A 57,274-nucleotide genomic window follows, 5' to 3' on the forward strand; every position below is an offset into this window, starting at 1 on the left:
GTCCTTTACAAAATTCTCTGCTGATTTCTTTTTTGGTGTTGCCATAATTAAAGTTACATTTTTTTATGAAAACACTCCTTTAGTTTCTTTTATAAAATGTCTACTTTTTGCTGACGATTTACATATTTATGAGTTATACATAATTATTTAAAATACACTATGGCAGAAAATTTATCGATTAGAAAAATTATAGATAGAGTATTAAGTGGTGAAATTAGAATTCCTGCTTTTCAAAGGGATTTTGTTTGGACTCCAGATCAAATTAGTTTTTTATTAGATAGTATTTATAAAAATTTCCCAATTGGAACAGTCTTTCTTTGGAAAACTAGTTCAAGATTAGAATCAGAAAAAGATTTAGGTAATTTTACTATACCTGACCCTCGTAAAGAGCATCCTGTTTATTATGTTTTGGACGGACAACAACGAATAACTTCACTATTTAGTGTTTTTCAGACAGAATTAAGCCCAAATAATAATTATGAATGGTTAGATGTGTTTTACGATTTTGAAGCAAGTGATGACATTCAAGAAAGTAAATTTTTAGCATTACAAAATAGTGAAATAATTGAAGGAAGACATTTTCCAATGTCAGTGATATTTGATGCAAGCAAATTTTTTGCTGAGGCTTCTAAACTTGATGATACTAAAAGAGATGAAATTTTAAGAGTTCAACAAATGTTTCAAGAATATTCATTACCTACTCAAGAATTTGAAACAGATAGTAAAGAGAGTATTGCAATAGTATTTGAAAGAATAAACAGGGCTGGAACTCCACTAAATACATATCAACTATTGACAGCTTGGAGTTGGAGCGCTGATTTTGACTTACAAGAGGAGTTTAATGAGTTATCAGATGAATTAAAACCGTTCGGTTTTGGAAATATATCTCAGGATAAAGACTTACTTCTAAAATGTTGTAGTGGAATAATAAAAGGTGATACTTCACCAAAGACAATTATATCATTGACAGGAGAAGAAGTTCGGCAAAACTTTTCAAAAATTAAAAGTGGCATAATTGGAGCAATTGAATTTCTTAAGGATCAACTTAAGGTACACTCTTTAGATTGGATGCCTTACCCATCGATGATAGTTTCACTTTCGGCATTTTTTGCTACAGATAGAGTTAGTGGTCAGACATATTCTGATAAGCAAAGAAAACAAATTATCAAATGGTTTTGGAAGTCAAATTTTTCAAGAAGATACAATTCTGGGATTCAAGATAAACACAAAACGGATATTCGAAATCTAAAAGATTTATCAGTAGATGAAAATAAAGAGATTGCAATTTTCGATTGTAATATTGATCCAAAATTTTTCTTGGAAAGCAATTTTACAATGGGTACTGTTAATACAAAAACGTTCGTATTAATGTTAGCAAATTCTTCTCCTAAGTCTTTTATATCAGGAGCGAATGTTCGTTTAGGAGAGGTTTTAAAAACAGTTAATAGAAACGAATTTCATCATATATTTCCTAAAAAATTCTTGGAAAGACAAGGAGTAGATAAAAAAACAATCAATTGCTTAGCGAATTTTTGCTTTTTGAATAATGCTGATAATCAAAAAATTAAAGATAAAGATCCAAAAGTTTACAAATCTTTATTACCAACATCCGATATCAATTTAATAATGAATTCTTCACTTTGTCACGAAAATAGTTTAGATTTAGAATATCAGCCATTTCTTGAAAAAAGAGTAGAAATTTTAGTTTCAAAAGCAGAAGATTTAGTGAAATAACTAACGCCTTTGGATTGTTTAGAAATAAATTAGCACTAGTATAAATCTTGCAAAAAAAAGTTGACAACCTTACTTTAAAATGATCTATATTTTGTAAAAGGCTCAAAAATCGGTTACAAATATTTCTCTATAATATTTAAATCCTCATGAATAGAGGAACTCGGGACTTGAGTGAGTGTCTAGTGCCTGTTCCGATCGTTATCGGGAAAGAGGGTCACAATAAAAAAAGCCTTACATTTCTGTAAGGCTTTGTGTTTAGTTACACTTTTTTAGGCGGAAGGTCAAAAGCAACGGCATTGTGCTCAAAATGTCCTTTATGTGCACCGTCGCAAAAAGGCTTGTTTTTAGACAAACCGCATCTACAGATTGATAGTACTGTTCTGCCTTGCAATCCGTAAGCGTTTCCGTTTTTATCTACAATTTCGAAATCTCCTTCAATTTTTACCGACCCGTTGTCGTTAATGGTAAGTTTTGTTGTTGACATAGTTGTATAGGTTATTAGTTTACCACAAAACTAGGAATAATGTTGGTGATTTTTACTAGCTCCATTCTATTTAGAAACGTTCCTTTTAAGACATAATTTAATTAAAAAAAGGTGTAGTTATTTTAGGACGGGTCATCGGAACATAAATTACTAATTAGGCAAAGAAGAAGAAATGTTGTAACAACAGACTCCAGACATTGGATGAGGAAATATAGTAATTTAGTAAAGAACTTAGTCGTAACAAGGCCTGAGCAGGTTTGGGTAAGTGATATAACATATATACGACTAGGCAATCAATGGGGTTATCTTAGTTTAATAACAGATGCTTATTCAAGAAAAATAATGGGATATTGCTTCCGTGAGGATTTATCAGCCGATGGTTGTATTGAAGCACTTACTATGGCAGTAAATAACAGGCTTTATCATGAATCCATAATTCATCATTCTGATAGAGGATCGCAATATTGCTCACATAAATATGTAGATTTATTGCTCTCTAATAACATAGCTATAAGTATGACAGAAAAAGGTGATCCCTATGAAAATGCAATGGCAGAAAGGGTTAATGGAATAATAAAAATGGAATTTAACCTGTATGAAAGCACATTAGGTTTTGATCAGACAAAGATTAAAATTAGTAATAGTATTAAATCTTATAATGAATTGAGACCACATGCAAGCTGTGATTATTTAACTCCAAATGCTGCGCATTTACAGTCAGAAAAATTAAAGAAAAGATGGAAAAACTATAATAGAAGTTTTAATTATCAAAACTCCCTTGTATAGTAAGTTTAGGATTAAGATCAATTGGTGTATAGCTATAACAGGATTTAATTAAAAATATGTATAGTTATTTTAGGACGGGTCACCGAAAATTTTTCGGTTTACCAACAGTGGGGATACTAAGTAGATACTGTATGGATAAAGCATGGATAGTGCATGAAATACATTTTCGGTAAAAATGTGTATAAATAGAAAATTCGGCTATCTTTCTTCAAAATAGCCGAATTTTCTACATTCTGTATAATAGTATATTTTATGCTTGAAATCTACTTTTTCAAAAGTTGCTCCAAATAGGTGGTTTTCTCTTTTTCCGCCTGTAAAAGACGTTCATATAATTTCTTGTTTTCATCGTACGCTTCTACCAGTTTGTCTAAAGGATTGAAGGTCGGCATCACATTTATTGCATTCAATGTTGATGAATCATTACTGTTAAAAGTATTGTTAGTGATAACGTTTAACATCTTTTCATCCGAATATTCTTTAATGGCGTTTGCAGGTACTTCTAATGCGTTGGCAATTTCGTTTAGCTTGGCATCGTCTAATTCTTCTGTATTCTCTATTACCGACATCTTCTGCTGGCTGATGCCTAGCAGTTCGGCAAGCGTTTCCTGTTTCATTCCCTTCATTTCGCGTATGCGGCAAATGTTGCGTCCTAAATGCTTTTTTTGAGTCGTTTCCATAAGGCCTCCGTTTTTTGATAAATTCAAATATACTGATTTTTTTGATAACAAAAAAACTATGCTGCAGTTAACATGGCTATATAATGCGCTCAGATTCTGTGGTAACTAATTACAGAGTCATTAGGATTTTCAAAAAAAAACTGAGCTGACTAGTTAGGAGAATAAAAGCGCCATTATCCGTAAAACGAGTGTCAACATTTTGAATAAAAGGAAAGAATCAAATACGACCAGCGGGAGCGAAATCGCAGATTCATGAATACCATATCATTAAATAAGCGATAATGAATAATATTTGATTTCCTTTTAGAAAAATAAAGTTGACCGTTTTAAGGATAGGCAAGACCAAAAATAGATTTTTGTTTCTTTTGATCTTTCAAAAGAAGAAAACAAACTTCCCGATGTGCTATGTTAGTCAAAATGACGCTTCTCAATTGAATAAGCTATTTATGAGAATATAAGAGTAGTGGAGCCTATACGTTTTGTTTTTTTGTGCGGCAAAAGAAAGAGATTTAGTTTAAGGGGTAGGTTAAAAACGAAGAAAACCGCCTGTCGGTATTTTACTACATCGTCGTGGTAAGATACATAACTTTATGGTGCGCTACATACAAACGGTTGCGCAACTTTGACTTATTCAACTTTAAAAATCTTAATATGAAAAGTCAAGACCAATATACAATCCCCGCAGAAATTCCCGATTCTTTAAACATCTTCATCAGCGAATGCAAACGGCTTTCACAGGTACAGCTCATTTTTTATACTCTTGTTACAAACAGCAAACTGAAAATGTTGACATTGGTAGTTGCTAAAGATACTAACGGCGATACCCTTGCAGTTTTGCACAGCCACATTAGTATGTTGGATGCCTTAGCACAGCATGATACTTTGATAAGCGTAAACTACCATACCGTGGCACCGTATTTTTCGCACTTTCATTTTAGTTTTCTGCAATTGTACCTGCAACCGTGCTTTGTAGTATTTGCCGATAATCCCAAACGTTGGAATGGTGTGTTTCAAAATTTTTATGGTACAGATAAAAACAAGTCAAAACAGTTTTTTGTGAACCATTCAGCTACAGTAAGCCAAAAAGCAGACGATGCCGTAAACAGTTTTGTAAAACCTTTGATGAACCGCAAAATGTATCAGGCAGCAAATGTAGCGCTAAACGAAGTTTTTGCTTATTATTTGGAAACTGCTAATGAACGTTTTACTTCCTAAATCGGTACATCAAAATTTTACTGCCTCACAATTCCAACTGTTTATAGAAAAATACTACCCGCATTTCGCTAAAACCCTGAATAGCATTTTAAAAATAAAGGCAATGCCTTTTCAAGATCCTGCCGAATATGTAATTGGCGAATCGCAGCAGCATGGTTTTCAAAAAAAGATAAATAAAGTACTGCGCTGTTTGAACAACGGTGTGGCAGAATTAAATGCTTTTCACCATAATTATCTCGATCAGGTTATTTCAGAACCACAAGAAGATAAATTGATTACGCAGCAGCTGGTTTCGTTCTTAACCACCCATTACAAGCTGGATGCGGTGTATGTATTGGGAAAAACTAAAAACAACAATAATAATCGCTACAGTTTCAATCTGCTGTTGCTGAGTGATAAGTTGAACATTCAACAGCACGATGCCGTTGTTCGGAATGTTTCAAGCCATTTTAAAGGCAGGGTTCAGCTGTGCTGTTTGATACATTCAACCCATTGGCTGCAAAAACATCAGAAACAGTTACAAGGGTTTATCGTTAAATATATGGTGCCCGAAAGCAGGGTGTATCTTAAAAACAGCCTTGTGTGCAATGATACCTTACAACTGTTTGAAAATACAACGCAACTCCAGACCTATTGGCAGCAGCGCTTAAATTATATTGAACCGCTGTTTGTAGCGTTTCAGCAGCGGGATCTGGTGTACAGGCACGGACACATATTGCTTCTTAAGAACATTTTTCAGCATTTGGTGCTTGCGCTCTTATACCAGCACATGCACTACGTACCTTCCATGTACAGCTGCAGGTATCTTATGCACTTGTTTCAGTCGTTTGTACCCGATGTCTGCCAAAAATGTATTGCCGGTGAAGATATAACCGAAGTATTGAACCTGGTGAACACACCGGTAGAATTTTTCCCGCAACCCGAAACAGCACCACTGCCTTGTACGCAACAGGTCTTTGCAAAGGCATTGTGCCTTTGTGAAAAGCTGTACAGCGAAATACAGAATAATCAACTTTTAAATAAATAAAATTATGAAAAAGGTAAAAATTTCCTTCGATGCCCATATCTGGAACATACAGGTAATCAAAAAACCGTCCGAATTGTTAAAAGCTGTTTTTCGGTACATTCATCCCGCGGAATTGAAAACAGAGTTAAACGAGATGATGAAGTATTCCTTTAATGGAAAAATACGAAAGAATGAAAGTTCCTCTACTTCTTTACTCACATTTAATATCCTGCGGTCAATTATTCGGGTGAGTTATAGTTTATACGCTAACCCTAAGAAAAAACTGCGTAAGAAAACGACATGTGCATCTGACTCCAATGAATATAATTTGTTTATAGGCAATCTCACATCCGAAGAGTATGCAGATCCTCTCGTAACATTCAAGAATGTTTTTAAGAAGCAGTCTTTTGAACAAATAGAATTTGATTTGTTTGATATCGTAGAACATGCATTATCAAAATCTGTAGACAACCCGTCAGACGATATAAGTATTTCTTTTATTAATATCCATCGGTTGTTGGATGCTTGCTGGCTAATCTATAAAAGGGAAAACGATTATGAAGACGCATAAATTTTCTTTAGACTCACATTATTGGACACAAGATGATGTCGAATGTCCTTATCAGTTAATCCGGCTGCTTAAGCATCTTGCCAGTGTTTCGTATTACCGGAAACAGTTGCGTTATTACTGCTGCTATACTTTAAGTCATACAATGTACGGTAGAGAAAGTGTTTCCGATGTACTGTATGATACGGTTGTGCTGCAGTCTTTGTTCAAAGCGGCTTACAAAATCTATCTGAATCCATCAGAATTTAAAAAAATGAATCTCATGGTAAGCGACGTTACACGTCAGGAACTGATGGAACTGGAATATTTAAATGAAGAAGAATTTAAGAATCCCTATTTGGTTTTCGAAACCGTTTTTTATTCCTTTAGTCTCGATCGCGTATGTAAATCAATTTTTGATTTGGTCATGTCTGCTATGAGCGAAACAGATTTTGGTAAAGACTACAGTTGCAGTATATCAATGGTTAATTTCTTTAAAATGTTAGAAGCTATTGAAATTATCCAGAAAAGGGATGCAAATAGTTATTCGTAAAATAGGAATCTAATAGGCTAAAAAAAAGATAGGTTAAATCTGCTCAAACCGAGAATAGTAAGTGATAATTCGGAATATAATTCCATGATACCTTAACGCCAATCTTCGCTAGGTAGTTTTAAAATAAATGCTAGAAATGCGGAGCTTAATAAAAATTTGCCTTTTTAGGATATACTTTTCAAAATAGAATTAGATAAAGTTACCTCCGTTTTTTAATATCTCTCACCAAAGCATCTACAACTCCTAAAATAACTACTTCGTCATTTTCATTGATTTGTACAGAATTGGCATATTCCGGGTTTAGTGCTACCAGTTTAGAATTTATTTTATCGTATCGTTTTAAAGTATATTCAGATGAATTGATTGATACCACTACATCATCGCCGTGTTGAGGTTCGTAATCTGATCGTAAAATCAAAATATCGTTTTCCAGATAATCCGGATACATCGACAAGCCTTTTACTCGGTTTATAAAAGTAGATTCTATTTTAGAAAGATACAGCTCGTCTAGACTTATGCGGTCGTTCAAAAAATCTTCTGCAGGCGAAGGGAATCCCGCATTCACACCTTCATGTAATTGAACGTAATGCTTTTTGCCATTGGTATTAATGGGTAAATATTCTAATTCGCTGTCAAATTTTATAAACTGTATCATTGTACTTCTAAAATATCGTTCCATTTTGTGGTGTAGTTCGCACTTAAATGATCCTGACGCATTTTCCAAGTTTTATCTAATGCCTGCGAACCCAGTTTTAATTTCTGTGTTCCGTATTTAGAGTTCAGTTTATCTATCGTCTGCATTATTTCACGATGTTTAAAGGGTTCTTCTTCGAACAAATTAAACTGTTTTTCATTTTCCGGAGCAATTCCTCCTACAATAACACCGGCTTTTTTGTAATGGAAACCGGCTTTAAAAATAATGTCCAAACCTTTTTTGGCGTATTTGGCGATTTCAATATCAGAATTCGTCGGGTAGGGAATACTCACATTGACCGATCTTGAATACTGTTCCTGTTGCTCGTTAAACCGGTTGGTGTAAACAAAAACGGTTACCAGCTGGCATGTTGACTTCTGCTTGCGAAGTTTGGCAGCACAAGTTACGGCAAAAGTGGTAATGCGTTCAGCAAGATATTCCTTATCGGTGTAAGTAGTGTCAAAAGATCGGGTGGTGGCAATATGTTTTTTCGATTGTAATTCTTCCAGCTCTAAAACCGAAATCCCTTCTAATTCTTTCTTTAATCGAAGTCCTACTACCGAAAACTGCCTTCTTACATATTCATCGGGAAGTTCCGTGAACTGTATGGCTTTGTGAACACCTTTGTTTTTTAGTTTTTTAGACATGCGTCTGCCAATTCCCCAAACATCTTCAATGTTTAACCATTGCAGTGCTTTTAAGCGTTTCTCGTCAGTATCGATCAAATAAACGCCTTCTAACTGGGGAAATTTCTTTGCGATATGATTTGCCGCTTTTGCTAATGCCTTGGTTGGAGCGATGCCTATACAGGTTGGAAGAAGTGTTTTTTGTAGAATCTCCCGACGTATTTGTTTGCCGCATTCATCAAGTGGCTGTGTAGAAAAATTATTGAAATGCAGAAAACACTCGTCGATAGAATATACTTCAACTTCGGGCGTGTAATTTTTAAGGATACGATACACCCGGCTACTCATATCGCCATACAAAGCGTAATTCGATGAAAATACGTGAATGCCTAATTCTTTAAACTTGATTTTGTATTCAAACGCAGCCGCAGCCATAGGAATGCCCAGTTTTTTTGCTTCGTTAGATCGCGAAATAACACACCCGTCGTTATTACTTAAAACAACAATTGGTTGGTGGCGTAAGGTTGGGTTGAAAATTCGTTCGCAACTTACATAAAAATTATTACTATCTACTAAAGCATACATTTTACAAAATTATCAATTTATAAAACGCAATAAAGTTAAAAATGTGTCGTTTTAGTTTAGCAAGTTTTTTAAAAGAAAAAAGAGGTTGCAGCAAGCGCTAGCAACCTCTTTTATTAACCAAAAAAAACACTTATGAAGTTACAAATGTAGAACATATTGTTTTTAAAAACCTTAATGTAGATTAATAAATTACGTTCAATTGCTTTCTTGTAAAATATTTATTCAAAAAATAATAATGAATTAAAAAGTATAGATTTTTAACAATAAAAACATATTCCATTGGCATAAAATTTGCTTGTATATACTTGAGAATAAACCGCAGCCTTTACAATGTAGCAGGTATTCTTATTAATACAAATTAGGTTTTAACTTAAAGAAAATAAGTGCGGTTATCCAAAATTAAGCGGGTGTAAAAGCCCGCTTTTTATATTTTACTTCGGGTTTTGCGTAGAAATGTTGTACCTTCACAAAAATTACATACCATGAAGTTAGATTATATGTTGCAGGTTACAAAGGTAGATAGTTGCAGTGATGCCATTTTACATTTGAAAGAGATAGGTATTAATTGCGAAGCTTTTTTTAATAAGTTACAATTAGTGAAATTTAGTTTAGATACTAATATTTTTATAGAATTTATCAACAAAGCGGGGAAAAACAGTTTTTTTGATTCCAACGGAATTTTAATTAACAACAAAGCGCAGTCTGCTTTTGGCTATAAAGTAAAGGTAGATTATCATTATCAAGGATATTTAGCAACGCAAAAAAGTTGTGGAAGCATCCTTATTTAAAGCGTAATTGCTATATTTTAAGAAGAATACCCATTTATTGGAATTTTTTATATATCTTTGTAAAGAATTTATTGACAGGCTTTTGTATTTGCCTCTTCTGAAACAGTCTAAAACATCCATTTTTTCTCTCTCAGTTTTGCTTTTTTCAGTTGCCACATTTTAATTTTATGAACATTTAGTTGGCACATCTGATCATTTTCAGATTAATGAAAAAGCAATTATAGCATCATCTTTTTACTTATCGGTAAATAACAGCAATTAACACGCTGAGATCTATTTTGTTTTCGTTTGAATAAAATCAACCAAAATACTAAACGTTAAATCGTTTTAATGCGTTGTAAATAAAGCAGAACAACAAAGAGTAATAATTTAAAAAGAAATTTGACAATAACACGTCCAAGCTTTTTAAAAAGTATCCCGCCAATTGTATCTTTTGTATATAATTGTTGAGATATGAAAAATGCCGGTATTCCGGTGAGAAACTATGAATTTTACAGATTTAAATATTATACCGCCTATCATGAAGGCTGTAACCCAAGCGGGATACACCAAGGCAACCGAAATACAGTACCAAACCATACCACATATACTTAACGGAAACGATGTAATTGGCTGTGCCCAAACAGGAACAGGAAAAACGGCATCGTTTGCTATACCGGTATTACAATTGTTAGATAAAAATCCGGCAGAAAAAAAAGGTATTCGTACATTGATATTAACGCCTACAAGAGAGTTGGCTATACAGATCAGCGAAAACTTTAAAACCTACGGAACGTTTTTAAATTTAAAGCATCTGGCAATTTTTGGTGGCGTACCGCAAGGAAAACAAATTGCTGCTTTAGACAGAGGTGTAGATATATTAATTGCAACTCCGGGAAGACTTTTAGATCTTATCGGTCAAGGTTGTATTAAACTATCGCAGATTGAAATATTGGTGCTTGATGAAGCCGACCGTATGTTGGATATGGGTTTTGTGAACGATGTAAAAAAGATTCTTACAAAAGTTCCTGCAAAAAGACAAACCCTGTTTTTTTCGGCTACCATGCCGCAGGAAATCCGCAAGTTTGCTCAATCAATCCTTAATAATCCTAAAGAAATAAACGTTACACCGGTATCTTCAACAGCAGAAACCGTAAAGCAATCGGTTTATTATGTTGAAAAAGCAGAGAAGTTAGATTTGCTGATTCACATTTTAGAAGATCAAACAATACACCGTTCACTGGTTTTTGCACGAACAAAACACGGAGCAGACAAATTGGCTAAAAAGCTGATAAAATCTGGTATTCACGCAGCTGCAATACACGGAAACAAATCGCAAAACGCCAGACAAAAAGCGTTGGAAGATTTTAAGAATTCAAAAATCCGCGTTTTAATTGCTACCGATATTGCTGCAAGAGGTATCGATATTGACGAACTGCCGCATGTGGTTAATTACGAATTGCCAAACGTACCCGAAACGTACGTTCACAGAATTGGTAGAACCGGACGCGCAGGTTATGAAGGGGTTGCGATTTCTTTTTGTGATACCGAAGAGAAAAAAGACCTTAAAAACATTCAAAAACTAATAGGCTTTAATATGCCTGTGGTTAAGCAAAATATAAAAATCAACAATTAAAAGATAAACTATGGCAGATTCTTTTTCTAAAAAAGAAAATAATAAGAAAAAAACTAAAAAATTACAAGATAAACAATTACGCAGAGAAGACCGTAAGGACAATAATAACAAAGGCAAAACTCTGGACGACATGATTGTTTATGTTGATGTAAACGGTCATTTTACAGAAGTTCCGCCGCATCTTCAAAACAGAGATGCAGATTTGGCAAAAGCAAAAAGAGCTCAAGAATCGGCAGTAGATCCTAATGCAGATTTTACAGGGATTGTTACCTATTTAAGCGAAAAAGGATACGGATTTATTACCGAAGACAAAACGGGTGAAAATGTATTTTTCCATGTTGGGCAAACAACTCAAACGGTTGAAAAGCATAACAAAGTGAGCTATAAAAAAGAAATGACTCCGAAAGGATACAGAGCAATAGATATTAAAAAGTAACAGAATAATTAATTTAAATAAAAAAGAGATGCAAGAAGGCACAGTAAAATTTTTCAATGAAACTAAAGGTTTTGGTTTTATTTCACAAGCAAACGGTAACGAAGACGTTTTTGTACACAATTCAGGTTTACTAGAAAATGTACGTGAGAACGACGAAGTAGTATTCGATATCGAACGCGGACAAAAAGGTTTAATGGCAGTAAACGTTAAAAGAAAATAATAACAAACTGTTTTGTTAAAATTTAAACGGGGTATATAAGCAATTATATACCCCATTTTTTATGGTTTTATTTTACAATTTAGGTTTAGAACTTATACACAAACGCATTAATATTCATACCGGCACCTACCGATGCAAATAAAACAACATCGCCCTTATTAATTTGGTGGTCGGGTAATTCGTTATTTAAAATCATGGTAAGCAAAGACGGAATGGTAGCCACGCTGCTGTTGCCAAGTTTGTGAATTACCATTGGCATTATATTTTCAGGTACAGAAGTACTGTAAAGCTGATAAAAACGGTTCACGATAGCCTCGTCCATTTTTTCGTTTGCCTGGTGAATAATGATCTTTTTTAATTGATCTATGGTATATCCGCTGTCGTCAAAACACTTTTTCATGGCATTTGGAACATTCAACAGGGCAAATTCATAGATTTTTCTGCCGTTCATTTTAATAAACTTTGTATCAGGGCAGCTTTGATTGTTGTACGATTTTCCAAAATTCAGATAATCTTTCTCTTTCATGGTAAACGAAGCAGAAAGGTGCGATTTTAAACCGGAATCGTCGGTACTGATCTCTACAATCGCAGCGCCGGCACCATCGGCATAAATCATACTGTCTCTGTCGTGAATATCAGAAACCCGCGAAAGCGTTTCGGCACCTATCACCAAACAGCGTTTTGCTATACCGGCTTTAAGAAAAGCATTTGCTTGTATCATTGCTTCAATCCAACCGGGGCAACCAAAAAGTACATCGTAGCCCACGCAGAAATTGTTCTTTATTTTTAAAAGATGCTTTACACGCGACGCTAAACTCGGCACCATATCAGATTGGATCGTTCCAAAACGAACATCGCCAAAATTATGTGCAAATATGATATAGTCTAAAGTTTCTGGATCAATTCCCGAATTTTCAATTGCACGCTGTGCAGCAATAAATCCAAGATCCGAAGTAACCTGATCGTTTTGCGCATAACGTCTTTCTTCAATACCCGTAATCTCTTTTAGTTTATCGGCTATTGTAGCATTATCTTGTTGTAGTATATGCCCACTTTCATCTAAAAAATGATGTTTATCAAAAAATAAATTAGTAATGGTTTGCGAAGGGATGTAATTTCCCACCCCAATTATTTTACTTGTCATTTAAAATACCACTTTCTGCAATAAACTTTTATAAGTAAAGGATAAGTAAAGTGATGGCGTAAAGATAACGATTTAAATACATTTTTTAGTATGTTGGCGTTATATTTAACGGTAACAACACGTTAAGTGGATCCCGTTATTTGCAAAAACAAAAATTATAATTGTACCTTTAAATAACGCAAGTGTAAATTTAAATCATGTATCCGTATCACAATAAAATAAAGCAACGAATAAAAAATGGCGAATTAACAAATTTTGAATTTGTTGAGAAATATAATAACATAAGCCCGTGCTTGGTGCTTTATTTTAGTACCGAACCTTTTATAAAACCGATTAGGGAACATCGTTTTGAAGAATATCGATTGCTTTTAAATATTGAAGAAAGTCAGAAATAATGCGGTGTATCATATTAAAGCAACGTTGCTTTTTACACATTCCTTAACAATTCATTCATATGATTATAGTTTTACTTAACGGTTCAATAATCTACAGCTAACGTTCTAATTTTGTTTGATAGGTAGTTTTGTGCAAATAATTTTTTGAAGCCAAAACTATAAAAATGAAAAATTTTTACATTTTAGCCGCATCTTTAGTAAGTGCATTGACATTTGCTCAAAATGGGGTAATTGCCGGAAAAATTACCGATGGAGACAACCAGTTTTCTTTACCCGGAGCAACAATTAAAATCGAAAACTCTAACCGCTACACCGTATCAGATCAAAACGGAGGTTACGAATTTTTAAGCCTTCCAGAAGGTACTTACACCGTATATGTAGAATATATTGGTTACGTAACTGCAGCACAAGAAGTAGTAGTTACAACAAATGTAACAACAACCGCAAACTTTCAACTTTTTACAGGATCCGAAGAATTAGAGGAGCTTGTAATTATGGGTGATTTTCTTCGTGGACAGGCAAAAGCGTTAAATCAGCAACGTAACAATGCCAATATTACCAACATTATTTCGTCTGATCAGGTTGGGCGTTTCCCAGATGCCAACGTAGGTGATGCGTTAAAACGTGTGCCGGGAATCACCATGCAGAATGATCAGGGTGAAGCACGTAACATTATCGTTCGTGGATTATCGCCAGAATTAAACTCGGTAACGTTGAATGGCGACCGTATTCCGTCTGCCGAAGGAGATAATCGAAATGTTCAGATGGATTTAATTCCGTCGGATATGATTTCATCTATCGAAGTAAATAAAACCTTAACTCCGGATATGGATGCCGATGCAATTGGTGGATCTGTAAATCTTGTAACCCGTGCCGTGCCAAACCGCGAGCGTATTTCTGCAACATTATCGGGTGGTTATGCGCCAATTCGCGATAAAGGTTTGTACAACGGAGCTTTTGTTTATGGAAATCGTTTTGCCGACAATAAATTAGGAATTATTGCTTCGGGAACGTGGCAGTCACAAAACTTCGGATCTGATAACGTTGAAGCTGTTTGGGATAAAGACGATAACGGCAATGCGTATTTAACTGAAATGGATATTCGTAAGTACGATGTTCAGCGTGTTCGTAGAAGTGCATCGTTAAGTGCAGATTATGTTTTTAACGAAAACAATAGAATCGATTTCACTGCAATGTACAACTGGCGTGATGACCGCGAAAACCGTTACAGAACGCGTTACAGAGATTTGGAATTACAAGAAGACGGAACCTATATCGGTGAAATCCGCAGAGAAACAAAAGGTGGAATTGATAACAACAGAAACAAAAATACGCGTTTAGAAGATCAACGTGTAATGAATGTCTCGTTACGTGGAGAACATTTATTATCGCCAAAATTAGATATGGATTGGGCGGTTTCTTACTCTAAAGCAAGTGAGGATCGACCAAATGAAAGATACATCGATTTCCGTCAGCAAGATGTGGTAATGGGACAAAATATCGGCGATGGAAACAACCCGTTGGTATATGCTGTTGGTGGCGAAGATCCTAATAATTTCGAATTAAGATCCATCACCGAAAATCATGATTACACGCAGGAAGAAGAAATCGGCGCGAAATTAAACTTCCGTGTACCAATGTCAATTATTCAAGATCAAAAAGGACGTTTGCGTTTTGGTGCGCGTTTACGTTTGAAAGATAAAAAACGTGACAATATTTTCTACGAATACGAACCTTTGACGCCATGGGGAAGCTTGGCTGAAACGCCAAATGTAAACTGGAGTGGCGATGGATTTAATCCGGGATCGCAGTATGCACCAGGATTTTTCCCTGACCGTGCTTTGTTGGGATCGTTAGATTTAGGAAATCCTAACCTGTTCGAATCATCTTTACAGCCTTCGGAATTCCTTTCATCAAACTACAAGGCAAAAGAGCGTATCACCGCAGGATATTTACGTTGGGATCAAGATTTTAACGAGAAAACATCGTTAATTGCAGGTATTCGTTTAGAACATACCGCTATTGAATATACCGGAAACTATGTTATGGACGAGGAAGATTTGGTAGGCGAGATCAAAAACGAAAACGATTACTTAAACGTACTTCCAAGCGTTACGTTAAAACATAAGGTTACCGATAATTTCATATTACGTGCGGCAGTAACAACAAGTATTGCACGTCCTAATTACTATAATTTGGCACCTTACGTAAACGTAATTCCTGCCGATACAGAAATTGCTGCTGGTAACCCGAATTTAAAGGCAACGTATGCGACCAATTTCGACGTAATGGCAGAAAATTACTTTGAAAATATTGGTATCGTGTCTGCCGGTGCGTTCTACAAAAATTTAGATAACTTCATCTATACTTATAACAATACTATTTTTACACAAAGCGATTTTGCTGCACAGTTCCCTAATGTATCAAACCCTATTCCTGCAGGCGAAAACTGGGATTTTACACAAGCAAGAAACGGCGATAAAGTAAGTGTTTACGGTTTCGAAGTTGCTTTTCAACGTCAGTTAGATTTCTTACCAGGGAAATTCTTTAAAAACTTTGGTTTGTATGCCAACTATACCTTCACAAAATCTGAAGCGAAAGGAATTACAAACGAAGACGGAACTGCACGTACAGGTTTAGGTTTACCGCGTACCGCACCACACATGCTTAACGGATCATTGGCTTGGGAAAACAACAAATTCTCTGCACGTTTATCGGCTAACTTCACATCGGCTTATTTAGATGAAATCGGTGGAAACGAGTTTGAAGACAGCTATTACGACAAGCAATTCTTTTTAGATTTCAATGCTTCTTACAAATTTACTCCAAACTGGCGCGTGTTCCTTGAAGCAAACAACTTAACCAACCAACCGTTGCGTTATTATCAAGGTCAAAGCAACCGCATGAAACAAATGGAATATTATCAATCTCGATTTACATTGGGAGTTAAATATGATTTTTAATGAAGAATAGACATCCATTCTACATATTATTTTTATTAGTCATTAGTTTTTATTCGTATGGTCAGGAGCGTCCTGATCATACGCTTAATAAAACGGTTCATCAACATTCTGAAATTCAGGCACCGAAAGGCGGAATTTCGTTTTTGGCTATCGGCGATTTTGGTCGTCACGGCGCTTTCACACAAAAAGAAGTTGCCCGAGATATGGGAACAATTGCCGAAATTTTAGATATGAATTTTACCATTTCTGTTGGCGATAATTTTTACCCTACGGGAGTTCAAAGTACACAGGATTATCAGTGGTTTTCATCGTTCGAAAACATCTATACACACCATTTATTGCACGAACCTTGGTTTGTAGCTTTGGGAAATCATGATTACGAAGGAAGTGTTCAGGCACAGATTGATTACAGTAAGATTTCGAGAAGATGGGAAATGCCTGATCGTTATTTTGAACGATTAATAGAAATTGATAAAGGCAAATACCTGCAACTTTTGGTTATTGATACCAATCCGTTTGTTACAAAATATAAAGCAAATCCCGAGAAATATTTAGGAATAAACGATCAGGATACGAATGAACAATTAAAGTGGATTGAAACCAAACTGGCGAATAACGATCCTAAAATTGTATGGAAAATCGTTGTGGGGCATCATCCGCTTTACACAGGTGGAAAACGCAAAAACGATCAGGAAACCAAAGATACACAATTGATTTTTGAACCAATTTTAGAGAAGTATAAGGTTGACGCTTACATTTGCGGACACGAGCACGATTTGCAGATCATTAAAAAAAGCAACAAAAAAGTAATGCAGTTTTTATCTGGTGCAGGCAGTGAATTGCGCGAAAGTGGAAAAATCGAAGGTTCCCTTTTTGCAGAAGCTGTTCCGGGTTTCATGGCATTCACCCTAACCAACAACATTTTGAAAGCTTACGTAATTCAATCAAACGAAAAAGATTTCAAAGTAATTTATCAAACCGAAATTAAAAAATGAAAAAAGTACTATATCTTTTAGCGGTAACCGCTTTAGTAACATCTTGTAATTCTTCAAAACTGGCTCCGGTAGCAAAAAATGCACTGAAACCAACGGTTGTTACACAGGCAACTCCGCATGATACCGACGATCCTGCTATCTGGATCAATAAAGCCAATCCAACACAGTCATTAATTATCGGAACCGATAAAGAAGCAGCGACTGGCGGTTTGTATGCATACGATTTACAAGGAAAAATTGTAAATAAAGTGTATCCTATGGATCGCCCGAATAACGTGGACATCGCATACGGATTACCATCAAACGGAAAAAAGGTTGATATCGCAGTAGTTACCGAACGTAAAAAAGATCAGATTCGCATATTTTCGTTGCCCGATTTAAAACCTATTGATAATGGTGGAATTGCTGTTTTTGCAGATTCTGAACAAAAAGATCCAATGGGAATTGCATTGTACACCAATCCTTCAAATGGAAAAATTTATGCAATTGTCGGTAGAAAGGAAGGAGTTTCAGGCGAGTATTTGTATCAGTACGAATTAACTGATAGCAAAGGAACTGTTACTGCAAATTTGGTGCGTAAATTCGGAAACTATTCTGGAAAAAAGGAGATTGAAGCCATTATGGTTGATAATGAGTTGGGATATATTTATTATGCCGATGAAACCCAAGGAATAAGAAAGTATTATGCAGATCCTGCAAAAGGAAATGAAGAATTGGCATTCTTTGGACAGAAAGATTTTAAGCGCGATCACGAAGGTATCGCTCTTTATAAAACCAATGATAAACAAGGTTACATCTTGATTTCAGACCAGCAGGCAAACAACTTTGTTGTTTACAAACGCGAAGGAGAAAATGACAATGCAAACGATCATAAAATGATTGCTAAAATTCCGTTTTCAACAATAGAATGTGATGGGGCAGATGTTGTTAATTTTAATTTCGGCGGATCGTTCACCAACGGAATGTTAGTAGCAATGAGCAACGGCATGGTTTTTCATTATTACGATTGGAACATCATTCAACAAGAAATAGACAAACAAGCTAAATAGTTTTGGTTGTGTTTTAAATTAGAAATCCTCGTAAATTCTTTTACGGGGATTTTGTGTTTTTTTAAGTGGTATTAATTATATTTGAATATGTTGAAAAAAATCATATTATTCATAACGCTGTTTATTTTTATGAGTGGTAATTGCCAATTATACCAGCAAGTATGGGGCAGTATGTTACCTATATATACAAAACAAGAAAGACCTTTTTCGCCAATAAAAAAGATTTTAAGTACACCTTATATAACCGAAGTAAATCCTAATACCGGTAATCTTTATGTAGTGGCTGTTGATGGAAGAAAGGTTGTAGAATATCAACAATTAAACGCTATTTCTAAATCAATTTATAAAAATGAAGAGTCGGATCCTTTTTCAATTGAAAGTTTAAAATTTGATTACAATAATGATCTTATTATTTCAGGTAAAACATTAAACCCAAACTTATCTACTTCAGGTGCTTATATCCAAAAAATACTTCAAACAAATTATTCTATTAGTAGTTTTGTGGCTAAAATTACTTTGGATGGCACTATAAAATGGTTTACTTATTTTTATGATATTCCGCAGAACACAATTAGTACAGCTGTTGATAAAGATAACAATATTTATGTTCTAAATAGAAGAAGTAAGACAGATGTGGTTTCGCCATCTTATTTTCAAGAAACAGGAGATCCAAATACTATTATAAGCCATCAGGATGTGATAACTAAATTAGATCAATCCGGTAAACACGTATGGAGTACTTTTTATGCAAAAGATCAATCTAAAATAAATGCAATAATTGCAGGCGATAAAGGATTATACGTTTACGGTATGCATTTGGCAAATAACAATGCGAGTAGTTATTTTGGAACATCAGGAAGTTTTTTAGAAAAAACTTCAGCTACTATAAATAATACTTCTAGTGTTTTTCTCTCGAAGTTTGGTTTTGATGGAGTAAGATTATGGAGTACCTATTTTGGTAATGAGAAGTCACATATACCATTTTCTGTAAGCAGTACTGTGAAGAATCATAGTAACATGACGGTTATAAATGATGATGTTTATTTTATAACAGGATATAATAGTTTCTTTTTAAATAATCACGCTACAAATAATGTGTTTTTGGATAAGCCCTATGCTTCATCGGAAAATCAAACACTCTCAAAGTTTTCTGGCGAAGGTAGCAGACTTTGGACCACTTATTTACCAATGGGTGGTTATTTGCAGAAATCTTTAAGCGGCGATAAATTGTTTATTAGTACAACTGTAGATCAAAAAAGAGTAAATAATATTTTATTAGCCACCCAAAACGCATATCAGTTTAAAAGCAATGGAGCTCAAGATATCTATACGTATTCTTTATCGGTTGATGGTAAAACTTTAGAATATGGTTCTTTTTACGGATTCGAAGGAAATGATGCGGGTTATTCAATTCCTACATTTAATGGGTATTATACTATAGGGCATGCTAAAGATTACTCTGATAAAAAATCCTTTTTTGCTACTGAAGCAGCTCCTTTAAAAGAATTTACTTTTATTGATGAAGGAGTTTATATAGGAAATTTTTTAAGTTACTTTAGTGAAAAAGAAAAGTCTGTAGAAAAAAGTATCTGGACATTTATTGATGGTAAAAAGTGGAAACTTATAAAATTAAATGATTGGGTAGATGATTTTCCAGATGCTTATATTCAATTTGATCTTGCTGAAAAGAAGGCGAGTGGAAACAATGGTTGTAATGATTTTACCGGCATATTTAAACCGGAAAATGAGCGTGCTTTAATTTCCAATTTGCATACTAAGAGAAAAAAATGTAAAAATGATGCTTCTTCAGAAATTCAAACAAGCATGATGAAATATCTGAATGATGAAGAGTTGAGGTTTGATGTGGCTGATCAGACACTAAACTTTTATAAAGACAACCAATTAGTAATGATTTTTGGTTTGATTACTGAACAATAATTAAAAAGAAAAGGCTGTCTTAAATTAGACAGCCTTTTCTTCATTATGTGTTGTATTAAGATTACTTTTTGATAATCTTGTAAGATGCATGCGTACCATCGGTCGCATAAACGTTTACAATGTATAAACCGTTTGAAGCATTTTCAAGATTAATATTCTTTTGATTGGTCTTTAAAATTCTTTGACCAGATGTGTTGTAAATCTCAATTGATTTTACATCGATATCCGTATCAATAAAGAACATACCTGTCGTTGGGTTTGGATAGATTCTCACTTTATCAGCATCAAATTTATCATTACTTGCAGTTATTTGTTTCCATTCCACATTATCAACTACTAAAACTTTTCCATGACCACCACCGTGAATAAATCTAATAGCAACATATTTATGTCCTGCATTTGCTGGAATAGCCTGCGTTGAATGAGATCCTATTGAAGGTGAAAATGGCGGTCCAACAGCAGCAAAAGTTGAAAAATCGGTATTATCTGTCATTGTTCCAATTTGAACGGTAGTACCAGCTCCATTTGTAGAAACAATATCGAAAACTAATTGATGTTGACCATCGATTGTAGAAACTTCTGGTGAAACCAAAATAACATCGTTTGGCTGATTACCACTATAAAGTTGTATTGCTTTATTTGTAGTTCCATTTAAATCAACAGTTGGATAGTTAGGATAGTTTGCTGTCCAACAATTTTCTGGGAATGCTGTAAACGTATCAAAAGTTTCTAAAAAGGTCTGTACTGCTGTACATGGATTTGCTGTAGGAATATTTACAGTAACCGTTAATTCTCCAAATTTGGTTGTATCTGCTACTGAAGTTGCACGAATAATAGCCGTTCCGTTGGTTAATCCGGTAACAAGGCCTGTGTTGTCAACACTTGCAGAAGTACTTCCTGATTGTACTGACCATGTTACCGCTTGGTTTGCTGTGGTAGGTGTTATGGCAGCCTGAAGTTGTAAAGTACCATTTGCTGCCGTAATTGTAGCGGCAACATTGTTTTGAGTAGTTACCGCAACTGTATTAACACTCACCGCTGTTTTATAGATGCAACGAACTGCATGACCTTGACCGCGCATTGCACCTGCTGAAGGATTTGCAATTGTAGATCCTACATAAAAATATTTACCACCTAAAGTAGAGGTTGTTGAACTCCAATAATAACCTCTTTGATCAACAAAAGTATAATTTCCTGTTGATGAACTTCTGTAACCCGATGCAGGTAATTTTAAATTACTAGCAAATGCCGTTGCTGGGTTGCTGATGCTTTCAGCCGTTTTAATTCCTGTCCAATCAGTTTCGGTAGGCATAACCCAACCAGCTCCTATTGCCTTACATGGATCACACCCTTCAGTTGCTGAAGTATTTGAAGACGAAACTGCAGACCAAGTATCTGTTATACTTCCGCCATCCCACCAATCTGTTGATGATCCGATAATGAAAGAGTTACTTGTAGTTGTTAAGCCTGAAGGATTGTTTGTAGTTGGAACTGTTGTAGTTGTAGATGTTCTTTTTTCATGACCGTCATTCCAACGTCCCCATTGATAAACATCACCGTAACTGTTAGCGTCTGTCATGGTAGTAGCAACTTGTGTGCTTCCCAAGTTTTGTTGCAACCAAATGTTTTCATCTGCTCCACGAACAGTTTTATGCGTTTTAGAAACACCATCATACGTAAAAGTAACACAGCCTGTATCTCCTACATTTGGTCCCGGATCAGCACAAACAGTTTGTGGTATCGGCTCCCAATTTGCATCATCCCAATAAAAACCTGCAAATGACGTTCCTGGGTTGCGAATTGCAAGTCGTGCGGTAGATGGAACTGTTGTAGGTACGGTAAGGGTTCTTTCGGCAATTGGGTCGTTATAAGAACTATTGGTTACGTTAATAGTTTGTATAATCACGAATGTAGAAGCATTGGTAATATCGGTAATATAACCGAAATCTAAATTTCCTGATCCGGAATTTGCACGTAGTTTAAATCTGAATTGATGAGTTCCGGCATTGATATTATTCACTTCGGGCATCACAACGATAGACTGTAAGTTGGTACCATAACCAAATTGATAGATGTTGTTTGTGCCTGATGCAGGAGTTGTGTTAGAAATGATCTGATTTGCACCCGTTGCTGTACTAATGCTGTGCCAACATTGTGGTACCACGCCCATATTACAACAAGTTAGTGTAGATGCATCAAAGTTTTCTGAAAAACTGCTTACCGCAGGACATGATCCATTGGTAATATTAAGCGTATAATCTTCTACTTGTCCAAAAATAAAAGGATTTGCACATGGAGTTGGAGAAGGGGCATTGTAGTTTTTCACAACACGCATTCTAATTGATCCAAGAACTGCATCGGTAGGAATAGTAACCGAATGAACCATTTCTATATTATCTGTACCAGTACTGTTAATAATTGCCGTTGTATGTTGATGTTTCTCTGGTTGGTTTATTAACACTTGTTGTGCAGCAGCATTTGCTGGAGTAGCATTAGAAAAGACACCATCGCCGTTCCAGTCAAAGTAAATTGTAATGTAATTTGTATTATTACCGTCGGTATTTCCCTTAACTTTTAAATCATAGGTTTGTCCGCGTTGAACGTTCATTGAAGTTGTAGAAAAATCTTCATAACGTGGAGTACTCGCAGAAACAGTCGCACTAGTAGTATTATTGATAGATCCCGTTCCTGTACCAAATTGTACTGATGTAATTGGTTCTGTAGGTTCGTTTACTGCCCATCCAGACCATGTTGGGGCGCAATAATTTGTTGTTTGAGCGTTTATTGTTGATGTGGAGAGAAGAAGGAATCCCATCATCAATTTAGAATAAAAATTCTTCATTTTTAGATAGATTAAAATGTTGGGAACAAATTTATTTGTAATAAATCTAAATAAAAATAGTAAAATAATTATTGTGAATATTTCATTTTTTAGGTAATGAATAATCGATTAACATAAATATGTTAAGTTAAAATTATTTATAATGATTTTAAATAGTTAATATTTTTAGTGATTGATATTTGATAACTTCAGTAAACACAGGCTTTTTTTAAAATGTAAAACGATCATCCTACAAAAATAGGCCTACTTTGCAATTAATTACAAATAAAAAAAGCAACCTAAAAAGATTGCTTTTGTATCAATATGTATCCTCGACAGGATTCACTAAACGTTTGTTAGGGTTTGGTTTTGTTGATATTTATTTTTTATTGGGTAGTGATTGGGAAGTTTTCAGCACTTCAATCAATTTCTTAATCATTTCGCTGTCTTCTTCGGCTATACTCAATACTACCCTACTTATCATATCTTTTCAGTATTTCAATGAAGGCATCCAACACAACTTCATTGTTTAAAATGGTGCGGACTTTCGTTTTTAAATCTGCATCATTTTTGGTTAAATACGATTCCGCGTCTTCATTAAATCCGTTATTTGTACTTACTTCATTTTTATAAGTTCCGTTTCCGGTTATAAGCCATGTAATATTTAACATTGGATAATGTTCAATAATGCGTGCAATATTAGTGCTGTTTATTCCCGATTCTTCATTCAACAATCTATATATAGTAGTCTTTGAAATGCCCGTTTTCATTAGGAAATCAGGTGTTTTTATTTTTTGTGCGTCTAAAAAGAATTGTAATCTTTTTCCTATTGTATCCATAAATCAAATTGTTAAATTCCCGAAAAAAGGAATATATTTTCCCGTTTTGTTTGTTTATTCCCTTTTTTGTACTAATATTGCATACGTGTTAATACTTATTAATACGTGTATAATACAATATAAAGATACAAAAACGGGAATAATAACTAAATAGTAGTTTTCTATGATAAATCAAAATAAGCTGAATGAGATGAAAGTACTGCTAGGTCGCGGATACTGTACTTCTTTAGCAAATCGGCTAAAAGAAAAAGGTGTGCTGAATTCTAAAGGAACACCTATCTCGCCCGACTATATCAGTCAAATATTTATGGGAAGAATAACCAATATCGAAATTTTAAGTACCATTATTGATGACTACAATTCCCGAAAACGGAATATTTCAAAGGTGAATAGAAAAATAAAGAATCTCAATAAATAAAAAAAGCCAAGGGTGCAACCTTGGCTTAATAGAAATAAAGTTTAAAACTCTAAATCATAAAATCATGAACGAAGTTACGCAAAATTTAATTGCCGGAATAATTCCCACTGATAAAAACATTGAATTATTCGCTGAAAGAAAACACCGAAAAGTTTTTTTTATTCAAAACGGACAAACAAAACCTTTTAGTCAGCTAAATGATATCGCCAAAGACAATTTATTGGAAATGTTTTTAAATGATGATATCGCAATGCGCGATCTTGGTAAATTACCTTTAAGTGCCGCGTTAGAAGAATTTGTAATGCACTGCTTCGGTGCAGCAGATAATCAAACCGATATATATGCAGACGGCACCATTGGTAATGTAGAAGCCGTTGCTTGTTCACCGTGCTGTATGTGTGCAAAATGGAAAAGTAAAAAAGTAAACGTTAATGGTAGTTATCTTACCGCCCGCGAATTGCAAGTTGTACAATTTCTGGCAACCGATTATCCAGATAAGCAAATTGCAATTTTCATGAAAATAAGCCAAAGCACTTTAGATACTCATAAAACCAACCTTATGCGAAAAATGAATGTGCAAAGCAAAGCCGGTGTAATAACACAAGCCATTAAACTTAACATCGTAACTATATAACTTATGAAAACTTTTTTAAAAGACACATCGCCTGCAGAAGCTTACAAAATGTTTACCGATACTTTTTCGGAAGAAATTCTGCCAATTATGTTAGACGAAGCTTTTGTTCACTTTACCAATTACAGCAGTTCATTAGGATCTAAAATTATCGAAGAAATTTCGGTTTACGCCAACCAAAAGCAAACACCAGAATTTTTAGATGCATTGGCAATTTGCCATTTGTTCAACTCACCAAAGATTTTAACCGATTTGCTGGCAACCACAAAACTAAGGTTGGCGTATCACGAATATAAAATAAAACATACATGTCATTTACGTAACAACAAAATAATTACAGATAATAAGCACATGTATTTCGGTTATACAAAAACCATATTAAAACACCAACAGCTTGCTAAAAAAGCAAAGCAGGACATACATATTATAGAATCTATGATTTTACTAATCACCGAATTAAAAAACTAAACTATGGCTATTAAAAAATATACAATTGAATACGACAACTGGGAATGTGTTATTCAATTCAATACCGAAAAATTTACCGAAGCTTTATTAAATGAGTGCCTAAACTTCTTTGTTTGGCAATACGATAAAAAAGGTGATCTGTATGCCGAATACGCTAAAAAACTGGCAAAGCAGGTATTACACCTTTCAATGGATTACAACAAACAGGGTATCATAAACAATTTTGATGAAGAAGGTTATCCATCGCTAAAAGGTAAAGACGGTGTAAAGTTGGTTTCGTGCGATACTTGGACTTTTGAAGATGATTTTTTTACAATAATTAATGCTGAATAGTTATGACAAAGCAAGATAAAATTAAGGAAGCATACGGTGAATACTACGACAAAGTAAAGAATAATATAGATGATTCGGGATGGTGTACAATGATTAATAAAGATAATGTTTTTGTATCTCCTACATGTCTAGATTTAGGAATGACACGAGAATATTATGACAATAATATTGAAGGTGGGTACTTTTCTGATAGTAATACTCATAAATGGAGACCAAAATCACTGATTGGTATTGAAAACAACAACGGTTGGGTAAAAATTGAAAGTGAAGATGATAATCCTAAATACGATGGTAATTATTTTGTTATTGATAATGATTCATATAAATCTATTTCTATCCAATGCTATTATGGGAATGGTTCGTGGGATTGTCATTTAAATATTACTCACTATCATCCAATAGCACTACCAAAACCGCCAATCTACTAACCCATGATCAAAGAAACCACAATAGACCACGTTCGTGAAGCCGATATAGTTAAAGTTATCGGTTCATACTGCGATCTTAAAAAGGCGGGTAGTAACTACAATTGCCGATCGCCTTTTACCGAAGATAAAACTGCATCATTTATGGTTAATCCTGTAAAAAACACATGGTTTTGTTACAGCAGTAATCAAGGTGGCGATGCTATTGAATTCGTTAAAATACGTGAAAACTGCACATTTATAGAAGCTGTTGAAAAAGTTGCCGGCATCTGCGGTATTCTTGTAGAACACGAAGCCCTTACAGAACAACAGCAGCTAAAGCATAATGCACGCGAAAAGCAATTAGGTGTAATGCGTGCCACTGCGAAAGAATATAAAGAACAACTGCAAAAGCTACCTGCAACCCATTGGGCAAAGGTTATGATTGGTGTACGAAATATTAACCAAGAAAGTATTTTAAGCTTCGGTATTGGATACACTCCGGGTGAAAGGCTTGTTACAAAATCACTTACCGAAAAAGCTTTGTACGATGTAGGTGTACAAGCAGGTTTAATTTCGGCAAAAGACGGTAGAAACTTCGATTTTTTTAATGATCGATTAATGTTTCCTATACAAAACGTAAAAGGCGAAGTAATTGGTTTTGGCGGTCGGCAGTCGGGTAACGTAGATAATTCGCCAAAGTACCTGAATAGTAAAGAAAGTGATATCTATTCAAAAACGGCTACGCTTTACGGTTTATACCAAGCCAAAAACGTAATACACAAAACCAAGCAGGCGGTTTTAATGGAAGGTTATACCGATGTTATAGCAGCACACCAAAACGGTGTTGATACAGCTATTGCAACATGTGGTACTGCCTTAACCGATAAACAGGCCGAACTTATAGCGCGCTACGCACGTACTGTTATAATTTGCCGTGATAACGATGTACCTGGTACTTATAAAGATTTCATTACTGAAGGTAAAAACGTTATAAAAAAGTATAATTTAAAGTTTGATCTGCAATCAAAAAACGTTACCGAATTTTTTAATGATATAAAGGAGAAGTACAACGAAGTAATTGATACCGCTGATTTTGAAGTTTTAGAAAAAGCCTATAAAAATATCAATCATACCGAATTAGGTGCAGGTACCAGAGCCGCTGTTAAAGATATCAATATTTTGTTGGGTGCCGGGTTACGTGTATTGATATGCCATTTACCAGAGGGCGAAGATCCCGACAGTTTTTCGCAAAAAAACAACCTTAAAAAATACATAGAAGATAAAAGTACCGATGCCGTTACTTGGAAAACTACCCTTTTAAAAAACCGTGCTGCAGATGATGCTTACAAAATGCCCGAAGTTTTTAAGGAAGTTGCCGATATGCTTTTTGCCATTAAGGATGATTACATACGTAAAGATTTTGCCAAAAATTTATCGAAAGTTTTAAAAATTTCCGAAAAAGAACTTCGTGGTTATGTGGATGATATCCAACAGCGTGTTGAAGACGAAGCAAAATCAAAGCTGAAAGTTGAAGATGCAGAACTTAAAAAATTAAACCTGCCTAAAGGTGCAGATTATCAAGAGTTTTTACAGCACCGTTACTGTACGGTTGGTAATTCGTACTGGTTTCGTGGTAAAGAAGGCTTTTTTAAAGGAACAAATTTCCGTGTTACACCTATTTTCCATATTGGCGGTAAAAAGAACAATCAACGTATCTGCGAAATAGTAAACGAAGACGGAATTAAACGCATTTTAGCCATTAACAGTGATGATTTTGTTGCTAAAACAACCTTTGAAAAAATAATTTTTCGTGATGATAATTATGTTTTCGAAGAAAATACCACAGCAAGCCACTATTATTTGTTTAGAAACCGCATGTCTAAAGAATTTGTAAAAGCTAATGAAGTTTTTACGCTTGGTACAAACGACCGCCACAACTTTTTTGCATTTGCCGACAGTATTTTTTATAAAGGCATTGTAAAAAAAATCAATCCGTACGGTGTAATAGAATTGGATATTCCGGTTGAAACCGAAAACAGTTCAGAATTTCACACGCAAAGCAACCATTACTATTTGCCGGCATTTTCGGAAATAAACAAATACAACGATGATGATGATGATGATTACGAAAACGACCGCTGTTTGGTTTACAATCAAAGTCCGGTAACATTTTACCAATGGGCAGATCAAATGGTAAAGGTTTACGGATTTGAAAAAGCTTCAACCGGTATCTGCTTTAATCTTGCATCGCTTTACCGTAATGTGTTTTCAAAGAGATACGAAGCTTTCCCTTTTGTTTTTATGACAGGCGAAAAAGGATCGGGTAAAACAAAATACGGCATGAGCCTTACCAATATGTTTACACACAAACAGGTTCCGTTTGATTTGAATACGGCAACCATTTCGGCATTTAACCGCCGTTTGGCACGCTTCAACAACATTCCAAACTTTTTAGAAGAATTCAACGACAACATTGACGACAAAATTTTTCAAGGTATAAAAGGTGCATACGATGGTCGTGGTCGTGAATTAAGTAAATACAACGATGATAAACGTACGGCAACGGTTAAGGTAAAAACACCGCTTGTTATTGCATCGCAATATTTAAGCAGCCGCGATGATAATTCAATCACATCGCGATCAATCTTAATGCATTTTATAAAACCGCAGGAAGCATTTACCAACGAACAAATGAAAGATTTTAACCTGTTAAAGTCTTGGGAAGAAAAAGGTTTAAGCAGTTTAATTACCGATCTGTTGGTGCATCAGGAATTTGTATTGAAAAATATTCACGACACCTACAGCGAACTGATCAAGATGATTAAAACCGATTTAAAAGGTCGCGAATACCAGGAACGTATGATGCAAAGCTACATGATACTGCTTACACCTTTTAAAATTTACGAAGAAGTAATGAACATGCCCTTTAAATGGGAAGATGTTTACACCCATTTTAAAAATATGATTTTAGAAAGCAGTGATTTAATTGTAGAAAGCGAAGGTTTGGCGGAATTCTGGCGCGTTATGGAATACTTATTAGATAGATATTTTATTAAAGAAGGTGAGCATTTTAAAATAGATGCTAAACTATCTGTTCGATTTCAAACACGTAAAGGCGAACCGGATATGATTTGGACAAATAAAGACAATAAGCGTTTGCTTTTTTTACGATTGAATGCCGTGCATCAGCTGTATCATAAAGAAATTTCTATGCGTGAAGGTGCCGAAGTTATTACCGAAGGTACCATACGCAATTATTTTAAAAGCAAAAAATATTTTTTGGGTGTTGTGGGTAGTGAACGTTTCGGTAAAATTTCTACAAGTGCTGTTGTGTTTGATTACGATGCCATGATGCAGGGTAATATTTTGAATCTCGACAGAAACGAAGTAGTTGATACACCTGATACTAATTTTGATGCTAACGGTGAACCAATCTATTCCGTAAAAAATGGTCCGGTTATACCGCAAGAAATGAAACCTATTCAACGGCAAATGGAATTAAACGGTGAACCGAGTGATGATACACCTTTTTAAATATTGAATTATGAAAGTAGCATTTACATTAAAACAGGCATCAGAAGAAGATTTTAATGCCTTACGCACCGAAGGGTGTTTGTACTTTTTAAAAAGTGTGTTGACTGGAAAGTTTGATCCGTACCCGCGATACGTTCACGACAATATGGATAAAGTTGAATTTAGACAGCTTTACCGCCAAGGCAGTGTTTATGTAACTACAAATTTTGAACAAATAGATAACAATTAAACCTTTAAAGTATGTATGATAATTTTTTTGACTGGTGGGAAGCATTCACCGAATTAGCTTACTCTAAAAAATTAGAGATTTCAGAGAGTAAAGAAAAAATAAGAGATAAATGGTATGATAATGAAGATTACCATATTGAAGATGCAATTATAAAATATACACGTTAAAAACCAACCATTATGATTTTAGACATTTTAATAACAGTATTTGTGTTTGGTGTATTCTTCACCGTACGCAGCTTAATTATAAAGAATAAACAAACCCGAAAATTTTAAAACTCGTACTATGCTACAAAACATTAAAGCTAGGCTTTTTGCAAAACCTTTTTGCGTATGGAAAGAAAAGGTAGTAAAAAAAGGGAACGATAAATACTACCTATACAACGGAACCATTTACTACGGTAACAGGTTATTTGTGTTCTTTAAATCTTCAGCTAATTATTCCTACAACAATCAAACTTCCCACTTGTAGTAAGTGGTGAATTAAAATGTCAAAAAAAGATGAATATTCGATAGAAAACGACTTTAATAATTTTTCGGAATTATTTGATAAATGTTTGCATAAGCAAGTAGTTTATAGAGACGGTAGAGTTTTTCAAAGGCTAATTTTTGAATGGAAAAATTATAGACTTCCTGATTCAAGAGAATTTATAAAAATAGTTCAGAAAGATAAAGGAATTATGGATATGCTATCCAAAGTTCAACCTTTCTCATCTTATGGTTTAGTAAGCAACAAGTTAGCTATAACATTTAAAAAAGATCTGATACTGTCTAAAAAAAGGTCTTTAGCCATTATTAAATATATCACAAAAATTACCTTAAAACTTCCCTATTGATCGTAATAGGCTAATAAGATGTCATATATATATGAAAACGATTATCAAGTAATATTTACTTCAGAAGATGATCAAGGTAGATTTGAATTTAGAATTCAAAAAGATGCTACACAAATACAAATTGAGAATAGTATGGATGATTTTCCTGATGATATTTACATTGATGTATGCGTAAGCGAATTGGAAAAAATTAAAGAAGCTATTGAAATAGTATTAACAAATAAAAAAAAGCAGAATGACAGCAAAAAAACAACCACAGCCTAAATTCTTTGTTAACGAAAAAGATTTTACCAAAGAAGCCGAAGCATTAAACGAATTGGCAAACCAAAAAACAGCGAAAGCTAAAATTATTAATTACATCGATGTCAAAGCCAAGCAAAAGAAGATCTACACGCTCAAACACCACAATTACCACGTTGCCATTGGAGTGTACACACCAACAGCAAGTACTACGAGTGTTACAGACAATAGTAACGATCGAGATAACACAGATAGTTTGCCAGAACTGCAACCAACCGTTGAGTAAACCCCAAATTGAAGTTTAACAGTTCCCGACATACGTGTCGGGAACATCTAAATCTTAAAATCAAAATGAAAATGAAAAATATTTATAAACCGATTTTGTTTGGTACCGATATGGTACAGGCAAATTTATCCGGAAGAAAAACACAGACACGCAGAATTATAAAAAGCAAATTCGGACAATGTATGTTTTGCGGTTGTGTAGATACCGATTGCACACAATGCATAGAAAAAACAGGTACAGCGTGTTACTGGGTTGATGATACCTATACAGTATGTTCTGCTTGCAGCGATTTAAAAAACACATCGAAAGCAAAATACCAGATTGGTGATATCCTTTGGGTTCGTGAAAGCTTTTGCTTTCAAGGAAGTGATGACAATGTTTTGTATAAAGTAAATCATCCAGAGAAAGATTATAGCCATAGACCAATTGGCGGTTGGAAACCATCGATACACATGCCTAAAGGAGCTGCACGTATATTTATATATGTAACCAATGTTCGTGCGGAACGTTTGCAGGATATAAGCGAAGCTGATGCAATTGCTGAAGGAATTGAAAGGCAAAAAACCAATTATGGTGATTATTTATTTAAACATTATTTAAAAGATAAGTTTGGACCATCTGCAAAACATTCCTTTCAAACCCTATGGCAAAAAATCAATGGTATAGAAAGTTGGGATAAAAACCCTTATGTGTGGGTGTACGAATATGAACGTATTGAAAAACCTAAAGATTTTATCTAATGAACAACCAAAATAAAGCCGAACAGATAGAAGCTGTTTGTTCGGCAGTTTTAGACCAGGAAAAAGCAAACCCGAAACACGCTGAAATTGTTATAAACCGTAAAGAAGTTCTGGTAAAGATAAAGAAGAAGGTTCTGGGGCGTGTGGTTGAAACAAACGGCACGTTTAATTTTCAATATTTAATTAGTTAGTTATGAACGTAACATTCACATTTAAAAACGAAACGGTACGCAAAGCTTACTGCATGTTAACCGGTGAAGTGATAACCGATGAACAGATAGTCGAACAATTCGGAAATCTTGATCCTATTGATGTTGGTGACGGTATGGCTGAACTCGAACAAATTGCTTTCTTATCGGCAATTATTTCATTAGTTGTAGAAACAAAGAAGCGCGACCGTGCAAAATCAAAGTTTGAGCAAAAGCTTGAAGAAATCAAAGAAAACTATAAAAAGAAAATATAATTGTTAACTATATTTACAAAAAACATTATCATGAAAAAATACCAATATCACGTAAAAGTTTGGGGCGGTTTTTTTAACTCCGATTTAAAAAAAGAACATAATTACGAATCTGGTGATTATATATTTGATACAAAAGAAGAAAGACATGCTTTTTTAAATAATTTAATAGAAATAGAGAAGCAATTGAAAGTTATACCTTTCTTTTCTTCTGAAGGTGCAGAAGATCTTTTAAATAAAGTCAAACGAACGGGAACAAATACCACCTTTATGTATAATTTAACCGAAGGTTTTAATTGCGACGTTGCAACGGTTTTACATAGAATAACAGAATTTAATGGTGAACAGGTTTACACTACTTTAGACATGGGAATAAATTACCCTTATAAAGCAGCTAAAAAACATTTGCAAAAACAATGGTATCCGGGTTTCAATGATTATCCTTTTGGAGACAATTTTGATTACGGGTTTAATGATGTAAAAACCGTAAGCGAATGGATAACCGGTGCTTTTACTCCTAAATATTAACCTTTAAAACGTACAGTATGGATAGAAATAATTTTGAGTTTCCTTATTCTAAAGCAGATCATTTCACTGATGAAATATCATCAAAATTTGTTGCTTTTCTAGAGGATTATTTAACAAAAAACTTAAACACGATTGGATTTAATTTCAACAGTAGACCGGAATTTTTAAACTTCATAGAAGAAAGAACCTACAACATTGCGCGTATAAATGATCCAGAAGAAATTATATTTTACCTGCGGTCGTATAATGATGATAAGGATATCTATATTGGAGGATATAAAAGAGGTTATCTTAAACAAATAAAAGAAATCCCCTACACTACAGAACTAACTTACACTTTAAAACCATTCCCCCTTGAAACCGATCAGTAACACGATCGGTTTTTCCTTTATATACACTTATTGTAAAAACATACAGTATCGCTCCGTTTCGATATTCCGCACCCCCACACCCCCAAAATATAAAATTTCAGAGAAATTTTTTTGCATGAAGAAGAAGGATTTTTGGTTCAACAGTTCCACAGTTCCAACATTTTATATTTATATATATAGTAATTTATTGATATATAGTTATTTATATTAAGTATTATTACAAATTATTATTATTAAAAGTGTTGGAACTTTTGTCCGAACTTGTGGAACTAAAAAAATCCTTTCCAACAAATCATCACCAGTTCCAACAATGTGGAACTACCTTCCACAATGCAACTGCTTAAAAATCAACAATGTGGGATTGTGGAACTTTTTTTTCAAAAAAACAGCACCGAAAACGGTAGTTTTTTGTTTCGTTTTTGGTTTTTATTCCCGAAAACGGTAGTTTTGTTCCGAAAAAGGGTGTATTTTTATAACATAAAACACTCAACTTTATATGATTAACTTAAAAATCCCTTGCAAAACCTACGTAAAAAAATATCTGATCGCCAGATATGGCTTACAGCACACCATTACCCGGCAAAGTCTGTTGGGTGTAATGGTCCACGAAAAACTTACTAAAAATTATAATCCAAACGAACGCATCCGCTACACCGATGATGTTTACGAAGTGGTTTTAACCGAATGGTGTTTTAAAAATGTGGGCCATTCTATCGATATCCCAACATTAAATGCACTGGGTGGTGCGCTTTATTATTTATTTCGTGAAGATATGCACCTTTTCATCCGTTCAAAAATTGTAAAAGGCGAAAAAGCTACTGCAGCCATCAAAGAATTTTTAAATAATTACGGCATAACCGAAGATGATTTGAAGTTTGAAACCGTTTATCGTGACTATAAGCGAAAACACGACAATATAAAATCTGACAAGGATAAAAAAACGCTTGTAAACCATTGAATTACAAGGAATAAAAAAGGGACAAATTACGGAAAAAAGTATATAAAAAATGGAAGAAATATATAAAGAAGAACAATTAGCCGGTATTGCCAAAATTGAATTTTATCTGCTTACCGAAGTTAGCAACTGGCCTATACAGCTAACCGATAAAAATTCTGGTCAATTGGTTTTTGCTGCCAATACCAAAAGTATAATCGCAACAGTAGATGAAGAAAGCTTTGGCGATGACAGTAAAATTAAAGAAAGTAACAGCGGTGAATTGTACGAAAATGCCTTAAAATATAACATTTTAACCCGTGCCGAAGAACTGGAAACGCTGTTGGATATGTACAAAAACAAACCGGGTATTGCCATAGTAAGTTACTACAGCGGTTTTAAAAAACTGTTTGGCACAAACGAAGAACCTTTGTTTATGAAGTTCACACCAAAAAACGGTAGCGTTATTACAGATAAAGCTTTTGTTACTGTTGAAATACAGGGTACCACTCGTAAACGCCCGGTTTACTACTCTCTATAAAATCAATGTCCTTTTTTTTGGTATTGCACTAAACCAAATTTGTATCGTACAAATAGTGTAACATCAAATGATCGACAATCTACATTCTTTATTAAGCGGTAAATGGTATATGGAACCTTCTGTAATTAACGGAATGCTTCCATTACTGCAATCGGTATTAGCCGGTACCGATTTTAAAGTTTCAGAAAAATATAAACCTGCCATTGTTTTAAAAAATGGTACGGTTGTACTTGCTACTTATGATAAATGGGGCGATTTGGTGTTACCTAAAGCAAACGAACCGTTTGTAATGGTAAACCCTATAAAATCTACCATATTTAAATACAATCAGGCATGCGGACCTACTGGCACTAAAGATCATCAAAAAGTACTTCAGGAATATTTGAACGATCCAATGTGTGTAGGTATCGTGCTTGATATAGATTCGGGTGGTGGTCAGGTTTCGGGTACCGCAGAATTCTACGATTTTTTAAAGGCTGCACAAAAACCGATTCACACTTATACCGACGGTTATTTGTGTTCAGCAGCATACTACATAGCATCGGCAACCACTAGCATTACCGCAAATCCGCGTGCCGATATGATTGGAAGCATCGGTACAATGATTTCGTTTGTTGACTTAACCGGATACTACGAAAAACAAGGCGCAAAGGTTATTACCGAATATGCTACCAAATCAACAGCTAAAAACAAATCGTACCGCGATTTATTGGCAGGAAATCCGGAAAGCTACATTCTAAACGAATTAGATCCTATTACCGATACATTCATTAACAACGTGAAAGATGCACGCCCAAATGTAAACGAATCTGTTTTTGATGGATCAACATATGATGCCGAAAAATCTTTAGAATTAGGATTAATCGATACCATCGGGCAAATGGATACGCTTATTCAATCAATCTTCAATACCAAAGAAACCCAAAATAGTAATAATTCAAATCTTAATATGAAAATGTCAAATCACCTACGAGTGATGGCGGTAATAGGTGTAGCAACTGCCCTAGCCATCGATGAAGAAAAAGGCACATACTTCAACGAACAACAACTGCAAAGCATGGAAGATGCTTTGGGTTCTGTTTTTACTGTAGCCGAAAAACAAACTTTAGAAACTTCTTTGCAAACAGCAAACGAAGCTAAAACAACAGCAGAAACGGCATTGCAAACTGCTACTATCGAACACGCAAACAATGTACAGGAAATTGCTACGGCGTTAGGTTTAAAAGCCGATGCAACGCAGGCAGATATTACCGCACGTATTGCAGGTTTATCTGCGGGGCACACAAACCCTACCGGAACTGAAAAACCGAAGGAAGATGAGAAGGGCTCGTTTGATGAAAAAGCAAGCCATAATCAATTTGCAAATCAATATTTAAATAAATAAAATATGTCGATAAAATTAGATCAAGTTCAAGAAGAATTAGGGACCTACATTCAAGAAAACCCTAACTTATTGTCGTCAATGGTTTATGAAGCCGAAATAACGGTGAACAAATACGCCCAAACACTGACAAAAATAAACGGTGAGTATCCTATGGTTCACTCTTTAATGAGCCATGTAGTACAAGGATTTAAGAGTGAATGGCAGGAATTGGGAGAAGCTAATTTCCGTGCAAAACTTTTAAAATCTTTTAAACAAAAAGTAAACTTTTCTTTTAAGCCAAGTGATATGTTAGGTACATGGTTGGCTAAATTATATACGGAAGGTAAAGACGCAAAAGATCACCAAATATCTGAACACATAACTGATGACTTGAAAAAACAAGTTATTATTGATTTGGAAATTTTATCTATGGAAGGCGAACGTGATGATGCTAATGCCGATGGAGAATTTGGAAAATCTTTAAACGGTTTATTAACCCTGCTTAAAAAAGGTTTGCTGTCTGCAACCGATCCTATGTTTTCAATTCCATTAGAGGTAGCTGTTTTAGCTAACATTCTTGATGTTGTTGAAGAATTCGAAACGGGTATTCCATTGCGTTACGCTAAAGGTCCTGTTTTTATGAGCCGCCCAATGGCTTTATTGTACAAAAAAGCTTGGAGAGATACGTATGGAGATAATACTGATTTTTCTGCTAACAGTGCCGGTAGAACACCATTATTAGATTTAGAAATTATTGTATTGCCTATTCCTGGTAATGTAATTTTCACTACAGTTGATGGTAACTTAAAACGTTTAATCGACATTATCGATAAGCCAGAAATTACGGATATCCAAAAACAAGATTATGTTCTAAAATTGTTTATGGAATTTACTTTAAACTACGATTTTGCAATTAACCAGTTGGTATTTGTTGGAAATTTTGACGGTGATGCTGTTCGCGGTTTAGGAAACAATGAATTAAATAAAATTTATTTTCCACAAGAAGTATTTGAACCTGTAACACCATAACAAATGGCAAAGTCAGTAAGAAAAACAGAAGAAGTTGCTGCATCAAAGGATGCAGCAGCTACACCTGTAGAAAATGTACAGGAAACAAAGGCTGTAGATGCAAAAGCACAGCAAGAAGCTGATGCGAAAGCACAGCAAGAAGCCGATGCAAAAGCACAACAAGAAGACGATGCGAAGGCTCAGCAGGAAGCTGATGCGAAAGCACAGAAGGAAGCCGATGCGAAAGCACAGCAAGAAGCTGATGCGAAAGCACAGCAAGAAGCCGATGCAAAAGCACAACAAGAAGACGATGCGAAGGCGCAGCAGGAAGCTGATGCGAAAGCACAGAAGGAAGCCGATGCGAAAGCACAGCATGAAGCCGAAGAACAAAAACCTGAAAAAGGTTATGGTTTTACTGCCGATGCACCTAAACGCATTCGCTACAATGGCGAAGTTTATTCGCAAGAAGAAGTATTAAATAACCCTGAATTATTGCATGAACTTGTTATGGGTAAATGCATATTCATTAAAAGAGCGTAACCATGCCAGATATTCCATTAGATGACATTAACGGCGAAAGCTGTGAACCAAGTGCAGGTCTATCGACCGATTTGTATTTCATTGAGCGAAAAAATTTAGCTACAATGACCGATCCTAAAGATTTGTGCGGTGATAGTCCAAATGCAGCTGCAACTTTAGAAGAATTGATTGAGATTTCAGGAACACCCGGACACACTTTAAAACCCGATAAAAAGTGGGAAAAATTAGAGTTTATCCAAGAAACTCCAAACATTAAATCAACGCAGATTGGTGAAAAAGAACGCCGTTTGTTTCAAAACGAACTTGCAGGGCAAATTGTTGGCAGTAAAGCCCGCTTACTTGGATTCATGCGTTGGGTAAAAAATAAAAAATTAATTTGCCTTATCCGCGAAATTGGTACAAAAAACTTACGCCAAATGGGAAGTGATGAATTTGCTGCTTGGATTGAAACCCAGGAACATATCATTGAAGGTCCGCGTGAAGGTGTTAATGGCTTAAACATTACAATTGCCGATAAACAGCAATGGCCTGCACCAATTTACAAAGGCGATGTTGTTACCACGGTAACACCGTAATTAAATGTTTATAATTTGTTTTAAAACGCTTGCTTTTTAGTGAGCGTTTTTTCCTTAAAATTTTTGCTATGTACGGTTACGAAATAAAAATTAAAGAATTTATAAAAAATAACTTTGAACCCAGTACGCCCGAAAATGCCAACATGAAGATGAAAACTTCGCAGTTGCTTTTTTTCTTGTGGAATACTTTTCCTGTTGATTGCATTAGTGATTATGAATTGGTTTTAATTCTGGAAGAATTGGGCTACAAAGAAACAATGTATGTTGTAGAAAACAGTACCAAAAGGAAAGCTGAAAACAGAAAGTATATTGAAATTCAAAAAGGTTTAGAATTAGGTTGGTGCCTTAAAAGCCCATTTGATTTACGAACAGAAACAATTGAAGATCTTTCGGAAGAGGAGGAATAAAAGTCCTCCAACATTTAAAAGTAAACTCTCACATTCATTTTAAATTTAGCACCAAAGCCACCGTTGGAGGACATAAGTCTTCTTAATGGTGGCTTTGCTATTATATGAATGTGAGATTACAAATATATAAAAAATCAATGGTTTGAATATGAAAACACCAATTAGTTACTATGGCGGCAAACAAAACCTGGTATCTACTATTTTGCCTTTAATACCAAAACATAAAACATACACTGAATCTTTTGTTGGAGGCGGTGCTATATTCTGGGCAAAACAACCCAGTGAAGCCGAAATAATAAACGATTACAACCGTGAGCTAATAAATTTCTATGAAGTATGTAAAAATGAATTTATCGAATTAGAAAAAATGGTTCGAATAAGTTTACACAGTCGATCATTGCATACTGATGCTACAGTAATGTATGAAAACCCACATTTATTTACACGCATTCAACGTGCATGGGCGGTTTGGGTTTTATCAACACAATCATTTAGTGCTATGTTAGATGGTTCCTGGGGTTATGATGTTAAAGGTAGTACGATGCCTAAAAAACTGAATGGTAAGAAAAATAGTTTTACTGAAAATTTGGCTATACGTTTACAAAACGTACAAATAGAAAATACAGATGCGTTGAGGATTATAAGAAGTCGTGATCATAAAGATGCATTTCACTATTGTGACCCTCCTTATTTCAACTCCGATTGCGGACATTATGACGGTTACAGTAAAGATGATTTTGAAAACCTTTTAATAACCCTGCAGCAATGCGACGGAAAATTTTTAATGTCATCATACCCTAGTGATATTTTAACCGATTACAGCAAAAAAAACAATTGGTTTACTCGTAATATTGAGCAAACTGTTAGTGTAGCAAATGGTACTGGCGGACCCGGTAAAAAGAAAATTGAAGTACTAACTGCTAATTATGATTTAAGTAACCCTACTGATAATTTAGTATTGTTTTAAAAATTTTAGTTAAGTTTGTTCAACACTTAATTAATTTTATCATGAAAAAACTACTTACATTATTAGTTCTTTTAGGAACAACATCGGCGGTATCTGCGCAAATTATGGTTAACAAAGAAGATTTAAACCAGGTAGCAGATTCGTTTGAACTTTATGCAGCAATTAAACCGTTCACTACCGAAGAATGTGTTTTTATTGATTACGGACAGGATAAATTCCGCCCTAATAATTACGATTTAAAGGATGCACAGGCTATTTACGATAAAGATGGCAACAAGTTTAACAAAGGCGATTACCGTAAAGCAATTAAATACATTGAAGCACAAGGTTGGAAAGCTACCGATAAACGAGTTAAAAAAATCGGTGACATTGATGTTAATGTTACTATATATGAAAAAATAAAAGAATAAACCTAAATAAACAATTATGACAAACGAACAATTTGAACAATTAATACAAGTTCTTAATGAAATTAAAGATGAAATAAATTCTTTAAATGACAATGTAAATATTACTAATTCAGCACTTTCTAGAATTGAGAATAATACATCACCTGTTTACGATGCGCAAGATATTTGTAACAAACTTGATGAAGTTATAACAGCTATTGAAATTAACAGTTAAAAAACTAACCACCCGAAAAGGGTGGTTTTTTAATGTCCTTTTTTAAAGGTTTTACAACTTCCATTTTTGTACTATGGAAGTTATACAACATTGGTTAGATAATGGCGCAGATTATAATAAAGGCGTCAAAATTTATAAAAACACTAAAGGGTGCAGTAAAATGTTACTACGCCAATTTGCTTTGCGCGAAACTACACAGCGCAAAGAAAAGCTTATCTACGAACTTAAAAAGCTTATCCCTAAACAGGTAAGTACACTACCTACCAAGCTTACTGCACTACCTACAAATGTTACTGCACCAGGTATAAAGCCAAAAGAAAATGTTGTTTTACAAACTGCCGAAAAAGAAAGCAAACGTATTGCGCCATTATTCCATGAACTGCCACCGGAACTGCGCCCAATATTGTTAGAAGCAAATAATCTGTTTAAAGAAAACTGTCTGTTAAAAGTACAGCTTAACGAAGTTGCTATTGAAGATGAAGCTACTGCATTGGAAATACAAACACGTATATCACGCAATTTTAAAGCAAATGCTGTTTGTTGGGATAAAATAGAATACTGGCAAAAACACAAGCAACTGCCAAAAGAAACATCGGTAGAAAATATATCTGCCTATTCTATGGGAAAATTGCTACGTGAACAGGCAAACATAAATTCATCGGTTAGCCGAATGGAAAAACGATTGAAAATAAATCAGGCGAATTTATCAGCCGAAGAAAACCCTGCAGAACGTAATAAACTACTGCGAAAAATAGCAAAGCAGGAAAAAGATATCCTGCAAAAACGTGAACAACAATTAATCATAAAAAATACAATCGATGTCAAATCTACTAGCGTTTAAACGTGGCGACACATCGCTTGATAAACTCCGTGCATATTATGCAGATCCGGAAAAGTATCCTCTTTCGCCAACTTTGGAAGCTGTTCGTGAACGTCTGCAGTACGTAATGCAGCTGCGATTAAATTATTGGAACAAACAAAAGATTGTTACATTTTTAAAAGAAAAGTTTGACATTGAGCAGGCACAGGCTTATTCGGATATTCGCAATAGCGAACTGTTGTACGGTGAAATAAACGAAACAAGCCGCAAAGCCAAACAGGCACTTCTGTACGAATATTCTTTTCAATTACTGCAGCGTGCACGTGAACGTGGCGATACTAAAGTTGAAGCTAAAGCAATTGAGTTGATGAGTAAATTTGGTGGTTTGGATCAAGAAGAAAACTTGGAATTCAATCCAGAGAAATTCGAAGCAGTTACCCCTAAACTTTCGGTTAACAATAAAGCAATGGCGAAATTTATGGAAATGATTGTGAAAGGTGTAGTAGATCTTAATGATTTTAATGCTACCGATGTAGACTTTGAAGAAGTAAACAACGAAGAAACCGAAGAAGAAGATGGTAGCAGGTAGGCGTAAATATTTAAATATTGAATTAACTATTCCGCAGTTTTTTATCAGCATCGCACCACAAAAACGAAAGTTTGCAATTATGGGGCGTGGTGCCGGTAAAACTACCATTATGGGTAAACATATGCGTGATTTGGTTTTAGCAATGCCACGTGCTTCTTTTGCGTTGGTTGGTGCTACTTACACACAATTGCTTTCGCGTACGTTACCCAGTGCTATTGAAGGTTTGGAAATGTTCGGTTTTTACCAAGATGTTGATTATGTAATTGGTAGGTGTGGTAAACGGCATGGTTTTGCAATGCCTTTTCAACCGCCACAGCAATGGAACAATGTGATGCACTTTGCAAATGGTTCGATATTTCAATTGGTTTCATTAGATAATCCAAACAGTGGTCGTGGTTTGAACTCTTATGCCGAAGTTGGTGATGAAGGTTTAACGTTAGATCCTGATAAACTTTACAATAACGTTAAGACAACCAACCGTGCCCAGAAAAAAGAGTTTGCAAATTGTCCGTTGTTAGGATCTGAATTCTATGTATCATCTATGCCGATATCTCGAAAAGGTATGTGGATATTAGAAATGGAAGCGAAAGCTAAAAAGTATCCTGATGAATATTTATTTATCATGGCTTCTGCATTATCTAACCCTTATCTGCAAAAAGACTGGTTTAAAAGAATGAAGGAGCAGGCACCAAGCCAATTGATGTATGATACTGAAATATTAAACATACGCCCAAATGGTGTTAAGGATGGATTTTACGCTAACCTAAACCCTAAAGTACATTACTATGAAGCATACAATACCAGTGCGCAGGAAGGGTTTGATATTAGAACTTTATATAAACATTCTAGTATTTACGATACTGATGTTGATGAGAATGCACCTTTAGATTTTTCTTTTGATTTTGGAGTTTTCAATAGTGTTACTGTTGGTCAAGAAAACAACACCGGTAAAGTTTTAGAATACCGAAAGTTAAAAAGTATGTTTGTTAAGAATCCTAAGTTGTTGGATGATTTACTTATTGAACAACTAATACCTTACTACAGATTCCATAAACATAAAGTATGTTATATTTATGGTGGTCACGATGGACATAACAAGCTGCCAAACAGTAGTAGAACTTTGTTTCAACAAATAAAAGACATTCTAACGGCACACGATTGGACTGTTATTGTTATGGCTAAAACCTCTGCACCTACTCACGCAGAAAAGTATTTACTTATCAATACTTGTTTAAAAGAATCAGATCCTAATCTTCCAATCATACGTATTAACGAGCATAACAATCCGGATCTTATTATTGCATTGGAACGTGCAGAAGCTAAAGAAGGTACTAATGGTATTGAGAAAAACAAGAGTAGTGAACGTAATCAAAGTTTACCGCAAGAACATGCAACCCATTTAACCGATGCATTCGATATGCCTATCTTCCACAGGTATAACGACAGGTTTACACGAAAATCTTCATCATTTCACCAGTTAGGTGGTATCCAACTTGGATAATCACACGTAAAACCTTGAAAATCAACGCTAAAAGTTAAAATTTTAACATTTAGCGTTTTCATATATCCTTTTTTTGAAAAATGGCATTTGTAAAAATTTTAAGGCGACCGTCGGGCACGTTCGTGTTAAAATTAGAATATTAAATAAAAAAAATGCTTTTAATCTTTGATTATCAGATAGATAATTAAAAATATAGTGTAAAAAAGGTATCAAAACGTGCTTAAAAATGATGTCCTTTTTTTTGGTAGGCTGTAAATCGACCTTTGAACTATGGAAAACAGAACATCTATCTTTTTAAAGCAGGCTTTGGAAATTATGAACACTCGAAAACCCGATGGTTCGTTTGCTCCTTTTGACATTGCTTTAAGAACGTTCAATGATCAAACAGGTAAAGGCGGTAAATATGTTTTTCACGAAAACGTTCGCTTACTGCCAGAAGCTAACCACGACAAAAAGAAAACCGAAACTGTTGCTACCGTGCTAAATGAAGTAAAGCAAAACAAACGCCCGAACCATTATAAAAACCGCACGCGAAACATTGAGTTTCCAGATGGTTCTGTAAAAACCATAAGAATAGATTTTTTAATAACAATTAACTCACACCCTATTATATACTAATGCAACGATTTGGAGATATAACATTTGTAGAGGTACAAGGAAAAACCAACGGAAAACAAAATGTTGCCATGGTTAAAAGTGTGAATGGTTCAGAAACTTCGCATACAACTTCAAAACCTAACAGTAAAGCAGGTAAAAAATATATTGAGTGGGGCGATTCAGACAAATTCCCTACTACGTTAGCTAAAGCGGTCCGTAAAAATGGTTCGGCTTCATCGGCAATGCGTGTTAAAGAACGCACCCATTACGGTAACGGTTTAACACTGTACAAAAACAGTAAATCAGAAACCGGTAAAAAGGTTGTAGAATTTGTTCCGATTGATGAAGAACCGGTAATTGAAGCATTCCTTAAAAAAATCAGATACAAACTTTTCTTACAGGAAACAATAAAAGATCTGGAATGGTTCAATGTGGCTTTTCCCGAATTTGTTTTATCTGTTGATCGCAAATCTATTGCATCTGTTCGCCGACAAAAAACGGCATGGTGCCGTTATGCAGCACCAAATAATAAAGGTTTTGTAGATAAAATTTATGTTTCTTCAAAGTTTGGGAATGTAAGTAACATCGATATAGAAGATACAGAATACGTTTCCGAAATTCCTTTAATAAATCCGTACTTAACCAAAGAAGAAATAATTGAATACTGCATCGAAAAAAATATCGATCGTTTCACTATTCCTTTCGGGTATCCCGTATCAGATGAAAGTTTTTACCCGGAAGCCGATTGGCATTCAATTCTTAACAGCGGTTGGTTAGAAGTTGCCAACAGCGTACCCGAATACAAGCTTAATATATTTAAAAACCAGGTTTCTATTAAGTACATCATCGAAATCGATGAAAGATATTTTGAAAAGCTTTATTACCAAGAATGGGAAAAATACGATTTAGAAAAAAAACTGTCAATACGTAAAAAACTAATAGAAGCAATTACCGACGAATTGTCCGGAAATACAAATTCGGGCAAATCTATTTCATCGATCATGTTTGCAGATGCCAAAGATCAGCAGATATCAGCAGTAAAGATCACTCCTATTGACGATAAATTTAAAGATGGTAGTTACTTGCCTGAAGCCGAAGCTGCAAACAGTGAAGTGTTGTTTGCGATGGGTGTAGATCCTTCGGTAATTGGTGCAGGTATTCCGGGCGGTAAACTGGGTGCAGGTTCAGGATCAGATAAACGTGTTGCATTTAATATTATGCAGGCACTTAAAACACCCGACCGTGATGTTTCGCTATCGGTTTTAGAATTTATTCAGGACTTCAACAATTGGAACCCGAAAATAAAATTCGCTTACGAAAACACCGAAATAACAACTTTAGACAAAAATCCAACATCAACACAAAACGGCATTTAGCATGATTAATACAGTAGAAATATTAAAGCAGTACATATCAGTTTCACCCAATTTTGAGATTGATGAATTCACACCGTATTTAAAAAAAGCCGATCGGGAATTTTTAAAAAAGTATGTAGGTAATCTTTATAGCAAAATCAGTGGTTTATCTATTGATACCGATTTAAAAGAGCAGGTAACGGATTTGGTATATACAGCAGCTGCAAACTTTGCGTATTTCCTTTTTACGCCATTTAATTCAATTACGATGGATGCTTCGGGTATGGCAAATGTAACAAGCGATAACCGAAGCAACATTACCATGTTTCAAATGAACGATATCCGTCGGGAGTTGCTTCGTTCTGCACACAGCGCAATGGATGAATTGTTAGAAGTTCTCGAAGCTAATCCAGAATCTTTTCCAGATTGGCACGAAAACTATTCTACAATCTACAATCAATACATCGTAAACAGTACATCGGCATTTCAATCGGGTTATAATATTCACAACAGCCGCCAAACCTATCTGGCATTACAACCAAGCATTCAATTAATTGAAGATAAATTGTTAGGTGTTACATTTTGTAATGAATTTTTAAAGCATTTAAAAACGGGTGATTTATCTACTCACGATAAAATTGTAAAAGACTATTTGGCAAAAGCTGTTGTAAACGCAACCGTTGCCAAAGTTTGTGCCGAAGGTGTTTTTGAAATTACAAGCACCGGAATTAAAATGAAATTTGATGCACTACCGTACGAACAGAATATTGCCGTGCAGATGAACGAACAGTTAAAAAACAAGATTGATAATTTAAACGCCAATGCCGATCAGTATTCAAAAATGGCAGTTGAATACATAAAAGAAAATCCCGCAGCTTTTACCCAATGTAATGGTAAACCGATCATTGAAAAAACAACTGCAGGTTACAAACCAATAATAACAAAATCAATAGTAGGTATTTAAGATGGGAGTTATAGGAACCGTACAGCCAGTAGGTTTTTCGCCAAGTTCGGAAACACCTACACCGCCAGAAGATTTTTATGCTGTTCTGTATATAGAACAAAATCTAAGTGCATCACAAAAATTACAAGCTTTAGTTAATATTGGTGCGTTAGCAAGTGGTGCTATTGATAGTTTGGTTAGTAATATCTCATTCGATGCCGAAACAAGTACATTAACCGTTCAGCAACATAACGGCAGTTCTGTTAATTATCAGTTGATAAATAATCAAGGAGTTTCAAATGTTGCATTAGATAATAATAATGATTTGGTTGTTGATTTCTTAAACGGAAACAATACAATTGTACCTATTCATAATCTGTTTTCGGGCTTTATTAAAAAAATAAATGGTAAAGAAGGTACCGAAATTACTATTGGTATTGATGATGTTGCAAATTTAACCGAAGAATTAAACAGTCGTGTTCCAGTTGGTATTACTATAAATATTGATGGTATAGAGAAAAATCTTCAAGAAAATCCTGTATTTGAAACTGGTTCATTAAAATTTATCGCACAAGAATTAACAGCATCCCAACAACAAGTTGTACACAGTAATTTAGATATATATAGTAAACAGCAGGTTTTAGACGCTATTTCTGCAGGTGCATCCCCAAAACAAAAACAGGTTTTTATATATCAGTTAACAGAACAGGATTTAGCAAACGAAAATTTTATCATGCTGAATTTAGAAAGCGTGCCTAACCAAAATGAATGGTACGACTTGCACATTAACGGTGGATTTGTGAACGATAATAGTTACCATATCGAAGAAAATAAATTGATAATCCATCGACAGGAAATTGCTTACCCTATTACCGCCAACAAGAAAGTAACATTCAGATACAGAATTCAATGACAGAGAAAATAAAAAAAGATATGATCGATGGCAACATCGTGAATTCTATTGTAAGTTCTCAGGTAGATTTATCTGATCCTGAAAATCCTATTTTACCAGATTTTGTATTAAAATCTGTTTACGATTTGGCAATGATCAACAAAGCCGATATCAATGGAATAAATACGATTGGTGGTAGTTGGAAAATCGATACTATATCAAGTGATCTTTTTAGCGGTTCGTTTAAAAGAGTTTTGCGTGTTATTGGGGGTCAAATGACAATTGAATATGGTGATATTAATTTGGCTACACATCGTTTTTTAGCGAATGATATCAATGCATTAAAACTAAAAGTTGGCAGTGCGGAATATACTGTTTTCCATACCGGAAATTTTAACCCGGATAGCAAAGCTAATACCGATGGTTCAAACGCATCTGGAGCATTAGCGGCAACCATTGGCAATAATCATAACCATACAAACAAATCGGTTTTAGACAGTATCACACCACAGGATCTTATTGATTGGGATACTGCAAGCGCACAATCTCACAACGCATTAACGTTGGGTGCAAATACTGCAGGTATAGATTTAAATACTGCTACACAGAGGTTGCAATTCCAAAACGGTTATCAGTTACCTACAGCCATTAAATTAGGCGAATACGATGAAGCTTTTTTAATGCGCCATTCGCACAGTAACAAGCTGGTTTTAGATAATCTAACGCAGACGGTAATTGACAATTCGCATACACACGGTAACAAAGCATTGTTGGATTCTTACAACCAAATAAATGCTGATATAGCTGCTGCTGTAAGTTTGCGACACAGCCACATTAATAAAGCAATTTTAGATGCAATCACAGCAGCTTACACAACTGCCGATAAAAATACATTAGATGCTTTAGCCGGTATTCAGTTAGAAGCTGATCAGGCAAACGCTTTAATTCGAATAAAAGATGGTAATGGTGTGGTTTTATCTACACTAAATGTTGCTTTTTTAAATAATGAGGGTACGCAGTTTGTATACAATCCAAGCAACAATACGTTAGATTTAATTAACGATTACGATCAAACATTATCATCAATTCCGGTAAGCAGCTTTGTAACCAATTTAGTTTCTAATGCAAATTGGAACGGTACCACACCAAGTCGATTAGATTTTAAAGATAATGCCGGTACCATTTTATTTTCTATCGATTACGCAATTGCTAATATTCAAGGTTTACAGTCGGCGCTTAATTTAAAAGCCAACCAAAGCGGAAATTATCCGAGCTTAAATGTTGGTCAATCAAATGATACTTTTAATTGGGGAGTTGGCTATACTAATACTTTTGGCGGTGTAAGTGGAGTTATTGGAATAGATTATTTTTATGGTTATAATAGTTCTACAGGGAATGGTCATATTTTAACTAAAACAGATTTTCAAAATGCTTTAGGAATAAACACAGCTTTAGCGTTAAACTTACAGCAGGTTGCAACAAATGGAAATACCACAAACCAGAGTTTGACAATTGGCTCTACTTTATCCATGATAGGCGGAAACGGATCGGGTATATACATCGCACCAAATCAAGGTGGAGGCGCATCAATAACGTATAACGCAAATGGTAATTTAGATATTACGCCCCGATCTGGTTACGATACTGATTTTACAAGTGGAAATATAAACACTACACTTTACGGTTCTGCCAACCTATGGTATCAGGGATATTTAAACTCTCAAACAGCAATTAATTTAACTTGGGATCAAGTTCTTTCTAATAGCGCAGACGCAACTAATAAGACACCTATATTTTACGGAATAAGCCCCAATAAAGCTATTTTTAGATCAAGAGGTACTACAGGAGATAATTATATTTCATTTCAAGATGTTAACGGTGGTGAAGCGGCTTATCAAGGCTTTGGAAGCAGTTCAAATGAAGATTATACGTTTCTATTAAGAAACAACGGTTCTAATAAGTTCCAATGGTATATAGATGATTTTATAATGTTCATGGACGCAAATAAAGTAGACATTTGGAAACCTTTGTATGTGAATGCTCAAATTGACACTTTAGCTCACGGAAATTCCGCTCAATGGTATCAAGGGTATTTGAATAGTCAAAACGCTATTATAGGAACTAACAATGTTACAGTAGCTACTAATTTTAATTTTGCCATAGGCTACGACGGAATAGAAAATTTTATACAGTCTCATGGCGGAAAAGATTTAAATATAAACCCTTTAGGTAATACTGTTAAAATACAAGGTGAAATTATTTCAGCAGGTTTAATACAACTTTGGAATAGTTACAACGCTATTTTAGCTAACAAAGCTAATACAAGTGGTTTTTATTCTTTGTTAGATACTGGCTTTTGGAACGGTCAAAAATACCTTGGAACAACTGGAGGGGATATTGAATATTTTATGACTTATGACAATATCAATAGTTTATGGCGACCAAGTACAATCGCAGAAGCTAAAAACATTTTAGGTGTTAAAAATAGTATAATTTTAAATTCACAAGCAGGTTTAAATAATGCTTCTGGAACAGGTTCTAATAATGGATTTGTTAATACGGTTTGGTTTGATTACAATTGGGCAAATCAAGGTTATGCAGGCTCGACTATATCTTTCGGAGGTTTTGGAGGTGGTTATCAAACAGAAATATTTGGTACTTATGGAAATGGCGGAAATCGTTTAGGATTTAGGACACGTAATGACGATATTAACCAATGGAACCCTGCAAGGTGGATTTGGCACGATGGAAATTTTGATCCAGATAGCAAAGCAAATGTGTTTGGTAGTAATTTACAGAATATTCCAAATTGGCAAAGTGTTTTAGGTATTACAGGTTTAGGAACGAACAAAGCTAACATAGACGGAACAAATTTAACTAATATACCTAATTGGCAAAATGTTTTAGGCGTTGGAGCTTGGAATTTATACGACGGTTCAGCACCTGCTGTAAATCCTTTGTATAGTATGTTGTTTGATAACAATACAGGTAAATGGACTTATTCAACAAAAGGTCAGTTTAAAGATTGGTTAGATTTATCTGCTTATGCTTTAACATCGCAAATACCAACAGATAACAATCAGCTTACAAACGGTGCAGGTTACATTACAGCATCTGCACTAAATGGCTATGCCACTCAAACGTGGGTACAAAGTCAAGGCTATTTATCGTCATTTACTGAAACAGATCCTACTGTTCCTACGCACGTAAAAAATATCACAACAGGTAATATTTCAACTTGGAATAGCAAACAAGATGCTTTAACTGCAGGTAGCAATATATCAATTGTAGGTAACGTGATTTCTGCAACCGGTTCTGGTAGCGGTGGAATAGTAAATATTTCTACAGATAATTCACAGCAACCTGGTCCGACATCTTCACAAGTGCCAATCTATTTTGCTTCACACGAATCTTACGGACGTCCTGAAGCTGATAATACAGATGATGAAGTTGGTAACGCAACAATGAAAGTTACATCCGGAGATTATATCAGATTTCATAGTTCTTTTGACAGCACTCATTATGATACTCCATCAGCAGGAAGTACTTATGCTTTAGATATAGATGGATTGAGAAGACATATATATAATATTATATTTCAAGGTGGTGGAGCTGGCGGAACTGTTCAATTTGGTAGAGGTATATATGAAGGAGACCAAATCAATATTACTGTGTCAAGAGGGCAGCAAATAAATTTACAACCTCAAGGTACAAGTATAATAAGTTCATTTGGTAATGAAGTTCAAACCCATGCCAATTTAATATGGTCTACAAAGGCAGACAGTTGGTTATTGGTTGGCTATGATTAATAAGTAAATTAAAAACGTGGAAGATAAAATAACACTAATAGATAAAGGCATAAAGCTTTTTTTAAGCGCATATCAAGTGCTTTTTAGGGTAACCAAAACAAGGCTGGGTAGTGGGTTCGTTGGTTTTTTTCTTGCTGCAAGTTTGGCTGTTTTAATTTGGATATACTTTATAAAAGATGGTATGCAAGAATTAAAAAACGAGAATACAAGTTTAAAAGCCGAAAACAATGATTCAAAAGCATCATTAAAACTATGTGAAACCGAAAAAGCTAATGTTAGGGAAATTGTCCGTAATGAACTGAAAGATGAAGTGAGGGCTGAAATGAAAGAACAAATGGATGTAACATTTCAGTACATGCAGAAAGCCCAGGAACATTTGATAAATGGAAACGTAAAAAAATCAAAAGATATTCAACAATTAGAAGAAGAAATTCAACTACTGGAAAAAAGAAAGGAGGCAATGCGATGAAAAAATTATTTATTCTGGTACCCATCTTATTTTTTGGGTTAAAACCATATCAGCAACCAATCAGCAATAAACAAGCTACAGACAGTTTAACACCATTTCAAAAGGACACTCTTGTATTATCGATCATAAATACAGAAACGGAAATACAGGCAAATATTTCGCAGCAATTGGATAACAGAAAACAACAATTGCAAAATGAAAAATACCGATTACTCAATGAGATAAAAAGAATTCAACAGCGCAAAAAAGAACAAAGAAGAAAGCACCAGGAAAAAAGAGAATTAGAAGAAATGATTAAATATTTAGAGAAATACGAAAACAGAGGATTATGAGAACAATTAAATACATTGCGGTGCACTGCACCGCTACAAAGCAAAGCGCAACAATAGAAGCAATCCGAAATTATTGGAAGCGCAATTTAGGTTGGAAACAACCAGGTTATCACATTATTGTAAAACCTAACGGCGATCATGAACGATTGGCATTGGACGAAACGGTTTGCAATGGTGTAAAAGGCTATAACACCGAATCAATACACGTTAGTTACATTGGCGGTATAGACGATAACGGAAAAGCGTTAGACAACCGGACCGATGCGCAAAAAAGAACATTGCTGCAAATTATTTGCGGATTAAAAGCAAAGTATCCGGGTGCGGTTATTCAAGGGCATAAAGATTTTCCAAATGTTGCGAAAGATTGCCCGAGTTTTAATGCTAAAGAAGAATATAAACATTTGTAAAATGAAAAATCTAATTTTATTATTTATGATCGTTTTCCTGACGTCGGGAATATGTTCTTGTAGATCAAAAAAAAGCACGACTGATTTTAAACATACCGAAACCGAAAATGTTTCTATTGTCGACAATTCAACTGTTGAAAAAAAAGAAACGATTATGGTAAACAACCAAGAAACAAAAACCGAAGTTGTTACCGATAAATCATTCTTTGAAGCGTGGATGAGTTTTGAAAGTGATAAAATTACTATTACAGATAATCAAGGAAACAAAACCGAAATTACCAACCCACGGATCAATAAAAAATCATCACAGACAAACGATGTTTCAAAATCCGATCAAACGGACATCAAACAAGAAAAGTCTGCTGTATCCGAAGAAAACCAACAAAATAATGTTGCTGTATCAAATAACCGTCAAATAAAAACTGAACTGCAGAAAAAAGATGCAAGTAAAGGTAAAGAGCCGGTTTGGTTGTATGTCGTTGGGGCGGTTGTGCTTGGTGGTTTGGCTTATGGAATTTTAAAAAAGTTTAATTTAATAAAGTTTAAAAATGAGATTAATTAGTGTAGAAGAATTTAAAAAAGAAAATAAAGACCTTTTAAAAAAGTGGTCTAAGATGAGCAAAGAAGAGTTGCTTGAAGAAATTGTAAAAGAAAGCACTGATGCTATGAATATGTGCGAAAGGGTACAATTATTCATGGTTGAATGTACCGACATGAGTAAGACAAATTATACTTTAGATGTTATTAAAACTCTTATTTCAGAAAAAAAAGAAAGAGAAATTGCTGACTGGTGTTCGATGACTGTCGAAGATTCTGAAGGTGACGATCAATATATATTATCTGAAGTAAAGGAAAAAGCTAAGGAGGGGATGTGGTCAGAAAATTAATTTAAAGAAAGGAGAAATATCTATTAAGCGATGCAGAAATGTATCGCTTTTTTTTGTTTTAAAACTTATATTTTAGGGAATGGTCTAAAATCATATCTGTCAATTTACTTTTAATATAAATTGCATCCGGTTTTTCTAAAAATCCTAATGGTGCATAATCGATATATCTTTTTTGGAAGTTTTCAAACATTTCTTTACTGAAAACATACTTCAATTCTTTCCTCCGGTTGTTCAAATAAAGATCCAAATCTTCGTAGGACGACATTGTCGGTGAATATGCAAAAGATAAAAGTTCGGGCACGCCTTCCAAAAACCAAATTAAAAGTTCGTTGCTTTCATCTTCCAATGGCGTAAAAAAATAATCATCAACACTGTAGTTTACAATAAAATCCGTTTTGAACCTCTCGTTGAAGTCTGTTAAATTTTTAGAAATTATATTCATGTTGGACCAGTGCTCTGGCTCAATTTCTATATCAAAATCTAATTCGATGCAAACGACATTTTTAAACGTTCTCATATTTTAACTTTAACGCATTGTCCAATTTAATAATTTTGTATCATGTATGCGCTTGTAGATTGCAATAATTTTTATGCAAGTTGTGAAAGAATTTTTAAACCACAACTTCGAAATGTGCCCATCGTTGTATTAAGTAACAACGACGGTTGTGTTATAGCGCGTAGTAATGAAGCTAAAGAATTAGGTATTCCAATGGGTGCGCCTGCTTTTGAATATCGAACTATTTTCAAAGAAAAAGGTGTTCAGGTTTTTTCGTCGAACTATGCTTTGTATGGCGACATGAGCAATCGTGTAACTATTATTTTGAAACGCTACACACCGGAGATTGAAGTCTATTCAATTGATGAATCATTTTTAAAACTGAAGGGTTTTGAAAAGTACAATCTAACAGAGTATTGTTTAAAAATTAGAGAAGAAGTATTGCAAAGCACATTGATACCAACATGCGTTGGTGTTGCGCCTACTAAAGCTTTAGCCAAAGTAGCAAATCGTATTGCTAAGAAGTTTCCACAATTCAAAGGTGTTTATGTTATCGATACCGATGAAAAAAGAATCAAAGCTTTAAAGTGGTTGGATATTGAAGATGTTTGGGGAATTGGCCGCCAATTCGCGAAGAAACTAAAAGCAAGAGGTGTAAACAAAGCATATCAGTTTACCCAGTTGCCAAATGAATATGTAAGAAAGGAATTTTCAGTTGTAGGTTTGCGATTGAAAAAAGAACTTGAAGGATTATCTGTTTTAGATTTGGAAGAAGTAGCAAACAAAAAGAACATTGCAACAACGCGGTCATTTGATAAAACATACGGTGAGAAATCCTATCTTGAAGAAAGGATATCTACGTTCGCGGCAACATGTGCTGAAAAGTTGAGAAATCAAAAAAGTACATGCAATATTGTAACAGTTTTCATTTATACAAACCCTTTCAATGAAAACAACCAACAGTATTACAAATCGATCAATGTTACAATACCATACGGAACCAATTCAAGTATCGAATTGTCAAAGTATGCGAAAAAAGGCTTAGATTTAATATTTAAAGATGGCTATCAGTACAAAAAAGCTGGTGTAATTGTTGGAGGTATTGCGCCCGAAAACGAAAAGCAGTTCAATATGTTCGAAGATGAACCGGTGCAACACCGCAAAGCGATGAACGTGATTGACAAATTAAATTTTAAATACGGTACCAAAAAATTAAAGTTGGGTTCTCAGGCTTTAGATAAAACTTGGAAAATGCGCCAGGATCTATTAAGCCCGAATTATACAACAATGTGGGATGATGTTTTAGAAGTAGGATAATAATATGATAAAGTTTATTAAAGCTCCGGTATTTGGTAAAGAATTGGAGAATATTCCGGTTAATGGAGAAGGACAAAAATATTTGGTTAAATATTTAGGTGGTGTTCAGGCGGGGTTTCCATCGCCGGCAGAAGATTTTCTGGCCGATACAATGAGTTTGGATGAAAGATATCTTTCTAAAAAGGAAAGTACATTTATCAATAAAGTAAAATCGTTGTCGATGTTCCCAGAATATCAGATCGGGGATTTCATTATTCTACGCTCTGATTATGAACCACAGCATGAAGATGATGTTGTAGTTTCAATCAATAATTCAGAATATACATTGAAACGTTTCGACAAAGCTAAAAACATGTTGATTGCTTTGAATACAGAATATTCCAATAGCGTAAAAATTGATGATGGTGATGAAGTGATAATTTTGGGTGTGGTTGATGCGCTTGTGCGCGAAAAGAAAAAAAGGAGGTAGGTATGTGTTTTTTTTATGGCGTTAGCAAAAGCAATAAGCAGATTGAAAAAGCTTTTAAAGCGAAGTTCGATCAAGATGGTTTTCAGCCTGTAGTGGAAGCAAACGGTTTCGCGCATCCGTTTATGCCGATAATTGTAGATCAACGACCGGATATCATTACCGGTGCAAATTGGGGATTGCTGCCAACCTGGGCAAAAGATACTACGTTTCAAAAAAACACGCTTAACGCACGAATCGAAACATTAGAAGAAAAACCTTCTTTTAGGAATTCGATCAATAACCGGTGTTTGATTCCGGCATCGCATTTTTTTGAATGGCATTGGAACGATGACAAAGGAAAGGTAAAACAGAAATACCAGATAAGTGTTGCAAATGAAGAACTGTTTGCTTTTGCAGGATTGTATTCTGTTTGGAATAATCCGCAGACTGGTGTTCCTATGATTACTTACACGATACTAACAACAGAAGCCAACGAACTAATGGCAGAAATACACAACAACAAAAAAAGAATGCCCGTTGTTTTGAACAGCGAGCATCATGACCTTTGGTTAAAAGGTGAGAATATTAAAACTTTTGCTTTTCCTTACGAAGTTAATCTAATGGCCAATCCAGTTCTTTAACTTTTTCCACTAGATCCTGATAACTTAAATTTTCTTTGTAGTGAACATCGATGCGCTTTTCGCCATCAATAATTATTGCAAAGCTTTCCGGATTAACGGTGTTGTCAATCTCATATACGAATTCTGTTGATAGTTCATCATCCAAAACATTGAAAGGTTCATATTCAAAAACATAATCAAATTCACCTTCTGTGTGAATGTTTATTATCAGTTCTGCAAATCTGCAACATTCATCTAGTGCAATGTTGTGGTAAAAGAATTGAGTTGCGGTAATTTCAACCATGTATTCAAACTCCAAAGGAATATCGATCCATGTACTAAAAACAAATTCCAATACGTTGCTAATGTATTCATGTAATTTCATAACAGCTATTTTAATTTAAAATTACAAAAATTTACTGTCCTTTTTTACAACTTCCAAAAAATGCAACTTTGAATAAATTTCAAAGCTATGGATGTAACTATAGATATTAATATTCCCGATACATGGAACCTGTTAACCGATGATCAGTTAAAACGAATTGCCAAAGCCCAAAACCTTAAAGGTGATTTATTTGATTTGGCGGTGTGGTTGATACTCAATAACGCACACAAATACAACTTCGTTAAAAAGCATAAACTAAAAGCTGTTTTACAATTGGTGCCATTAAGCGAATTAAAAACACATTATAAATTTATTTATGAAGATGTTAAGCGTGAAAAGTTTATCGATCTGGTTGGCTACAAGAAACCATTAGATAGATTGTTTGATTTCAGCATTGAACGTTTCAGTTACGCCGATGGACTTTTTAATAAATTTTTGGAAACAAACGATTACAACTACCTACAACATTTAACGGCGGTACTTTATCTCAAGAAAAACGAGGTTTTTAATTGGGATTTACAAAACCAACGTGCCAAACGTTTTAAACGTTTGCCAAAACACATCTTAATTGCCGTGCATCTTTGTTATTCAGGATGCAAAAATCATCTGGTTAAAAAGTATCCAAAGGTTTATCCAAAGGTTATATCGCAACAAAAAAAGTCAAACGGTAACCACTCGTTTTTAGATGTTGTTTTGTCAATGTCCGGGCAAAAGTTTGGTACCTACAACGAAACCAAAGCCACACGCCTGCATACGTTTATGAGTGAATTTACCAACACTATAATTACACAAGAAAAATGGAAAGAAAAATAGATCCTGATAAAATATTACAGCTTCACGAAACAATTGCCAATAGAC

At 34.7% G+C, this 57,274-nt stretch carries 66 protein-coding genes and 1 pseudogene (1 of these 67 cut by a window edge); 58 read left to right on the forward strand and 9 right to left on the reverse strand.

What is annotated here, in order from left to right:
* Positions 1-159: 159 nt before the first annotated feature.
* Positions 160-1,734 (forward strand): DUF262 domain-containing protein, encoded by a 1,575-nt coding sequence (locus F0460_RS13005; RefSeq protein ID WP_150013905.1) that lies wholly within the window; start codon positions 160-162, stop codon positions 1,732-1,734.
* A 259-nt stretch (positions 1,735-1,993) separates the two neighbouring features.
* On the opposite strand, the gene F0460_RS13010 is transcribed toward F0460_RS13005, so the two are convergent.
* Positions 1,994-2,218 (reverse strand): CDGSH iron-sulfur domain-containing protein, encoded by a 225-nt coding sequence (locus F0460_RS13010; RefSeq protein ID WP_091523308.1) that lies wholly within the window; start codon positions 2,216-2,218, stop codon positions 1,994-1,996.
* A 150-nt stretch (positions 2,219-2,368) separates the two neighbouring features.
* On the opposite strand from F0460_RS13010, the pseudogene F0460_RS13015 reads away from it, so the two are divergent.
* Positions 2,369-3,004, forward strand: a pseudogene (locus F0460_RS13015) (IS3 family transposase); the annotation flags it as partial.
* Between the two features lie 263 nt (positions 3,005-3,267).
* Here the strand turns inward: F0460_RS13015 and F0460_RS13020 are convergent.
* The gene (locus F0460_RS13020) at positions 3,268-3,681 is read right to left on the reverse strand and encodes a helix-turn-helix domain-containing protein (RefSeq protein ID WP_150013911.1); all 414 of its coding nucleotides are present in this window, start codon (positions 3,679-3,681) and stop codon (positions 3,268-3,270) included.
* 651 nt (positions 3,682-4,332) lie between these two features.
* Here F0460_RS13020 and F0460_RS13025 point away from each other — a divergent pair.
* Genes F0460_RS13025 through F0460_RS13040 form a run of 4 tightly spaced genes read left to right on the forward strand, consistent with a single transcriptional unit; the run spans position 4,333 to position 7,002 of the window.
* Positions 4,333-4,896 carry a hypothetical protein gene (locus F0460_RS13025; RefSeq protein ID WP_150013914.1) on the forward strand — a complete coding sequence of 188 codons (564 nt, stop codon included), beginning with the start codon at positions 4,333-4,335 and terminating at the stop codon, positions 4,894-4,896.
* The gene (locus tag F0460_RS13030) at positions 4,877-5,923 is read left to right on the forward strand and encodes a hypothetical protein (protein WP_150013917.1); all 1,047 of its coding nucleotides are present in this window, start codon (positions 4,877-4,879) and stop codon (positions 5,921-5,923) included. The genes F0460_RS13025 and F0460_RS13030 overlap by 20 nt, the downstream gene beginning before the upstream one ends.
* 4 nt (positions 5,924-5,927) lie before the next feature.
* Positions 5,928-6,473, forward strand: a complete 546-nt coding sequence (locus tag F0460_RS13035) for a hypothetical protein (RefSeq protein WP_150013920.1) — start codon at positions 5,928-5,930, stop codon at positions 6,471-6,473.
* Positions 6,460-7,002: a hypothetical protein gene (locus tag F0460_RS13040; protein ID WP_150013923.1), complete on the forward strand. Its 543-nt coding sequence runs from the start codon at positions 6,460-6,462 to the stop codon at positions 7,000-7,002. The genes F0460_RS13035 and F0460_RS13040 overlap by 14 nt, the downstream gene beginning before the upstream one ends.
* 199 nt (positions 7,003-7,201) lie before the next feature.
* Here F0460_RS13040 and F0460_RS13045 read toward each other — a convergent pair whose 3' ends face one another.
* Both F0460_RS13045 and F0460_RS13050 read right to left on the reverse strand, forming a co-directional pair.
* Positions 7,202-7,681 carry a LexA family protein gene (locus F0460_RS13045; protein WP_223810818.1) on the reverse strand — a complete coding sequence of 160 codons (480 nt, stop codon included), beginning with the start codon at positions 7,679-7,681 and terminating at the stop codon, positions 7,202-7,204.
* Positions 7,654-8,907 carry a Y-family DNA polymerase gene (locus F0460_RS13050; protein WP_150013926.1) on the reverse strand — a complete coding sequence of 418 codons (1,254 nt, stop codon included), beginning with the start codon at positions 8,905-8,907 and terminating at the stop codon, positions 7,654-7,656. Before F0460_RS13050 ends, F0460_RS13045 begins: the two co-directional genes overlap by 28 nt.
* A 482-nt stretch (positions 8,908-9,389) precedes the next feature.
* Here F0460_RS13050 and F0460_RS13055 point away from each other — a divergent pair, with 482 nt between their 5' ends.
* The 4 genes from F0460_RS13055 (at position 9,390) to F0460_RS13070 (ending at position 11,966) form a co-directional block, all read left to right on the forward strand.
* Positions 9,390-9,695 (forward strand): hypothetical protein, encoded by a 306-nt coding sequence (locus F0460_RS13055; RefSeq protein ID WP_150013929.1) that lies wholly within the window; start codon positions 9,390-9,392, stop codon positions 9,693-9,695.
* 484 nt (positions 9,696-10,179) lie between these two features.
* On the forward strand, positions 10,180-11,310 hold the full coding sequence (locus tag F0460_RS13060) for a DEAD/DEAH box helicase (protein WP_150013932.1): 1,131 nt from the start codon (positions 10,180-10,182) through the stop codon (positions 11,308-11,310).
* A gap of 10 nt (positions 11,311-11,320) precedes the next feature.
* Positions 11,321-11,746: a cold shock domain-containing protein gene (locus F0460_RS13065; protein WP_150013935.1), complete on the forward strand. Its 426-nt coding sequence runs from the start codon at positions 11,321-11,323 to the stop codon at positions 11,744-11,746.
* A 28-nt stretch (positions 11,747-11,774) separates the two neighbouring features.
* On the forward strand, positions 11,775-11,966 hold the full coding sequence (locus F0460_RS13070) for a cold-shock protein (RefSeq protein ID WP_150013938.1): 192 nt from the start codon (positions 11,775-11,777) through the stop codon (positions 11,964-11,966).
* 85 nt (positions 11,967-12,051) lie between these two features.
* On the opposite strand, the gene F0460_RS13075 is transcribed toward F0460_RS13070, so the two are convergent.
* A complete protein-coding gene (locus F0460_RS13075) occupies positions 12,052-13,110 on the reverse strand; it encodes a 3-oxoacyl-ACP synthase III family protein (RefSeq protein ID WP_150013941.1) in 1,059 nt (352 codons plus the stop codon).
* A 559-nt stretch (positions 13,111-13,669) separates the two neighbouring features.
* Between F0460_RS13075 and F0460_RS13085 the strand changes: the two genes are divergently transcribed.
* The 4 genes from F0460_RS13085 (at position 13,670) to F0460_RS13100 (ending at position 20,450) form a co-directional block, all read left to right on the forward strand.
* Entirely contained in the window at positions 13,670-16,468 is a 2,799-nt protein-coding gene (locus F0460_RS13085) for a TonB-dependent receptor (RefSeq protein WP_150013947.1), read from the forward strand.
* The gene (locus F0460_RS13090; RefSeq protein WP_150013950.1) at positions 16,468-17,463 is read left to right on the forward strand and encodes a metallophosphoesterase; all 996 of its coding nucleotides are present in this window, start codon (positions 16,468-16,470) and stop codon (positions 17,461-17,463) included. The genes F0460_RS13085 and F0460_RS13090 overlap by 1 nt, the downstream gene beginning before the upstream one ends.
* Positions 17,460-18,512, forward strand: a complete 1,053-nt coding sequence (locus F0460_RS13095; protein ID WP_150013953.1) for a phytase — start codon at positions 17,460-17,462, stop codon at positions 18,510-18,512. Before F0460_RS13090 ends, F0460_RS13095 begins: the two co-directional genes overlap by 4 nt.
* Positions 18,513-18,599: 87 nt before the next feature.
* Positions 18,600-20,450 carry an META domain-containing protein gene (locus F0460_RS13100; RefSeq protein ID WP_150013956.1) on the forward strand — a complete coding sequence of 617 codons (1,851 nt, stop codon included), beginning with the start codon at positions 18,600-18,602 and terminating at the stop codon, positions 20,448-20,450.
* Positions 20,451-20,511: 61 nt separating this feature from the next.
* Here F0460_RS13100 and F0460_RS13105 read toward each other — a convergent pair whose 3' ends face one another.
* On the reverse strand, positions 20,512-23,292 hold the full coding sequence (locus F0460_RS13105) for a GEVED domain-containing protein (RefSeq protein WP_150013959.1): 2,781 nt from the start codon (positions 23,290-23,292) through the stop codon (positions 20,512-20,514).
* Between the two features lie 452 nt (positions 23,293-23,744).
* Entirely contained in the window at positions 23,745-24,110 is a 366-nt protein-coding gene (locus F0460_RS13110; RefSeq protein ID WP_150013962.1) for a helix-turn-helix domain-containing protein, read from the reverse strand.
* 190 nt (positions 24,111-24,300) lie between these two features.
* Here F0460_RS13110 and F0460_RS13115 point away from each other — a divergent pair, with 190 nt between their 5' ends.
* The 39 genes from F0460_RS13115 (at position 24,301) to F0460_RS13300 (ending at position 53,150) form a co-directional block, all read left to right on the forward strand.
* On the forward strand, positions 24,301-24,528 hold the full coding sequence (locus tag F0460_RS13115; protein ID WP_150013965.1) for a hypothetical protein: 228 nt from the start codon (positions 24,301-24,303) through the stop codon (positions 24,526-24,528).
* 64 nt (positions 24,529-24,592) lie between these two features.
* Positions 24,593-25,162, forward strand: coding sequence for a response regulator transcription factor (locus F0460_RS13120; RefSeq protein ID WP_150013968.1), 570 nt, complete (start codon positions 24,593-24,595; stop codon positions 25,160-25,162).
* A gap of 3 nt (positions 25,163-25,165) precedes the next feature.
* Positions 25,166-25,627 (forward strand): hypothetical protein, encoded by a 462-nt coding sequence (locus tag F0460_RS13125; RefSeq protein ID WP_150013971.1) that lies wholly within the window; start codon positions 25,166-25,168, stop codon positions 25,625-25,627.
* Positions 25,628-25,630: 3 nt separating this feature from the next.
* A complete protein-coding gene (locus F0460_RS13130; RefSeq protein ID WP_150013973.1) occupies positions 25,631-25,960 on the forward strand; it encodes a DUF2528 family protein in 330 nt (109 codons plus the stop codon).
* 2 nt (positions 25,961-25,962) lie between these two features.
* Positions 25,963-26,388 carry a hypothetical protein gene (locus F0460_RS13135; RefSeq protein ID WP_150013976.1) on the forward strand — a complete coding sequence of 142 codons (426 nt, stop codon included), beginning with the start codon at positions 25,963-25,965 and terminating at the stop codon, positions 26,386-26,388.
* A 3-nt stretch (positions 26,389-26,391) separates the two neighbouring features.
* Complete coding sequence (dnaG, locus tag F0460_RS13140) at positions 26,392-29,901, forward strand: DNA primase (RefSeq protein WP_150013979.1); 3,510 nt, start codon at positions 26,392-26,394, stop codon at positions 29,899-29,901.
* Positions 29,902-29,911: 10 nt separating this feature from the next.
* Complete coding sequence (locus F0460_RS13145; protein WP_150013982.1) at positions 29,912-30,130, forward strand: hypothetical protein; 219 nt, start codon at positions 29,912-29,914, stop codon at positions 30,128-30,130.
* Between the two features lie 11 nt (positions 30,131-30,141).
* Positions 30,142-30,297, forward strand: a complete 156-nt coding sequence (locus F0460_RS16220; RefSeq protein WP_190304156.1) for a hypothetical protein — start codon at positions 30,142-30,144, stop codon at positions 30,295-30,297.
* Positions 30,298-30,617: 320 nt separating this feature from the next.
* Positions 30,618-30,965: a hypothetical protein gene (locus F0460_RS13150; RefSeq protein ID WP_150013985.1), complete on the forward strand. Its 348-nt coding sequence runs from the start codon at positions 30,618-30,620 to the stop codon at positions 30,963-30,965.
* Between the two features lie 18 nt (positions 30,966-30,983).
* Entirely contained in the window at positions 30,984-31,229 is a 246-nt protein-coding gene (locus F0460_RS13155; RefSeq protein ID WP_150013987.1) for a hypothetical protein, read from the forward strand.
* Entirely contained in the window at positions 31,201-31,491 is a 291-nt protein-coding gene (locus F0460_RS13160) for a hypothetical protein (RefSeq protein WP_150013989.1), read from the forward strand. The genes F0460_RS13155 and F0460_RS13160 overlap by 29 nt, the downstream gene beginning before the upstream one ends.
* 71 nt (positions 31,492-31,562) lie before the next feature.
* A complete protein-coding gene (locus tag F0460_RS13165) occupies positions 31,563-32,231 on the forward strand; it encodes a hypothetical protein (protein WP_150013991.1) in 669 nt (222 codons plus the stop codon).
* Entirely contained in the window at positions 32,231-32,422 is a 192-nt protein-coding gene (locus tag F0460_RS13170) for a hypothetical protein (RefSeq protein ID WP_150013994.1), read from the forward strand. Before F0460_RS13165 ends, F0460_RS13170 begins: the two co-directional genes overlap by 1 nt.
* A 2-nt stretch (positions 32,423-32,424) precedes the next feature.
* Complete coding sequence (locus F0460_RS13175; protein ID WP_150013997.1) at positions 32,425-32,694, forward strand: hypothetical protein; 270 nt, start codon at positions 32,425-32,427, stop codon at positions 32,692-32,694.
* A gap of 30 nt (positions 32,695-32,724) precedes the next feature.
* Positions 32,725-33,219 carry a hypothetical protein gene (locus F0460_RS13180; protein ID WP_150013999.1) on the forward strand — a complete coding sequence of 165 codons (495 nt, stop codon included), beginning with the start codon at positions 32,725-32,727 and terminating at the stop codon, positions 33,217-33,219.
* A 17-nt stretch (positions 33,220-33,236) separates the two neighbouring features.
* Entirely contained in the window at positions 33,237-33,590 is a 354-nt protein-coding gene (locus tag F0460_RS13185; protein ID WP_150014001.1) for a hypothetical protein, read from the forward strand.
* 496 nt (positions 33,591-34,086) lie between these two features.
* Positions 34,087-34,548: a hypothetical protein gene (locus F0460_RS13190; protein ID WP_150014003.1), complete on the forward strand. Its 462-nt coding sequence runs from the start codon at positions 34,087-34,089 to the stop codon at positions 34,546-34,548.
* A gap of 49 nt (positions 34,549-34,597) precedes the next feature.
* Positions 34,598-35,065 (forward strand): hypothetical protein, encoded by a 468-nt coding sequence (locus F0460_RS13195; RefSeq protein WP_150014005.1) that lies wholly within the window; start codon positions 34,598-34,600, stop codon positions 35,063-35,065.
* A 67-nt stretch (positions 35,066-35,132) separates the two neighbouring features.
* Positions 35,133-36,449 carry a S49 family peptidase gene (locus F0460_RS13200; RefSeq protein WP_150014007.1) on the forward strand — a complete coding sequence of 439 codons (1,317 nt, stop codon included), beginning with the start codon at positions 35,133-35,135 and terminating at the stop codon, positions 36,447-36,449.
* Positions 36,450-36,452: 3 nt separating this feature from the next.
* Positions 36,453-37,457, forward strand: coding sequence for a hypothetical protein (locus tag F0460_RS13205; RefSeq protein ID WP_150014009.1), 1,005 nt, complete (start codon positions 36,453-36,455; stop codon positions 37,455-37,457).
* Between the two features lie 3 nt (positions 37,458-37,460).
* Positions 37,461-37,976, forward strand: a complete 516-nt coding sequence (locus F0460_RS13210) for a cell envelope integrity protein TolA (RefSeq protein WP_150014011.1) — start codon at positions 37,461-37,463, stop codon at positions 37,974-37,976.
* 2 nt (positions 37,977-37,978) lie between these two features.
* On the forward strand, positions 37,979-38,551 hold the full coding sequence (locus tag F0460_RS13215) for a hypothetical protein (protein WP_150014013.1): 573 nt from the start codon (positions 37,979-37,981) through the stop codon (positions 38,549-38,551).
* A 68-nt stretch (positions 38,552-38,619) separates the two neighbouring features.
* Positions 38,620-38,958 (forward strand): hypothetical protein, encoded by a 339-nt coding sequence (locus tag F0460_RS13220; protein WP_150014015.1) that lies wholly within the window; start codon positions 38,620-38,622, stop codon positions 38,956-38,958.
* A gap of 148 nt (positions 38,959-39,106) precedes the next feature.
* Complete coding sequence (locus F0460_RS13225) at positions 39,107-39,925, forward strand: DNA adenine methylase (RefSeq protein ID WP_150014017.1); 819 nt, start codon at positions 39,107-39,109, stop codon at positions 39,923-39,925.
* 41 nt (positions 39,926-39,966) lie between these two features.
* Positions 39,967-40,335 carry a hypothetical protein gene (locus F0460_RS13230; protein WP_150014019.1) on the forward strand — a complete coding sequence of 123 codons (369 nt, stop codon included), beginning with the start codon at positions 39,967-39,969 and terminating at the stop codon, positions 40,333-40,335.
* Positions 40,336-40,351: 16 nt separating this feature from the next.
* Positions 40,352-40,549: a hypothetical protein gene (locus F0460_RS13235; protein ID WP_150014021.1), complete on the forward strand. Its 198-nt coding sequence runs from the start codon at positions 40,352-40,354 to the stop codon at positions 40,547-40,549.
* A gap of 73 nt (positions 40,550-40,622) precedes the next feature.
* Positions 40,623-41,390 carry a hypothetical protein gene (locus F0460_RS13240; RefSeq protein ID WP_150014023.1) on the forward strand — a complete coding sequence of 256 codons (768 nt, stop codon included), beginning with the start codon at positions 40,623-40,625 and terminating at the stop codon, positions 41,388-41,390.
* Positions 41,368-41,958, forward strand: coding sequence for a hypothetical protein (locus F0460_RS13245; RefSeq protein WP_150014025.1), 591 nt, complete (start codon positions 41,368-41,370; stop codon positions 41,956-41,958). Before F0460_RS13240 ends, F0460_RS13245 begins: the two co-directional genes overlap by 23 nt.
* Complete coding sequence (locus F0460_RS13250; protein ID WP_150014027.1) at positions 41,945-43,459, forward strand: hypothetical protein; 1,515 nt, start codon at positions 41,945-41,947, stop codon at positions 43,457-43,459. Before F0460_RS13245 ends, F0460_RS13250 begins: the two co-directional genes overlap by 14 nt.
* Positions 43,460-43,729: 270 nt before the next feature.
* The gene (locus tag F0460_RS13255; RefSeq protein WP_150014029.1) at positions 43,730-44,077 is read left to right on the forward strand and encodes a hypothetical protein; all 348 of its coding nucleotides are present in this window, start codon (positions 43,730-43,732) and stop codon (positions 44,075-44,077) included.
* Positions 44,077-45,432 (forward strand): phage portal family protein, encoded by a 1,356-nt coding sequence (locus F0460_RS13260; protein ID WP_223810819.1) that lies wholly within the window; start codon positions 44,077-44,079, stop codon positions 45,430-45,432. The genes F0460_RS13255 and F0460_RS13260 overlap by 1 nt, the downstream gene beginning before the upstream one ends.
* A gap of 1 nt (position 45,433) precedes the next feature.
* Positions 45,434-46,375 carry a DUF6712 family protein gene (locus F0460_RS13265; RefSeq protein ID WP_150014031.1) on the forward strand — a complete coding sequence of 314 codons (942 nt, stop codon included), beginning with the start codon at positions 45,434-45,436 and terminating at the stop codon, positions 46,373-46,375.
* A 1-nt stretch (position 46,376) separates the two neighbouring features.
* Positions 46,377-47,267, forward strand: a complete 891-nt coding sequence (locus F0460_RS13270; RefSeq protein ID WP_150014033.1) for a hypothetical protein — start codon at positions 46,377-46,379, stop codon at positions 47,265-47,267.
* On the forward strand, positions 47,264-51,055 hold the full coding sequence (locus tag F0460_RS13275; protein WP_150014035.1) for a hypothetical protein: 3,792 nt from the start codon (positions 47,264-47,266) through the stop codon (positions 51,053-51,055). Before F0460_RS13270 ends, F0460_RS13275 begins: the two co-directional genes overlap by 4 nt.
* Positions 51,056-51,071: 16 nt before the next feature.
* The gene (locus F0460_RS13280; RefSeq protein ID WP_150014037.1) at positions 51,072-51,524 is read left to right on the forward strand and encodes a hypothetical protein; all 453 of its coding nucleotides are present in this window, start codon (positions 51,072-51,074) and stop codon (positions 51,522-51,524) included.
* Positions 51,521-51,856 carry a hypothetical protein gene (locus tag F0460_RS13285; protein ID WP_150014039.1) on the forward strand — a complete coding sequence of 112 codons (336 nt, stop codon included), beginning with the start codon at positions 51,521-51,523 and terminating at the stop codon, positions 51,854-51,856. The genes F0460_RS13280 and F0460_RS13285 overlap by 4 nt, the downstream gene beginning before the upstream one ends.
* Positions 51,853-52,263, forward strand: a complete 411-nt coding sequence (locus F0460_RS13290) for an N-acetylmuramoyl-L-alanine amidase (RefSeq protein WP_150014041.1) — start codon at positions 51,853-51,855, stop codon at positions 52,261-52,263. Before F0460_RS13285 ends, F0460_RS13290 begins: the two co-directional genes overlap by 4 nt.
* Before the next feature lies 1 nt (position 52,264).
* Positions 52,265-52,825, forward strand: coding sequence for a hypothetical protein (locus F0460_RS13295; protein WP_150014043.1), 561 nt, complete (start codon positions 52,265-52,267; stop codon positions 52,823-52,825).
* Complete coding sequence (locus F0460_RS13300; RefSeq protein ID WP_150014045.1) at positions 52,812-53,150, forward strand: hypothetical protein; 339 nt, start codon at positions 52,812-52,814, stop codon at positions 53,148-53,150. The genes F0460_RS13295 and F0460_RS13300 overlap by 14 nt, the downstream gene beginning before the upstream one ends.
* 58 nt (positions 53,151-53,208) lie before the next feature.
* Here F0460_RS13300 and F0460_RS13305 read toward each other — a convergent pair whose 3' ends face one another.
* A complete protein-coding gene (locus tag F0460_RS13305) occupies positions 53,209-53,667 on the reverse strand; it encodes a hypothetical protein (protein ID WP_150014047.1) in 459 nt (152 codons plus the stop codon).
* A 42-nt stretch (positions 53,668-53,709) separates the two neighbouring features.
* On the opposite strand from F0460_RS13305, the gene F0460_RS13310 reads away from it, so the two are divergent.
* Genes F0460_RS13310 through F0460_RS13320 form a run of 3 tightly spaced genes read left to right on the forward strand, consistent with a single transcriptional unit; the run spans position 53,710 to position 56,052 of the window.
* Positions 53,710-54,963 carry a Y-family DNA polymerase gene (locus F0460_RS13310; RefSeq protein ID WP_150014049.1) on the forward strand — a complete coding sequence of 418 codons (1,254 nt, stop codon included), beginning with the start codon at positions 53,710-53,712 and terminating at the stop codon, positions 54,961-54,963.
* A 4-nt stretch (positions 54,964-54,967) separates the two neighbouring features.
* Positions 54,968-55,432 carry a LexA family protein gene (locus F0460_RS13315; RefSeq protein ID WP_223810820.1) on the forward strand — a complete coding sequence of 155 codons (465 nt, stop codon included), beginning with the start codon at positions 54,968-54,970 and terminating at the stop codon, positions 55,430-55,432.
* Positions 55,433-55,434: 2 nt separating this feature from the next.
* The gene (locus tag F0460_RS13320) at positions 55,435-56,052 is read left to right on the forward strand and encodes an SOS response-associated peptidase (protein ID WP_150014051.1); all 618 of its coding nucleotides are present in this window, start codon (positions 55,435-55,437) and stop codon (positions 56,050-56,052) included.
* Here the strand turns inward: F0460_RS13320 and F0460_RS13325 are convergent.
* Positions 56,024-56,416, reverse strand: a complete 393-nt coding sequence (locus tag F0460_RS13325) for a hypothetical protein (RefSeq protein WP_150014053.1) — start codon at positions 56,414-56,416, stop codon at positions 56,024-56,026. The two genes, F0460_RS13320 and F0460_RS13325, sit on opposite strands and share 29 nt — an antisense overlap.
* A gap of 87 nt (positions 56,417-56,503) precedes the next feature.
* Here F0460_RS13325 and F0460_RS13330 point away from each other — a divergent pair, with 87 nt between their 5' ends.
* Complete coding sequence (locus F0460_RS13330) at positions 56,504-57,229, forward strand: hypothetical protein (protein WP_150014055.1); 726 nt, start codon at positions 56,504-56,506, stop codon at positions 57,227-57,229.
* Positions 57,214-57,274 carry the 5' end (the start) of a hypothetical protein gene (locus tag F0460_RS13335; protein WP_150014057.1) on the forward strand. It continues 431 nt past the right edge of the window, so 61 of the gene's 492 nt are visible here — the first part of the coding sequence; the start codon lies at positions 57,214-57,216; its stop codon lies off the right edge, out of view. The genes F0460_RS13330 and F0460_RS13335 overlap by 16 nt, the downstream gene beginning before the upstream one ends.

Origin of the sequence: Paenimyroides baculatum, from assembly GCF_008629655.1 — a bacterium.
Lineage (GTDB): Bacteria > Bacteroidota > Bacteroidia > Flavobacteriales > Flavobacteriaceae > Flavobacterium > Flavobacterium baculatum.

Excerpts from the sequence above, each read along its gene's own strand:
- F0460_RS13005 (WP_150013905.1), top strand. The coding sequence starts at position 160 with ATGGCAGAAAATTTATCGATTAGAAAAATTATAGATAGAGTATTAAGT.
- F0460_RS13010 (WP_091523308.1), bottom strand. The coding sequence starts at position 2,218 with ATGTCAACAACAAAACTTACCATTAACGACAACGGGTCGGTAAAAATT.
- F0460_RS13020 (WP_150013911.1), bottom strand. The coding sequence starts at position 3,681 with ATGGAAACGACTCAAAAAAAGCATTTAGGACGCAACATTTGCCGCATA.
- F0460_RS13025 (WP_150013914.1), top strand. The coding sequence starts at position 4,333 with ATGAAAAGTCAAGACCAATATACAATCCCCGCAGAAATTCCCGATTCT.
- F0460_RS13030 (WP_150013917.1), top strand. The coding sequence starts at position 4,877 with ATGAACGTTTTACTTCCTAAATCGGTACATCAAAATTTTACTGCCTCA.
- F0460_RS13035 (WP_150013920.1), top strand. The coding sequence starts at position 5,928 with ATGAAAAAGGTAAAAATTTCCTTCGATGCCCATATCTGGAACATACAG.
- F0460_RS13040 (WP_150013923.1), top strand. The coding sequence starts at position 6,460 with ATGAAGACGCATAAATTTTCTTTAGACTCACATTATTGGACACAAGAT.
- F0460_RS13045 (WP_223810818.1), bottom strand. The coding sequence starts at position 7,681 with ATGGAACGATATTTTAGAAGTACAATGATACAGTTTATAAAATTTGAC.
- F0460_RS13050 (WP_150013926.1), bottom strand. The coding sequence starts at position 8,907 with ATGTATGCTTTAGTAGATAGTAATAATTTTTATGTAAGTTGCGAACGA.
- F0460_RS13055 (WP_150013929.1), top strand. The coding sequence starts at position 9,390 with ATGAAGTTAGATTATATGTTGCAGGTTACAAAGGTAGATAGTTGCAGT.
- F0460_RS13060 (WP_150013932.1), top strand. The coding sequence starts at position 10,180 with ATGAATTTTACAGATTTAAATATTATACCGCCTATCATGAAGGCTGTA.
- F0460_RS13065 (WP_150013935.1), top strand. The coding sequence starts at position 11,321 with ATGGCAGATTCTTTTTCTAAAAAAGAAAATAATAAGAAAAAAACTAAA.
- F0460_RS13070 (WP_150013938.1), top strand. The coding sequence starts at position 11,775 with ATGCAAGAAGGCACAGTAAAATTTTTCAATGAAACTAAAGGTTTTGGT.
- F0460_RS13075 (WP_150013941.1), bottom strand. The coding sequence starts at position 13,110 with ATGACAAGTAAAATAATTGGGGTGGGAAATTACATCCCTTCGCAAACC.
- F0460_RS13085 (WP_150013947.1), top strand. The coding sequence starts at position 13,670 with ATGAAAAATTTTTACATTTTAGCCGCATCTTTAGTAAGTGCATTGACA.
- F0460_RS13090 (WP_150013950.1), top strand. The coding sequence starts at position 16,468 with ATGAAGAATAGACATCCATTCTACATATTATTTTTATTAGTCATTAGT.
- F0460_RS13095 (WP_150013953.1), top strand. The coding sequence starts at position 17,460 with ATGAAAAAAGTACTATATCTTTTAGCGGTAACCGCTTTAGTAACATCT.
- F0460_RS13100 (WP_150013956.1), top strand. The coding sequence starts at position 18,600 with ATGTTGAAAAAAATCATATTATTCATAACGCTGTTTATTTTTATGAGT.
- F0460_RS13105 (WP_150013959.1), bottom strand. The coding sequence starts at position 23,292 with ATGAAGAATTTTTATTCTAAATTGATGATGGGATTCCTTCTTCTCTCC.
- F0460_RS13110 (WP_150013962.1), bottom strand. The coding sequence starts at position 24,110 with ATGGATACAATAGGAAAAAGATTACAATTCTTTTTAGACGCACAAAAA.
- F0460_RS13115 (WP_150013965.1), top strand. The coding sequence starts at position 24,301 with ATGAAAGTACTGCTAGGTCGCGGATACTGTACTTCTTTAGCAAATCGG.
- F0460_RS13120 (WP_150013968.1), top strand. The coding sequence starts at position 24,593 with ATGAACGAAGTTACGCAAAATTTAATTGCCGGAATAATTCCCACTGAT.
- F0460_RS13125 (WP_150013971.1), top strand. The coding sequence starts at position 25,166 with ATGAAAACTTTTTTAAAAGACACATCGCCTGCAGAAGCTTACAAAATG.
- F0460_RS13130 (WP_150013973.1), top strand. The coding sequence starts at position 25,631 with ATGGCTATTAAAAAATATACAATTGAATACGACAACTGGGAATGTGTT.
- F0460_RS13135 (WP_150013976.1), top strand. The coding sequence starts at position 25,963 with ATGACAAAGCAAGATAAAATTAAGGAAGCATACGGTGAATACTACGAC.
- dnaG (WP_150013979.1), top strand. The coding sequence starts at position 26,392 with ATGATCAAAGAAACCACAATAGACCACGTTCGTGAAGCCGATATAGTT.
- F0460_RS13145 (WP_150013982.1), top strand. The coding sequence starts at position 29,912 with ATGAAAGTAGCATTTACATTAAAACAGGCATCAGAAGAAGATTTTAAT.
- F0460_RS16220 (WP_190304156.1), top strand. The coding sequence starts at position 30,142 with ATGTATGATAATTTTTTTGACTGGTGGGAAGCATTCACCGAATTAGCT.
- F0460_RS13150 (WP_150013985.1), top strand. The coding sequence starts at position 30,618 with ATGTCAAAAAAAGATGAATATTCGATAGAAAACGACTTTAATAATTTT.
- F0460_RS13155 (WP_150013987.1), top strand. The coding sequence starts at position 30,984 with ATGTCATATATATATGAAAACGATTATCAAGTAATATTTACTTCAGAA.
- F0460_RS13160 (WP_150013989.1), top strand. The coding sequence starts at position 31,201 with ATGACAGCAAAAAAACAACCACAGCCTAAATTCTTTGTTAACGAAAAA.
- F0460_RS13165 (WP_150013991.1), top strand. The coding sequence starts at position 31,563 with ATGAAAAATATTTATAAACCGATTTTGTTTGGTACCGATATGGTACAG.
- F0460_RS13170 (WP_150013994.1), top strand. The coding sequence starts at position 32,231 with ATGAACAACCAAAATAAAGCCGAACAGATAGAAGCTGTTTGTTCGGCA.
- F0460_RS13175 (WP_150013997.1), top strand. The coding sequence starts at position 32,425 with ATGAACGTAACATTCACATTTAAAAACGAAACGGTACGCAAAGCTTAC.
- F0460_RS13180 (WP_150013999.1), top strand. The coding sequence starts at position 32,725 with ATGAAAAAATACCAATATCACGTAAAAGTTTGGGGCGGTTTTTTTAAC.
- F0460_RS13185 (WP_150014001.1), top strand. The coding sequence starts at position 33,237 with ATGGATAGAAATAATTTTGAGTTTCCTTATTCTAAAGCAGATCATTTC.
- F0460_RS13190 (WP_150014003.1), top strand. The coding sequence starts at position 34,087 with ATGATTAACTTAAAAATCCCTTGCAAAACCTACGTAAAAAAATATCTG.
- F0460_RS13195 (WP_150014005.1), top strand. The coding sequence starts at position 34,598 with ATGGAAGAAATATATAAAGAAGAACAATTAGCCGGTATTGCCAAAATT.
- F0460_RS13200 (WP_150014007.1), top strand. The coding sequence starts at position 35,133 with ATGATCGACAATCTACATTCTTTATTAAGCGGTAAATGGTATATGGAA.
- F0460_RS13205 (WP_150014009.1), top strand. The coding sequence starts at position 36,453 with ATGTCGATAAAATTAGATCAAGTTCAAGAAGAATTAGGGACCTACATT.
- F0460_RS13210 (WP_150014011.1), top strand. The coding sequence starts at position 37,461 with ATGGCAAAGTCAGTAAGAAAAACAGAAGAAGTTGCTGCATCAAAGGAT.
- F0460_RS13215 (WP_150014013.1), top strand. The coding sequence starts at position 37,979 with ATGCCAGATATTCCATTAGATGACATTAACGGCGAAAGCTGTGAACCA.
- F0460_RS13220 (WP_150014015.1), top strand. The coding sequence starts at position 38,620 with ATGTACGGTTACGAAATAAAAATTAAAGAATTTATAAAAAATAACTTT.
- F0460_RS13225 (WP_150014017.1), top strand. The coding sequence starts at position 39,107 with ATGAAAACACCAATTAGTTACTATGGCGGCAAACAAAACCTGGTATCT.
- F0460_RS13230 (WP_150014019.1), top strand. The coding sequence starts at position 39,967 with ATGAAAAAACTACTTACATTATTAGTTCTTTTAGGAACAACATCGGCG.
- F0460_RS13235 (WP_150014021.1), top strand. The coding sequence starts at position 40,352 with ATGACAAACGAACAATTTGAACAATTAATACAAGTTCTTAATGAAATT.
- F0460_RS13240 (WP_150014023.1), top strand. The coding sequence starts at position 40,623 with ATGGAAGTTATACAACATTGGTTAGATAATGGCGCAGATTATAATAAA.
- F0460_RS13245 (WP_150014025.1), top strand. The coding sequence starts at position 41,368 with ATGTCAAATCTACTAGCGTTTAAACGTGGCGACACATCGCTTGATAAA.
- F0460_RS13250 (WP_150014027.1), top strand. The coding sequence starts at position 41,945 with ATGGTAGCAGGTAGGCGTAAATATTTAAATATTGAATTAACTATTCCG.
- F0460_RS13255 (WP_150014029.1), top strand. The coding sequence starts at position 43,730 with ATGGAAAACAGAACATCTATCTTTTTAAAGCAGGCTTTGGAAATTATG.
- F0460_RS13260 (WP_223810819.1), top strand. The coding sequence starts at position 44,077 with ATGCAACGATTTGGAGATATAACATTTGTAGAGGTACAAGGAAAAACC.
- F0460_RS13265 (WP_150014031.1), top strand. The coding sequence starts at position 45,434 with ATGATTAATACAGTAGAAATATTAAAGCAGTACATATCAGTTTCACCC.
- F0460_RS13270 (WP_150014033.1), top strand. The coding sequence starts at position 46,377 with ATGGGAGTTATAGGAACCGTACAGCCAGTAGGTTTTTCGCCAAGTTCG.
- F0460_RS13275 (WP_150014035.1), top strand. The coding sequence starts at position 47,264 with ATGACAGAGAAAATAAAAAAAGATATGATCGATGGCAACATCGTGAAT.
- F0460_RS13285 (WP_150014039.1), top strand. The coding sequence starts at position 51,521 with ATGAAAAAATTATTTATTCTGGTACCCATCTTATTTTTTGGGTTAAAA.
- F0460_RS13290 (WP_150014041.1), top strand. The coding sequence starts at position 51,853 with ATGAGAACAATTAAATACATTGCGGTGCACTGCACCGCTACAAAGCAA.
- F0460_RS13295 (WP_150014043.1), top strand. The coding sequence starts at position 52,265 with ATGAAAAATCTAATTTTATTATTTATGATCGTTTTCCTGACGTCGGGA.
- F0460_RS13300 (WP_150014045.1), top strand. The coding sequence starts at position 52,812 with ATGAGATTAATTAGTGTAGAAGAATTTAAAAAAGAAAATAAAGACCTT.
- F0460_RS13305 (WP_150014047.1), bottom strand. The coding sequence starts at position 53,667 with ATGAGAACGTTTAAAAATGTCGTTTGCATCGAATTAGATTTTGATATA.
- F0460_RS13310 (WP_150014049.1), top strand. The coding sequence starts at position 53,710 with ATGTATGCGCTTGTAGATTGCAATAATTTTTATGCAAGTTGTGAAAGA.
- F0460_RS13315 (WP_223810820.1), top strand. The coding sequence starts at position 54,968 with ATGATAAAGTTTATTAAAGCTCCGGTATTTGGTAAAGAATTGGAGAAT.
- F0460_RS13320 (WP_150014051.1), top strand. The coding sequence starts at position 55,435 with ATGTGTTTTTTTTATGGCGTTAGCAAAAGCAATAAGCAGATTGAAAAA.
- F0460_RS13325 (WP_150014053.1), bottom strand. The coding sequence starts at position 56,416 with ATGAAATTACATGAATACATTAGCAACGTATTGGAATTTGTTTTTAGT.
- F0460_RS13330 (WP_150014055.1), top strand. The coding sequence starts at position 56,504 with ATGGATGTAACTATAGATATTAATATTCCCGATACATGGAACCTGTTA.